Annotated in this window: 41 protein-coding genes (1 of these 41 running past the window's edge); 24 read left to right on the plus strand and 17 right to left on the minus strand. The window is 71.3% G+C overall.

Going from position 1 to position 57,671, the window contains the following annotated elements:
• Positions 1 to 245 precede the first annotated feature (245 nt).
• The 6 genes from HUN59_RS11305 to HUN59_RS11330 all read left to right on the plus strand — a co-directional run bounded on the left by HUN59_RS11305 (position 246) and on the right by HUN59_RS11330 (position 9,883).
• On the plus strand, positions 246 to 425 hold the full coding sequence (locus HUN59_RS11305; RefSeq protein ID WP_058741329.1) for an SPOR domain-containing protein: 180 nt from the start codon (positions 246 to 248) through the stop codon (positions 423 to 425).
• A gap of 36 nt (positions 426 to 461) precedes the next feature.
• Positions 462 to 1,799 (plus strand): glutamine synthetase family protein, encoded by a 1,338-nt coding sequence (locus HUN59_RS11310; protein WP_058741328.1) that lies wholly within the window; start codon positions 462 to 464, stop codon positions 1,797 to 1,799.
• Between the two features lie 21 nt (positions 1,800 to 1,820).
• Positions 1,821 to 4,793, plus strand: coding sequence for a bifunctional [glutamine synthetase] adenylyltransferase/[glutamine synthetase]-adenylyl-L-tyrosine phosphorylase (locus HUN59_RS11315; protein WP_174778398.1), 2,973 nt, complete (start codon positions 1,821 to 1,823; stop codon positions 4,791 to 4,793).
• Between the two features lie 515 nt (positions 4,794 to 5,308).
• Positions 5,309 to 6,925 carry a glycosyltransferase family 2 protein gene (locus HUN59_RS11320; RefSeq protein WP_174778399.1) on the plus strand — a complete coding sequence of 539 codons (1,617 nt, stop codon included), beginning with the start codon at positions 5,309 to 5,311 and terminating at the stop codon, positions 6,923 to 6,925.
• Entirely contained in the window at positions 6,918 to 8,456 is a 1,539-nt protein-coding gene (locus HUN59_RS11325; RefSeq protein WP_174778400.1) for a glycoside hydrolase family 26 protein, read from the plus strand. Before HUN59_RS11320 ends, HUN59_RS11325 begins: the two co-directional genes overlap by 8 nt.
• A complete protein-coding gene (locus tag HUN59_RS11330; protein ID WP_058741324.1) occupies positions 8,453 to 9,883 on the plus strand; it encodes a UDP-glucose dehydrogenase family protein in 1,431 nt (476 codons plus the stop codon). Before HUN59_RS11325 ends, HUN59_RS11330 begins: the two co-directional genes overlap by 4 nt.
• Positions 9,884 to 10,390: 507 nt before the next feature.
• Here HUN59_RS11330 and glnA read toward each other — a convergent pair.
• On the minus strand, positions 10,391 to 11,815 hold the full coding sequence (gene glnA, locus HUN59_RS11335; protein WP_058741323.1) for a type I glutamate--ammonia ligase: 1,425 nt from the start codon (positions 11,813 to 11,815) through the stop codon (positions 10,391 to 10,393).
• Positions 11,816 to 11,959: 144 nt separating this feature from the next.
• On the opposite strand from glnA, the gene HUN59_RS11340 reads away from it, so the two are divergent.
• On the plus strand, positions 11,960 to 12,430 hold the full coding sequence (locus HUN59_RS11340; protein WP_174778401.1) for an RDD family protein: 471 nt from the start codon (positions 11,960 to 11,962) through the stop codon (positions 12,428 to 12,430).
• Between the two features lie 269 nt (positions 12,431 to 12,699).
• On the opposite strand, the gene HUN59_RS11345 is transcribed toward HUN59_RS11340, so the two are convergent.
• Positions 12,700 to 13,413 (minus strand): DUF4191 family protein, encoded by a 714-nt coding sequence (locus tag HUN59_RS11345; RefSeq protein WP_174778402.1) that lies wholly within the window; start codon positions 13,411 to 13,413, stop codon positions 12,700 to 12,702.
• A 76-nt stretch (positions 13,414 to 13,489) separates the two neighbouring features.
• Between HUN59_RS11345 and HUN59_RS11350 the strand changes: the two genes are divergently transcribed.
• Entirely contained in the window at positions 13,490 to 14,386 is an 897-nt protein-coding gene (locus HUN59_RS11350; protein ID WP_174778403.1) for a hypothetical protein, read from the plus strand.
• Positions 14,387 to 14,524: 138 nt separating this feature from the next.
• Here the strand turns inward: HUN59_RS11350 and sucB are convergent, their stop codons facing one another.
• From sucB to HUN59_RS11365, 3 genes are all read right to left on the minus strand, one after another.
• Positions 14,525 to 16,033 carry a 2-oxoglutarate dehydrogenase, E2 component, dihydrolipoamide succinyltransferase gene (sucB, locus tag HUN59_RS11355; protein WP_144801354.1) on the minus strand — a complete coding sequence of 503 codons (1,509 nt, stop codon included), beginning with the start codon at positions 16,031 to 16,033 and terminating at the stop codon, positions 14,525 to 14,527.
• Between the two features lie 72 nt (positions 16,034 to 16,105).
• Positions 16,106 to 17,479 (minus strand): dihydrolipoyl dehydrogenase, encoded by a 1,374-nt coding sequence (lpdA, locus tag HUN59_RS11360; protein ID WP_058742515.1) that lies wholly within the window; start codon positions 17,477 to 17,479, stop codon positions 16,106 to 16,108.
• A 153-nt stretch (positions 17,480 to 17,632) separates the two neighbouring features.
• The gene (locus HUN59_RS11365; protein ID WP_174778404.1) at positions 17,633 to 19,114 is read right to left on the minus strand and encodes a leucyl aminopeptidase; all 1,482 of its coding nucleotides are present in this window, start codon (positions 19,112 to 19,114) and stop codon (positions 17,633 to 17,635) included.
• Between the two features lie 75 nt (positions 19,115 to 19,189).
• On the opposite strand from HUN59_RS11365, the gene HUN59_RS11370 reads away from it, so the two are divergent.
• The 5 genes from HUN59_RS11370 (at position 19,190) to HUN59_RS11390 (ending at position 25,170) form a co-directional block, all read left to right on the plus strand.
• Positions 19,190 to 20,122, plus strand: coding sequence for a proteasome assembly chaperone family protein (locus tag HUN59_RS11370; protein WP_174778405.1), 933 nt, complete (start codon positions 19,190 to 19,192; stop codon positions 20,120 to 20,122).
• A 197-nt stretch (positions 20,123 to 20,319) separates the two neighbouring features.
• Positions 20,320 to 21,645 (plus strand): MFS transporter, encoded by a 1,326-nt coding sequence (locus HUN59_RS11375; protein ID WP_174778406.1) that lies wholly within the window; start codon positions 20,320 to 20,322, stop codon positions 21,643 to 21,645.
• A 192-nt stretch (positions 21,646 to 21,837) separates the two neighbouring features.
• Complete coding sequence (locus HUN59_RS11380; protein ID WP_174778407.1) at positions 21,838 to 23,136, plus strand: RNA polymerase sigma factor; 1,299 nt, start codon at positions 21,838 to 21,840, stop codon at positions 23,134 to 23,136.
• 4 nt (positions 23,137 to 23,140) lie between these two features.
• Positions 23,141 to 24,400 carry a MurT ligase domain-containing protein gene (locus tag HUN59_RS11385; protein WP_174778408.1) on the plus strand — a complete coding sequence of 420 codons (1,260 nt, stop codon included), beginning with the start codon at positions 23,141 to 23,143 and terminating at the stop codon, positions 24,398 to 24,400.
• Positions 24,397 to 25,170 (plus strand): hypothetical protein, encoded by a 774-nt coding sequence (locus HUN59_RS11390; protein WP_174778409.1) that lies wholly within the window; start codon positions 24,397 to 24,399, stop codon positions 25,168 to 25,170. Before HUN59_RS11385 ends, HUN59_RS11390 begins: the two co-directional genes overlap by 4 nt.
• Positions 25,171 to 25,244: 74 nt before the next feature.
• Here HUN59_RS11390 and HUN59_RS11395 read toward each other — a convergent pair whose 3' ends face one another.
• Positions 25,245 to 25,469, minus strand: a complete 225-nt coding sequence (locus HUN59_RS11395) for a DUF7455 domain-containing protein (protein WP_058742508.1) — start codon at positions 25,467 to 25,469, stop codon at positions 25,245 to 25,247.
• Between the two features lie 179 nt (positions 25,470 to 25,648).
• On the opposite strand from HUN59_RS11395, the gene HUN59_RS11400 reads away from it, so the two are divergent.
• Entirely contained in the window at positions 25,649 to 27,766 is a 2,118-nt protein-coding gene (locus HUN59_RS11400; RefSeq protein WP_174778410.1) for a DNA gyrase/topoisomerase IV subunit B, read from the plus strand.
• 220 nt (positions 27,767 to 27,986) lie between these two features.
• On the opposite strand, the gene HUN59_RS11405 is transcribed toward HUN59_RS11400, so the two are convergent.
• Complete coding sequence (locus tag HUN59_RS11405; protein ID WP_174778411.1) at positions 27,987 to 30,473, minus strand: DNA gyrase/topoisomerase IV subunit A; 2,487 nt, start codon at positions 30,471 to 30,473, stop codon at positions 27,987 to 27,989.
• A gap of 25 nt (positions 30,474 to 30,498) precedes the next feature.
• On the opposite strand from HUN59_RS11405, the gene HUN59_RS11410 reads away from it, so the two are divergent.
• Positions 30,499 to 31,650, plus strand: coding sequence for an alkaline phosphatase family protein (locus HUN59_RS11410; protein ID WP_217483542.1), 1,152 nt, complete (start codon positions 30,499 to 30,501; stop codon positions 31,648 to 31,650).
• An 18-nt stretch (positions 31,651 to 31,668) separates the two neighbouring features.
• On the opposite strand, the gene sepH is transcribed toward HUN59_RS11410, so the two are convergent.
• Positions 31,669 to 32,682: a septation protein SepH gene (sepH, locus tag HUN59_RS11415; RefSeq protein WP_174778413.1), complete on the minus strand. Its 1,014-nt coding sequence runs from the start codon at positions 32,680 to 32,682 to the stop codon at positions 31,669 to 31,671.
• Between the two features lie 281 nt (positions 32,683 to 32,963).
• Here sepH and HUN59_RS11420 point away from each other — a divergent pair, with 281 nt between their 5' ends.
• Entirely contained in the window at positions 32,964 to 33,263 is a 300-nt protein-coding gene (locus tag HUN59_RS11420) for a DUF4193 domain-containing protein (RefSeq protein ID WP_031272446.1), read from the plus strand.
• Between the two features lie 163 nt (positions 33,264 to 33,426).
• Here HUN59_RS11420 and HUN59_RS11425 read toward each other — a convergent pair whose 3' ends face one another.
• On the minus strand, positions 33,427 to 33,858 hold the full coding sequence (locus HUN59_RS11425) for a DUF3093 domain-containing protein (protein WP_058742503.1): 432 nt from the start codon (positions 33,856 to 33,858) through the stop codon (positions 33,427 to 33,429).
• A gap of 65 nt (positions 33,859 to 33,923) precedes the next feature.
• Here HUN59_RS11425 and dut point away from each other — a divergent pair, with 65 nt between their 5' ends.
• From dut to dxs, 5 genes are all read left to right on the plus strand, one after another.
• Positions 33,924 to 34,415, plus strand: coding sequence for a dUTP diphosphatase (gene dut, locus HUN59_RS11430; RefSeq protein WP_174778414.1), 492 nt, complete (start codon positions 33,924 to 33,926; stop codon positions 34,413 to 34,415).
• Positions 34,412 to 35,134: a DUF3710 domain-containing protein gene (locus tag HUN59_RS11435; RefSeq protein ID WP_174778415.1), complete on the plus strand. Its 723-nt coding sequence runs from the start codon at positions 34,412 to 34,414 to the stop codon at positions 35,132 to 35,134. The genes dut and HUN59_RS11435 overlap by 4 nt, the downstream gene beginning before the upstream one ends.
• Positions 35,135 to 35,172: 38 nt before the next feature.
• Positions 35,173 to 35,976 carry a DUF3159 domain-containing protein gene (locus HUN59_RS11440; RefSeq protein WP_174778416.1) on the plus strand — a complete coding sequence of 268 codons (804 nt, stop codon included), beginning with the start codon at positions 35,173 to 35,175 and terminating at the stop codon, positions 35,974 to 35,976.
• A 128-nt stretch (positions 35,977 to 36,104) separates the two neighbouring features.
• A complete protein-coding gene (locus tag HUN59_RS11445; protein WP_174778417.1) occupies positions 36,105 to 38,960 on the plus strand; it encodes an aconitate hydratase in 2,856 nt (951 codons plus the stop codon).
• A gap of 140 nt (positions 38,961 to 39,100) precedes the next feature.
• The gene (dxs, locus tag HUN59_RS11450; protein WP_174778418.1) at positions 39,101 to 41,035 is read left to right on the plus strand and encodes a 1-deoxy-D-xylulose-5-phosphate synthase; all 1,935 of its coding nucleotides are present in this window, start codon (positions 39,101 to 39,103) and stop codon (positions 41,033 to 41,035) included.
• A 133-nt stretch (positions 41,036 to 41,168) separates the two neighbouring features.
• On the opposite strand, the gene HUN59_RS11455 is transcribed toward dxs, so the two are convergent.
• From HUN59_RS11455 to HUN59_RS11470, 4 genes are all read right to left on the minus strand, one after another.
• Positions 41,169 to 43,307, minus strand: a complete 2,139-nt coding sequence (locus HUN59_RS11455; protein WP_174778419.1) for a 3-hydroxyacyl-CoA dehydrogenase NAD-binding domain-containing protein — start codon at positions 43,305 to 43,307, stop codon at positions 41,169 to 41,171.
• 2 nt (positions 43,308 to 43,309) lie between these two features.
• On the minus strand, positions 43,310 to 44,521 hold the full coding sequence (locus HUN59_RS11460) for a thiolase family protein (RefSeq protein WP_174778420.1): 1,212 nt from the start codon (positions 44,519 to 44,521) through the stop codon (positions 43,310 to 43,312).
• 125 nt (positions 44,522 to 44,646) lie between these two features.
• The gene (locus tag HUN59_RS11465; RefSeq protein WP_231050761.1) at positions 44,647 to 45,837 is read right to left on the minus strand and encodes an HRDC domain-containing protein; all 1,191 of its coding nucleotides are present in this window, start codon (positions 45,835 to 45,837) and stop codon (positions 44,647 to 44,649) included.
• A gap of 131 nt (positions 45,838 to 45,968) precedes the next feature.
• Positions 45,969 to 46,550 carry a DUF3000 domain-containing protein gene (locus tag HUN59_RS11470; RefSeq protein WP_144801333.1) on the minus strand — a complete coding sequence of 194 codons (582 nt, stop codon included), beginning with the start codon at positions 46,548 to 46,550 and terminating at the stop codon, positions 45,969 to 45,971.
• 23 nt (positions 46,551 to 46,573) lie between these two features.
• Here HUN59_RS11470 and HUN59_RS11475 point away from each other — a divergent pair, with 23 nt between their 5' ends.
• Complete coding sequence (locus tag HUN59_RS11475) at positions 46,574 to 47,797, plus strand: alpha/beta hydrolase family protein (RefSeq protein WP_174778422.1); 1,224 nt, start codon at positions 46,574 to 46,576, stop codon at positions 47,795 to 47,797.
• A 186-nt stretch (positions 47,798 to 47,983) separates the two neighbouring features.
• On the opposite strand, the gene HUN59_RS11480 is transcribed toward HUN59_RS11475, so the two are convergent.
• The 4 genes from HUN59_RS11480 to HUN59_RS11495 form a co-directional block, all read right to left on the minus strand.
• Complete coding sequence (locus HUN59_RS11480; RefSeq protein ID WP_174778423.1) at positions 47,984 to 48,388, minus strand: DUF6188 family protein; 405 nt, start codon at positions 48,386 to 48,388, stop codon at positions 47,984 to 47,986.
• Positions 48,376 to 53,730: a DUF6531 domain-containing protein gene (locus HUN59_RS11485; RefSeq protein ID WP_174778424.1), complete on the minus strand. Its 5,355-nt coding sequence runs from the start codon at positions 53,728 to 53,730 to the stop codon at positions 48,376 to 48,378. The genes HUN59_RS11480 and HUN59_RS11485 overlap by 13 nt, the downstream gene beginning before the upstream one ends.
• 203 nt (positions 53,731 to 53,933) lie before the next feature.
• The gene (locus tag HUN59_RS11490) at positions 53,934 to 54,386 is read right to left on the minus strand and encodes a SufE family protein (RefSeq protein WP_141861374.1); all 453 of its coding nucleotides are present in this window, start codon (positions 54,384 to 54,386) and stop codon (positions 53,934 to 53,936) included.
• Positions 54,383 to 55,288, minus strand: coding sequence for a sulfurtransferase (locus HUN59_RS11495; protein WP_114851044.1), 906 nt, complete (start codon positions 55,286 to 55,288; stop codon positions 54,383 to 54,385). The genes HUN59_RS11490 and HUN59_RS11495 overlap by 4 nt, the downstream gene beginning before the upstream one ends.
• 190 nt (positions 55,289 to 55,478) lie before the next feature.
• Between HUN59_RS11495 and zapE the strand changes: the two genes are divergently transcribed.
• A complete protein-coding gene (zapE, locus tag HUN59_RS11500) occupies positions 55,479 to 56,429 on the plus strand; it encodes a cell division protein ZapE (protein ID WP_174779467.1) in 951 nt (316 codons plus the stop codon).
• 266 nt (positions 56,430 to 56,695) lie between these two features.
• Positions 56,696 to 57,671: the 5' portion of an ammonium transporter gene (locus HUN59_RS11505; RefSeq protein WP_254629861.1), read on the plus strand. It continues 161 nt past the right edge of the window; only the first 976 of its 1,137 coding nucleotides appear in the window; its start codon is at positions 56,696 to 56,698; the stop codon falls past the right edge of the window.

The following is a 57,671-nucleotide window of genomic DNA, read 5'->3' on the forward strand; positions in this document are numbered from 1 at the left end:
CCGGCCCGCCGGACCGGCACCGGGCCTCCAGGCGGTCGCCGTGGGTGCGGGGCGCGGCGGTGCCGCTCCGATCTGCAGGAGCGGCACCGACCTCACGGGCGCAGCGACACCTCACGTCGCGCAGACGGCGTGAGGTGTCGCTCAGCCCGAAACCTCCCAGGCCGTGCGCAGCCGCGCCGCGCGGCCGCGCAGCCGCGCGCCGCCGAGCCCGGCCCACCCGGGCCGCGCGTGGGTACGGTGGCGCCATGAGCGACGAACGCATCGAGTCCCAGTGGTGGTTCAACGAGAAGACGCACGCCGTCGAGCAGGGCCCGCAGTCCCCGCAGCGCGACCGCATCGGCCCGTTCGAGACGCGCGAGGAGGCGCAACACGCCCTCGACCGCATCAAGGCGAACAACGAGCGTTGGGACGACGAAGACCAATAGGCTGAGCATCCCAACTGCTCCACGGAAAGGGCGTCAATGGACAAGCAGACGGACTTCGTGCTCCGCACCATCGAGGAGCGCGGCATCAAGTTCATCCGACTCTGGTTCACGGACGTCATCGGGACGCTGAAGTCGGTGGCGATCGCCCCGGCCGAGGTCGAGGGCGCCTTCGCCGAGGGCATCGGGTTCGACGGCTCCGCGATCGAGGGCCTCACCCGCTCGTACGAGGCCGACGTGCTCGCGCACCCGGACCCCTCGACGTTCCAGATCCTGCCGTGGCGCGGGGAGATCGACCCGACCGCGCGGATGTTCTGCGACATCACGACGCCCGACGGGCAGCCCGCCGTCGCCGACCCCCGCAACGTGCTCAAGCGCACGCTGGCGAAGGCGAGCGACCGCGGCTTCACGTTCTACACGCACCCCGAGATCGAGTTCTACCTGCTCAAGAGCCGCGACTGGAAGGACGGCGGCCCGCAGCCCGTCGACCGCGCCGGCTACTTCGACAACGTCCCCGGCGGCAGCGCGCACGACTTCCGTCGCCGGTCCGTCCGGATGCTCGAGGACCTCGGCATCTCGGTCGAGTTCAGCCACCACGAGGCCGGCCCCGGACAGAACGAGATCGACCTCCGGTACGCCGACGCCCTGACGATGGCGGACAACATCATGACGTTCCGCACCGTCGTGAAGGAGGTGGCGATCGAGCAGGGCGTCTACGCGACGTTCATGCCGAAGCCGATCTCGGGGCAGCCCGGCTCGGGCATGCACACGCACGTGTCGCTCTTCGAGGGCGACCAGAACGCGTTCTACGAGGCGGGCGGCGAGTACCAGCTCTCGCAGACCGCGAAGCACTTCATCGCGGGCGTCCTGCGTCACGCGCCGGAGATCACCGCGGTCACGAACCAGTTCGTGAACTCGTACAAGCGTCTCTGGGGCGGCGACGAGGCCCCGTCCTTCGTCACCTGGGGCCACAACAACCGGTCGGCGCTCCTCCGCGTGCCGCTGTACAAGCCGAACAAGGGCCAGTCCGCCCGGGTCGAGTACCGCGGCATCGACTCCGCCGCGAACCCGTACCTGGCGTACTCGCTGCTCCTCGCGGCCGGGCTCAAGGGCATCGACGAGGGATACGAGCTCCCGCCGGAGGCCGAGGACAACGTCTGGAGCCTGTCCGACGCCGAGCGCCGCGCCCTGGGCTACAAGCAGCTCCCGGCGAGCCTCGACCACGCCCTCGGCCTCATGGAGGACTCCGAGCTCGTGGCGGAGACGCTCGGCGAGCAGGTCTTCAACTACGTCCTGCTCAACAAGCGCCAGGAGTGGAAGGCGTACCGCGACCAGGTCACGCCCTTCGAGCTCGACACCAACCTCGGCGCGCTCTAGCAGCCCGACTCGGAGCGCCACATGACCGGTCGGACGAGGACGTCCCGTTCCGAGATGGCCCGGTTGGGCTTCGCGGAGCTGTCGGAGAGCCTGGAACGGATCGCCGGCCTGGAGGCACGATTCGGCCCCGACGTGCGGGTGCCGGTCAGCGACGCCCCGGCCCTGTGGGAGTCGACGGCCGACCCGGACGGCGCGCTGCGCGCGCTCGAGCGGCTGCTCGAGCGTGCCCCGGACCAGGTCCGGCCGGTCCTGGCCGACGAGGCCGCGACCGAGCGCCTGGTCCGGCTCCTCGGTGCCTCGGTCGGCCTGGGGGAGTTCCTGCTCCGTCGTCCGGCCGAGACCGCGCTGCTGCTCGACCCGGTGACGGTGCCGTGGACGCAGGAGGCGTACGAGGCGTCCCTCGCCGAGGCCGTCGACGGCACGACCGGCGAGGACGCCCGACTCCGGCTGCGCGTCCGGTACCGCCGACACCTGGCCCAGATCGCGCTCTTCGACGTGCTGCACCCCGCACCGACCGAGGCGTTCCCGGCGGTCGCGGCGGGACTCGCGGACCTTGCCGGTGCCGCACTGCAGACCGCGGTGGACGTCGCCCGGCGCGAGGTCCCGTTCCCCGCGGCCGACGTCGCCGCGACCCCGCTCGCCGTCATCGCGATGGGCAAGGCCGGCGCGCGCGAGCTCAACTACGTCAGCGACGTCGACGTCATCTTCGTCACCGAACCCACTCGCGACGACGACGCGGACACCGGCGTGGGGACCGACCGCGCGGTGCTCATCGCGACCCGGCTGGCGATCGCGGCGACGCACGCGATCACCGACCTCGCGGCCGAGCCGGCCCTGTGGGAGGTCGACGCCAACCTGCGCCCGGAGGGCAAGGACGGCGCGCTCGTCCGGACGCTCGACTCGCACGTGGCGTACTACGAGCGCTGGGCGAAGGGGTGGGAGTTCCAGGCGCTCCTCAAGGCCCGGCCGATCGCGGGCAGCCGGGACCTCGGTGCGCGGTACGCCGCCGCCGTCGCCCCGTTCGTCTGGAGTTCGGCCGGCCGACCGGGGTTCGTCGAGTCCGTGCAGCGGATGCGTGAGCGGGTCACCGAGCACATCCCGGACGCCGAGGTCGACCGGCAGCTGAAGCTCGGGCCCGGCGGCCTGCGCGACGTCGAGTTCACCGTGCAGCTGCTGCAGCTCGTGCACGGGCGGGACGACGAGAGCGTGCGGGTGCGCTCGACGCTCGAGGCGATGGACGCCCTGACGGCCGCCGGGTACGTCGGTCGTCCCGAGGCCGCGCGCTTCGGTCCCGACTACGCCCTGCTGCGGCTCCTCGAGCACCGCATCCAGCTCCGGCGGCTCCAGCGCACGCACCTCATGCCGAGCGACGAGGAGGAGTTGCGTGTCCTCGCCCGGTCGACGGGCCTCGCGACCTCGGCCGCCACGCTCGAGCAGCGCTGGCGCGGCGTCAAGCTCGAGGTGCGCGGGCTGCACGAGCGGTTGTTCTACCGACCGCTGCTGTCCGCCGTGGCCGCGACCGACGGCGAGATCGTGCTGACGAGCGACCAGGCGGCCGACCGGCTCGGGGCGATCGGGTTCGCGGACCCCGCCGGCGCGCTCGGGCACATCCGCGCGCTCACCCAGGGCACGAGCCGGCGCGCCACGATCCAGCGCAACCTGCTCCCGGTGCTCCTCCGTTGGATGGCCGAGGGTCCGGCACCGGACCGGGCGCTGCTGGCCTTCCGCCGGCTCAGCGACACCCTGGGGGAGTCGAGCTGGTTCCTCCGGATGCTCCGGGACTCGTCCGGCGCCGCACACTCCCTGACGACCGTGCTGTCCGAGTCGGCGTTCCTGGCCGGGCTGCTCGAACGCTTCCCGGAGGCCGTGGCCTGGCTCGACGAACCCGAGGCGCTCCTGCGCCCGCGGCCGCTCGAGTCGCTGCTCGCCGAGGTCACCGCGACGACCGCCCGGCACGGGGACGACGTGGACGGTGCCGCGGCGCTCGTCCGCTCCGCCCGCCGCCGTGAGACCCTTCGCCTCGGCATGGCCGCCGTGCTCGGGCACCTCGACGTCGACGCCCTCGGACCCGCGCTGACCGACGTCACCGAGGCCACGCTCGCCGGCGCCCTGACCCTGGCGCGCCGGGACGCCCCCGACGGGCTCGAGTTCGGGATCATCGCGATGGGTCGCTTCGGCGGCCGGGAGCTCGGCTTCGGCTCGGACGCCGACGTGCTCTACGTCCACCGGGCACCCGAGTCGCTGCCGAGCGAGCAGGCATCGCGCGCGGCGCAGGCGATCGTGCGCGAGGTCGCACGACTCACCGACGACGCGATCCACCCGTTCGACCTGGACATCGACCTGCGCCCGGAGGGCAAGAACGGGCCGGTCGTCCGGACGCTCGACTCGTACGGCGCCTACTACGCCCGCTGGTCGCTCACGTGGGAGGCCCAGGCGCTCCTCCGCGCCCGGGGATCCGTGGGGGACACGGCGCTCCTCCGCGACTTCGAGCACCTCGCGGACCGCACTCGCTACCCGCAGCACATCGACGAGCGCGAGGTCCGCGAGGTCCGCCGCATCAAGGCCCGCGTGGAGTCGGAGCGGCTGCCCCGGGGCGCGGACCCGGCCCGTCACCTCAAGCTCGGACGCGGGTCGCTCAGTGACGTCGAGTGGTTCGTGCAGCTCCTCCAGCTGCAGCACGCGACCGACGTCCCGGGGCTCCGGACGACCTCGACGCTCGAGGCCCTGGCCGCCGCGACGGACGCCGGGTTCATCGGGCCGGAGGACGCCGAGCGCCTCGGGGCCGCCTGGCGCTTCGCGTCGCGGACCCGCAGCGCGCTGGTGCTCTGGTCGGGGAAGACGACCGACGTGCTGCCCGTCGACCGGGTGCAGCTCGAGGGAGTCGCGCGGCTCATGGAGTACCCGCCGGGTTCGGCGTCGCAGCTCGAGGACGACTACCTCGGGATCACCCGGCGGGCCCGCCAGGTCTTCGAGCGCGAGTTCTACGGCGCCTGACACGGCGTCGCACCGACCGCGACACGCCCGGGACGACACGTTTCGGCGCAAGGTGACGTGTCGTCGAAAGTGAATTCGCGATGTCGCGCGGCGTCCCCCGTCGTTGCCCGCGGTGTACCCCGTCAGCTCCCGCAGCGGGGATCGTGACCGCACCGTGACCAGGGTCGTCCGGACCGTGTCGGGGAACGTTCCCGCGGATACCCCCGAACAGGGGTGACCACCTGCTGACCGGGGGTTCTTCGTTGAGGTGCACCGTGCCTCCCGGTCGTCTGGCGACCACGTCGTGACGTGCCGCCCGCGTGGACCGGTCCACCCTGTTGCTGTCAGCAGCAGTGCGGACACGGGTGCGGCCTCAAGAGGAGGACATTCATGTACCCCGTAACCTGCCGGAAATGCCCCCGGACGGGGGACGCGTTGCGAGGACGTCCAGGTTCTGTCTCAATGAGGTCACCCGAACCGGCCCAAGGTTCCTCGATGGAGCGGAATCCCCACCTCGAACGTTGAAGCAGGGATCGATGTTCACCTTCATTCTGCAGATCCGGCAGATGGTCGAAGGGCATCCCGAGTTCTACCTGTTCGCCGTGTACTCCGCGGTGATCTGGTTGCTCTGGTTGCTCAAGGTCGTCCTGTCCGCCCGCTACCGCCCCTACACCGGCACCTTCACCGGCACGACCAGCGTGGTCGTCCCCGTGGTGGACGAGCCGATCGACCTGTTCCGTGACGTGATCGGCCGTATGGTCGAGCAGCGCCCCGGCGAGATCATCGTCGTGATCAACGGCGCCCGGAACGCCGCGCTCGAGGCGGTCTGCGACGAGTTCGCCCCACTCGTCCGCTGGACCCACACGCCCATCCCGGGCAAGCGCAACGCGGTCAAGGTCGGCACCGAGATGTCCACCGGCGACATCACCGTGCTCGTCGACTCCGACACCGTCTGGACCGACGGCACGCTCGAGGAGCTCCTCAAGCCCTTCGCCGACGACTCGGTCGGTGGCGTGACCACCCGCCAGCGCATCCTCGAACCGACGCGCTCGTGGATCACCCGCTGGGCGGACTGGCTCGAGAACTCCCGCGCGCTGTACTCGATGCCCGCGCAGAGCGTCCTCGGCCAGATCGGCTGCCTGCCCGGACGGACCATCGCGTTCCGCCGGAGCATCCTCGTCCGGGTCATGGACCGGTTCATGCACGAGAAGTTCATGGGCGTGTTCCTCGAGGTGTCCGACGACCGGACGCTGACGAACCTGACGCTCAAGGAGGGCTTCCGGACCGTCTACCAGTACACGTCGCTCGTGTACACGGACGCCCCGCTGCAGGTGAAGAAGCTCTTCAAGCAGCAGCTCCGCTGGGCCCGCGGCTCGCAGTACAACACGCTGCGGATGCTGCCGTGGATGCTCGGCCACGCGCCGATCCTTGCGGTCTTCTTCCTGACCGACATCATCCTGCCGTTCATGCTGTTCGGCGTCATCGCCGGCTGGATCTACCGCGGGCTGACCGGGCAGGGCGAGAACCTGTACCAGGGCATCCTGCAGCAGTACGGCTTCTCGACGGGCTTCCTCTACGTCGCCGGCCTGATGGTCGTGTCGAGCGTGTTGAGCATGGCGATCCGGCAGATGCGCCACCTCGCCGAGAAGCCGAGCGACTTCTTCCGCCTGCCGATGTTCATCATCGTGTCGACGTTCTTCCTCATGCCGATCCGGCTCATCGGCTTCTTCCGCCTGGCGCACGCGTCCGGCTGGGGGACCCGGGCCGGTGCCTACGCCGGCGGGCCGATGGAGGAGGACCCGGCGCAGCCCCAGGGCGCACTCGGCTCTGCTCCGGTGAGCCCCGTGGACGCGGCCCTGCCGGCGGCCGTCGACCCCGACCAGGCCGCGGCCGACCGGGCCTTCGACGAGATCTTCGGCACGGAGACGGCATCAGGTGCCACGGCGTCCGGAACACTCTCGGGCACCGCCACCGGGTCGACCGCGACCGTCCTGACCACCCGGCGCGCGGCCACCGCCGCTGCTCCGGCCGGTACCGCGTCGTCCGCCGCCCGACCCACCCCGACGAAGACCCGTCGCTACAACCCCTACGCGGCGATCCCGTACTGCATCGGGTTCGCGATCTTCGCCCTGGAGGCGTTCCTCATTGTCTGACCTCATCCGATCCACCAGCACGTGGTGGGCCCAGTCCAGCAAGCACGCCCGTCGCACCGCGATCGGGACGACCGCGATCGTCCTCGTCCTCGGTCTCATCACCTGGACCGTGTGGGTGTCGCCCTCCGGTCCGGTCTCCACCGCCGTCAGCGAGGCGCTCGGTGTCACGCCGCCCGCCGCGAAGAAGGTCTCCGCGACCGAGCTGCAGACGAAGCTGACGGCGGCGCAGAAGCAGGTCTGGGCGCTCCAGGGCAAGCTCGACTCGTCCAGCGCCCAGGCCGGCTCCCGCGCCGAGGAGATCGCGAAGCTCAAGCAGCAGATCGCCTCGCTGCAGTCCGACCTCGGTGCTGCGAAGAGCGCCGCTGCCGGGTCGGCTGCAGCTGCCGCTGCGGCCGAGAAGGGCGGGTCCGGCTCCGGGGCCGGTGGCTCCGGGGCCGGTGGCTCCGGCTCCGGCTCCGGCTCCGGCTCTGACGGCGCGCACGGCGGGAACGCCGCCGCAACGAACACCGGTCCCTCGAAGGACCCGGTGACGACCGAGCCGATCAGCACCCCGTCCAAGGCGCAGGTGCTCGCGCAGCAGTCCCGGTGGTACGGGCTGTACACGACGCAGGCGCCGTTCAACTGGTCCGAGTACGACCGCGTCTCGCAGGAGGTCGGCAAGGCCACGAACATGGTCGGGTTCTTCCAGGGCTTCGACCAGGACTTCAACCAGACCGCGGTCCAGCGCTCGTGGGCGAACGGCCGCCTGCCCATGATGACGTGGGAGACCGTCCCCGCGAAGACCGGCAACGACCAGGCCTTCGTGCCGGGCTACACGAACCAGGACATCGTCTCCGGCAAGTTCGACGCCTACCTGACGAAGTACGCGCAGGACCTCAAGGCGAACGGGATGCCGCTCGTCATCCGGCTCGACCACGAGATGAACGGCTCCTGGTACAACTGGTCCGAGGGGACGAAGCAGCAGAACGCCGCCGGCTCCTACGTCGCGATGTGGCAGCACGTCTGGAACGTCTTCCAGGCGAACGGGGCGAACGACTACGTCATCTGGAACTGGTCGCCCTCGCGCATCGACAAGCTCGGCAACCCGAAGTACCAGACGCTCGACTACATGCGGCAGTACTACCCGGGCGCGCAGTACGTCGACTGGGTCGGGATGTCCGGCTACTACCGCACCGCCACCGAACAGCCGACGTTCCAGACGACCTTCGGTGCCACGCTCGCGCAGATCCGGAAGATCGCCCCCGGCAAGGGCATCGTCCTCAACGAGATCGGCGCGACCGAGACCGGTGGCACCGTGACCGACAGCCAGAAGTCCCAGTGGATCACCTCGCTGTTCGACGCACTGGCGGACCCCGCGAACCGGGACATCATCGGCTTCGCGTACTTCAGCCAGGTCGCCACGACCATCGTCGACGGCACCAGGACCACCAACGACTGGCGCCTCGACTCCCGCGCCGACAGCCTCGCGACGTTCGTCAAGGGCATCGCACGCAACGACATCGACTACGACCTGCAGGAGGTCTCCAAGTGACCGCTCCGAAGAAGGCGAGCACCCCGTCCGCCGACACCCGTCCCGCACCGGTGATCAGCGTCATCGGCACCGGGTACCTCGGCGCCACCCACGCGGCCGCCATGGCCGAGATGGGCTTCGAGACCATCGGCGTGGACGTCGACCCCGCGAAGCTCGCGGCCCTGTCCGCCGGCGAGGTCCCGTTCTACGAGCCCGGCCTGCCCGAGCTCATCACGAAGCACGTCGCCACCGGCAAGCTCCGCTTCACCGCCTCGATCGCCGAGGCCGTGGCCGCCGCCGACGTCCACTTCGTCTGCGTCGGCACCCCGCAGAAGGCGGGCTCGCACGCCGCCAACCTGTCCTACGTCGAGAGCGCCACCCGCGGCGTCGCCGAGCACCTCACCCACCCGGGGCTCATCGTCGGCAAGTCGACCGTCCCGGTCGGCACCGCCGAACGTCTGCGCGGCATCGTCCGCGAGTTCACGCCCAGCGGGATCGACGCCGAGCTCATCTGGAACCCCGAGTTCCTCCGCGAGGGCAAGGCCGTCGACGACACCCTGCACCCGGACCGCCTGGTCTGGGGTGGTGCCTCCGCCGCGGCCGACGCCGTGATCCGCGAGGTCTACGCCGCACCGATCGCCGAGGGCACCCCGGTCATCACGACCGACCTCGCGACCGCCGAGCTCGTCAAGGTCAGCGCCAACGCGTTCCTCGCGACGAAGATCTCGTTCATCAACGCGATCTCCGAGATGTGCGCCATCACCGGCGCCGACGTGACGACCCTCGCGGACGCCCTCGGCCACGACGCCCGCATCGGCCGGAAGTTCCTGAACGCCGGACTCGGCTTCGGCGGCGGCTGCCTGCCGAAGGACATCCGCGCGCTCATGCACCGCGCGAACGAGCTCGGTGCCGGCCGGGTCGTCGGCCTCATGCAGCAGGTCGACGAGATCAACATGGGCCAGCGCGAGCGGGTCATCGACATGACCATCGACTCGCTCGGTGGCTCAGTGCTGAACCGTCGCGTGGCGGTCATCGGCGCGGCGTTCAAGCCCCTCACCGACGACGTCCGCGACTCGCCGGCGCTCAACGTGGCGGCCGCCCTGCACCTGCGGGGCGCCCAGGTCACGCTCTGGGACCCGGAGGCGAACGAGACCGCCCGCCGCTCCTTCCCGACCCTGACCTACGCCGGGTCGAAGGAGGCCGCGGTCGAGGGTGCCGACGTCGTCCTCGTCCTGACGGAGTGGGACGACATCACCGGCGCCGACCCGGTCGCCCTCGGCGCGCTCGTCGGCCGCCGCGCGGTCATCGACGCCCGCAACTGCCTCCCGGTCGCCGACTGGGTCCAGGCGGGGTGGTCCGTCCGTTCCCTGGGACGACCCACACCGGTCACGGGTGCACCCGTGAGCCCTGCGGCGGGCGCCGCCGACGTGCTGGCGACGGCGCGCTAGGCGTCCACCGCCCCGAGACGGGGCCCGTGCCGGGGCGGCGCGGGCCCCGTCTTCGTGCGCGCGGGGTGCGCGCGGTGGGGCGCGCGCATTGCTGTCCCGCGCGTCGGGTGCCGTTCCGCGCGTGGGAGGCCGATCCGCGCAAGGTGGGTCGTTCCTCCCGACCTGCAATGCGCGATCCGGCATCGCACGTCGGGTGCGATGGGCAGGAACGCACAGGCGACCGGCCTGGAGGCGCGGGGTGCGTCCGCCAGGCCGCCCCGCGCCTCCAGGCCGGTCGCCACCGCACCACCTGCCGGACGGTACCTGCCGGCACGCAGAAGGGCCCCGCACCGAGTCTCGGTGCGGGGCCCTTCGTGCGCGGTGGGATCAGACCCCCGTGCGCACAGCGCGAGTGTCTGGACGGGATCCGGAGATCAGACCCCCGTGCGCACAGCGCGAGTGTCTGGACGGGATCCGGAGATCAGACCCCCGTGCGCACAGCGCGAGTGTCTGGACGGGATCCGGAGATCAGACCCCGAAGTACAGCTCGTACTCGAACGGGTGCGGACGCTGCGCGAGCGGGAGGATCTCGTTCTCACGCTTGTAGTCGATCCACGTCTGGATGAGGTCCTCGGTGAAGACGTTGCCCTTCGTGAGGAACTCGTGGTCCGCCTCGAGCGCCTCGAGCGCCTCGTCGAGGGAGCCCGGCACCTGCGGGATGCCCTTGGCCTCCTCCGGGGGGAGCTCGTAGAGGTCCTTGTCGACCGGCTCGTGCGGCTCGATGCGGTTCTGGATGCCGTCGAGGCCCGCCATCAGCTGCGCGGCGAAGGCGAGGTACGGGTTGCCCGAGGCGTCCGGCGCGCGGAACTCGATGCGCTTGGCCTTCGGGTTCGTGCCCGTGATCGGGATGCGGATCGCAGCGGAGCGGTTACCGGCCGAGTAGACCAGGTTGACCGGGGCCTCGAAGCCCTTCACCAGGCGGTGGTACGAGTTGATCGAGGGGTTGGTGAACGCGAGCAGCGCCGGGGCGTGCTTGAGGATGCCACCGATGTACCAGCGCGCGAGGTCGGAGAGGCCGCCGTAGCCGTTCTCGTCGTAGAACAGCGGCTTGCCGTCGTTCCAGAGCGACTGGTGGGTGTGCATGCCCGAACCGTTGTCGCCGAAGAGCGGCTTCGGCATGAACGTGGCGACCTTGCCCCACTGGTCGGCCGTGTTCTTGACGATGTACTTGAACTTCAGGATGTCGTCCGCGGCGTGGACCATCGTGTCGAACTTGTAGTTGATCTCCTGCTGGCCGCCGGTGCCCACCTCGTGGTGCGAGCGCTCGAGCTCGAAGCCCGCCTCGATCAGCTTGAGCGTGATGTCGTCGCGCAGGTCAGCGGTCTTGTCGACCGGGGAGACCGGGAAGTAGCCGCCCTTGTACGGGGTCTTGTTGGCGAGGTTGCCGCCCTCTTCCTCGCGGCCGGTGTTCCAGGCGCCCTCCTCGGAGTCGACCGAGTAGAACGACTTGTTCTGGGTGACCGAGTAGCGGACGTCGTCGAAGATGTAGAACTCGGCCTCGGGGGCGAAGAACGCGGTGTCCGCGATGCCGGTCGAGGCGAGGTACTTCTCGGCCTTCTTGGCGACCTGGCGCGGGTCACGGCCGTAGATCTCGCCGTTCCGCGGGTTGTAGATGTCGAAGATCATGATCAGCGTGCGCTCGGCGCGGAACTGGTCGATGTACGCCGTCGTCACGTCCGGGATGAGCTGCATGTCCGACTCGTGGATCGACGCGAAGCCGCGGATCGACGAACCATCGAAGAGCTGGCCGACGGAGAAGAAGTCCTCGTCGACCGTCGACGCCGGGATGTTGAAGTGCTGCTGGACACCGGGCAGGTCCGTGAACCGGATGTCGAGGAACTTGACGTCCGTGTCCTTGATGAAGGCGAGCACCTCGGAGGAATCGCTGAACATGTGTGTCGATCTCCTGGGGGTATGGGGGATGTCTTCGAGTGCCACCGGGTGCACCCTCCGACGAGGCTATTGACACCGGGTTTCCCGGACATGACTGCATTGTTTCGCGCGTGTTACGTCCCGGGGGTCGCCTACGCTGGAGGCATGGCTCCCAGCACCACTCCGCCCTCCGCCGCCGCCGCGAACCCCGGTGGCGCGCACCCGGACGGGTGGCCCGGGAAGGACCTCGGTCTCCCGGAGGAGGGGCCGCGGAGCGTCGGTCGCATCGGCCGACGCATCGTCGCGCTGCTCATCGACGGTGTGCTCGCGGACCTCGTGGCGTTCGTGACCGGTGTCTGGTCGCCCGTCGCAGGGTCCGGGGACATCACGCACACCTGGGTCCAGCTCGCCATCTTCGCGGTCCTGCAGGTGCTGTTCATCTGCACGTTCTCGGGGTCGTTCGGGCACCTGTGCGTCGGGCTGCGGGTCGTGCCGATCCGCGGCGGGTACGTGGGTGTGTGGCGCCCGGTGGTCCGGACGCTGCTGCTGTGCATCGTGGTGCCGGCGCTCATCATCGACCGGGACAGCCGGGGTGCGCACGATCGCATCGCGGGGACGGTGCTCGTCCGGCGCTGACACGCGGCAGGCGCGGTTCCGGCACGGGCGCGGCTCCGGGACGGGCACGGTTCCGAAGCGACGATGGAGCAGAAGACGTCGCATTCCCCGGCGCGACCCGACGGTTGCTGCTCCATCGACGGCGCACCCGAGCCCTGGGCCGGTGCACATGACGGAGCCGGCCGGGCCCGCGCCGCCCGCCCGTCCCAGCGCTCGGCACGACGAAGGCCCCCGACCTGGCACGGTCGGGGGCCTTCGCACCTCCTGAGGACCGGGGGAGCCGGGGTCGATCAGCGCGGACGACCCGCGCGGGCCTTCATCGGGTCCATGCCCTTGGGGATCGCCGACGCCGGGCTGTGCGTCAGAGAGTCGAGACGGTTCGCGACCGCAAGGACCTCGTTGCGGTTGAGCGCCTTCTTGTACTTGTTCATCGCACGCGGCAGCTTGTGGAGTGTCACACCGTCCGCGTCGTCGTCGACGTGGACCACGTGCACGGGGACGTTCGGGACGATGCGCTGGACCTTCCGGCGCTCCTCGTCCACCTGGCGCTTGAGGTTGCCGCGCTGCCCCTCGGTGATCAGGACGACACCGGGGGTGCCGACGGCACGGTAGACCGCGGCCTGCGACCGGCCGTGCACCGCGACGGGCATCTCGCTCGAACGCCACTGCCGACGCAGCGAGTTCGAGAGCACCGCGCCGACCGCGCCGGGCTGCCCGGCGATCTGCGAGTACGCGGCGCGCTCGGCCAGACGGCCGAGGACGATCAGGAAGAGCAGCACACCCAGCAGGACGCCCGCGACGATCCACAGCGTGACCGCGAGCCAGTTCTGGCCGGGGAGCAGGAGGGCGAGCAGGACGCCCAGCACGACGGGGCCGACGAAGGCGAGGAGGAACCACCACACCGACTTCGGGTCTGCCCGGCGGGTCATGGTGAAGACCTGGTACATCTGCTTGAGACGACCCGGCTCCTTCGCCGTCGTACCTTGAGAACTGCTGCGTGCCATGCGACCAGGATACGGCCTGCGCCACCACCCGCAGACCGCGGACGGTCAGGCTGTGGGCGAACGGTTCCGTCCACAGGTGGGCAGCATCGGACTGGAGGCACGCCCCGTCTCCGCCACGCTCGTCACCATGACGAAGCCCTCGACGCCCGCTGCGGGTCCGGTGACCACGGCGGAGACCGACCGCTGGTGCGGTTCCGTGGACCCGACCGCCTTCGCCCGCTGGCTCGCGGACCGCGCCGTCGGCGCCGGACCGCACCTCGCGCCCGTCGTCGCGGTCGGACGCTGTCCCGCCGGACACCTCGCGGCCCGGGTTCTCCGCCCGGCGGCGCTCCCGTTGGACCGGGCGTTCGAGGAGCTCGGCGTCCCGACGAGCGGCGTCGCGGTCACCGTCTCGGTGCCGTTGCTCGAGCTCGCCGCGACCGCCCGTGCCGGCGCCCTCGAGCTCGGGGCGTTGGGTCCGGACGACGTCGGGCTGGACGACGCCGGTGCCGTGCTCGTGGTCGACCGCCCGCCGGGGGCGGCCCGGTGCTGCGGGGACGAGTCCGACGCGGAGCCGTTGCACGGGCGCCGGTCGGATCCGGACGGGCCACGGCAGCTCGTGCTCGCGGCCCGGACGGTCTGGGACCGTGTCGACGCGCAGGACCCGGCTCGTGGCGTCGTCGACCCCCTGCTGGACGGGGTCGTCGACGCCGATGGTCCCACGCTCCGGTCCGTCGTCGAGCAGGTCCTCGGCGCAGCGGCACCCCGCCCGGTGCGCTGGGCGCGAGGGACCCCGGCCGTTGCCGACCTCGAGTTCGCCGCCCCGCCGCCGGCACCTGCCGACGAACCGCTCGACCGGGTGCTCCGGGTGGTGCGCACGGTGCTCGAACAGGGCGTCCCGGTCGGTCGAGGTCGGCGGATCGGACTGCGGCGCGTCGTCGTCGGGGTCGCCGTCGCGAGCGGCCTCGGCGCCGTCGCGGTCACCCTCGGCTGACCGCACCGCACCCTCGGCAGCGGCCCGCGCGCGGGTGGCGGCTCAGGTGAACCGGAACGGCCCCGGTCCCACGAGGGGACCGGGGCCGTCGGGCCTGCTGGTCAGGACCGCTGATCGGGCGCTCCCGACCAGGCGGCGTCAGTAGCCGAGGTTCGGGGCGAAGTTGCCCTCCTCGAGGCGGTTCTTCACCGCGACGAGGTACCGCGAGGCGTCCGCACCGTCGATGATGCGGTGGTCGTACGACAGCGCCAGGTAGACGAACGAGCGGATGGCGATGGCCTCCTGGCCGTCGACCTTCACGACCGCCGGACGCTTCGTCACGATGCCCGTGCCGAGGATCGCCGACTGGGGCAGGAACACGACCGGGGTGTCGAACAGGGCGCCGCGCGAACCGGTGTTGGTCAGCGTGAACGTCCCGCCGGCCAGCTCGTCGGGCTTGAGCTGGTTGTTGCGGGTGCGCTCGGCCAGGTCCGCGATCGACTGCGAGAACTGCGCCAGGTTCAGCGACGCAGCGTCCTTGATGACCGGGGTCAGCAGGCCACGCTCGGTGTCCACCGCGATCGAGACGTTCTCGGTGTCCGGGTAGACGATCTCGTCGCCGTCCACGGTCGAGTTGATCTTCGGGTGGGCCTTGAGCGCCTCGGACGCCGCGAGGGCGAAGAACGGCATGAAGCTGAGCTTCGAGCCGGTCTTCTCGAGGAACTCGGCCTTGTGCGCGTCGCGGAACTGCGCGACCTTCGTCACGTCGACCTCGACGACGCTCGTGAGCTGTGCGGTCGAGGTCATCGACTGCACGGCACGCTCGGCGACGACCTTGCGCAGGCGCGTCATCTTCTCGCGGGTCCCGCGCAGCGGCGAGGTCTCCGCGACGAACGGACCGCTCGGGGCAGCAGCGGCGCCACCGGCCGGTGCGGCCGACGACTTCGCCTGCTCGGCGGCGGCGAGGACGTCCTCCTTGCGGATGCGTCCGCCGACCCCGGAGCCGGAGATCGTCGACAGGTCGACGCCCTGCTCGTTGGCGAGCTTGCGGACCAGCGGGGTGACGTAACCCGAGGCCGCGCCGTCCTGCGTGGGCTGCGGCACCGACGCGGACGCAGCAGCACCGGTCGGGGCGGCGGCGGGAGCGGGAGCGGCTGCCGGAGCGGGCACCGCTGCCGGGACGGCGGCGGGCGGCGGGACCGGGGCGGCCTGCGGCACCGGCGCGGCGGCCGGGGGAGCGGACGGCGCCTGCGGAGCAGCCGGCTGGGTCTGACCGTTCTCGGTCGGGTCCGGACGCTGGGGCTCGGGAGCCTTCGCCTCTTCCGGCTGCTCGGTGCTCGGCGCGGTCTCCGGCTCGGTCGCCTCGGCGGCGGCCTCGTCGGAACCCTGCGAGCCCTCGGCGTCGCCGGAACCGGAGTCACCGGAGCCCGAGCCGTCGCCGATCTTCACCAGGGCGGTGCCGACCTCGACGGTCTCGTCCTCCTGGACCAGGATCTCCTCCACGACGCCGGCGACGGGCGACGGGATCTCGGTGTCGACCTTGTCGGTCGAGACCTCGAGCAGCGGCTCGTCGACCTCGACGCGGTCACCGACGTTCTTCAGCCATCGGGTGACCGTGCCCTCGGTGACGCTCTCGCCGAGCGCCGGGAGGTTGACGGATTCGCTCATCGGGTGGGCTCCTGTTCGCGGATTGCTGTGGTGGTGGTTGTCATTGTCTCGGTGCGCACGTCGACGTGTCCGTCAGAGCGCGTGCAGCGGCTTGCCCGCGAGGTGGAGGAACGCCTCGCCGAGCGCCTCGTTCTGCGTCGGGTGGGCGTGCACCAGGGGAGCGATGTCCTCCGGGTAGGCCTCCCAGTTCACCGCGAGCTGCGCTTCGCCGATGAGCTCGCCGACGCGGGCACCGATCATGCTGACGCCGACGACCGGCCCGTCGACGACCCGGACGACCTTGACGGCGCCGGACGTCCCGATGATGTGGCTGCGGCCGTTGCCGGCGAGGTTGTACTCGTACGTGTCGACCTTGTCGGCGCCGTACTGTTCCTCGGCCTTGGACTGGGAGAGCCCGACCGACGCGACCTCGGGGTCGGAGTAGGTGACCTTCGGGATGTTCGTGTCCGAGATGACGACCGGGTTCAGGCCCGCGATCTCCTCGGCGACGAAGATGCCCTGCTGGAAGCCGCGGTGTGCGAGCTGCAGGCCGGGGACGATGTCGCCGACGGCGTAGACGTTCGGCAGGTTGGTCGCGAGGCGCTCGTTCGTGGTGACGAACCCGCGGTCCATCGCGACGCCGACCTCGTCGAAGCCCATGTTCTGGGTGAGCGGGCCACGGCCGACCGCGACGAGCAGGACGTCACCCTCGAAGGTCTTGCCGTCCTCGAGCGTCACGACGACGCCGTTCTCGTGCTGCTCGACGCCCTGGAAGCGGATCCCGAGCGAGAACTCGATGCCGCGCTTGCGGAACGCGCGCTCGAGCTGCTTCGACATCGACTCGTCCTCAGCCGGGATCAGGTGGGGCAGGCCCTCGACGATCGTGACCTCGGCACCGAAGGACTTCCACACGCTGGCGAACTCGACGCCGATCACGCCGCCGCCGAGGATGACGACCTTGTTCGGCACGTAGTCCATCTTGAGCGCGGTCTCGGACGTGATGACGCGGCCGCCGATCTCGAGCCCGGGCAGGGACTTCGAGTACGACCCCGTGGCGAGCACGACGTTCTTGCCGGTGACGGTCTGGTCGCCGACCTGAACGGTGTTCTGCGAGGTCAGGCGGCCCCAGCCCTCGACGACCGTGATGCCGCGGGCCTTGACGAGCCCCTGCAGGCCCTTGTACTTGGAGCTGATGACGCCCTGCTGGTACTCGATGACCTTGGGCACCTCGACGCCGGCGAACTCGGCGACGACGCCGTACTTGTCCGCTTCGCGCGTGGCGTCCGCGACCTCGGCGGCGTGCAGCAGCGCCTTGGTCGGGATGCAGCCGCGGTGCAGGCAGGTGCCCCCGAGCTTGTCTCCCTCGATGAGCGCGACGCTCATGCCGAGCTCAGCGGCCCGGAGCGCAGCGGCGTAACCACCACTGCCGCCACCGAGGACCACGACGTCGTAAGTCTGTTCCGTCACCTGGTGCAACTCCCTCGTGCGTGTCGAGGTCCTGGTCGGACCCCACTGGACACCGCGGCGGCGGCGTCCGACGGTCGGACCGCATGGTTCCGGTCCCGTCCCGCTGGTTCCGGCGGGGGCGCGTCGGTGCGCTGCCCCGCCGGGACCAACCTACTACTTGGACTGCAGCTCTTCTGCGAGCCCGATGAGCGTACGGACCATGACACCGGTCGCGCCCTTGCCGAGCCAGCCGTAGCCGCCACCCTTGTGCTCGGACGGCCCCGCGATGTCGAGGTGCGCCCACGGCACGCCCTCGCCGACGAAGCGCTCGAGGAACTTGCCCGCCAGGAGCATGCCGCCCGACGGGTTGCCCACCGTGGCGTTGACCATGTCGGCCACGTCGCTCGCGAGCCGGGCGTCGAGCTCCTCGGGAAGGGGCATCGGCCAGATCGGCTCGGCGACTGCGTCCGCGACCGCGCGGACCCGTGCGACCAGGTCGTCGCTGCCCATCAGACCGGTGGTCCGGTCGCCGAGCGCGACGACCTGCGCGCCGGTCAGGGTCGCGACGTCGACCATCGCGTCGGGCTGCTCGAGCGACGCCGCGGCCATGCCGTCGCCGAGGACGAGCCGGCCCTCGGCGTCGGTGTTCGTCACCTCCACCGTCTTGCCGTTCTTCAGCGTGAGCACGTCGCCGGGGCGGGTCGCGGAGCCCGACGGCATGTTCTCGGCGAGGCACAGCCAGGCCGTGACGCGCGTGTCGAGTCCGAGTCGCGCGGCGGCGACGGTCGCGGCGAGGACGGTCGCGGCGCCGGCCATGTCGGTCTTCATGCCGAGCATCGACGCGGCGGGCTTGAGCGACAGGCCGCCCGTGTCGAACGTGATGCCCTTGCCGACGAGCGCGAGGTGCTTCGTCGCGGCGGCGGGCTCGTAGCGCACGACGACGAGCCGCGGCGGACGCTCCGAGCCGCGGCCGACGCCCAGGATGCCGCCGAAGCCCTGCTCCTCGAGCGCGTGCTCGTCGAGGACCTCGACGGTCAGCGGGAGCCCCTCGGCCTGGGCGACGGCGACGTCGGCCAGGTCGGCGGGACCGAGGTCGCCCGCTGCGGTGTTCACGAGGTCGCGCACGAGCGCTGCGGCGTCGGCGACGATCGCCGGGCGGACGGTGGCGTCGGCGGGCACGTCGGCGGGGGAGACGACCTCGATGCGCTGGTCGCCGCGGGTCGGGCCGGTCGTGCCGGCGCCCTTGTGCCGGGTGAACGCGTAGGCGCCGAGTGCCGCACCCTCGAGCGCCGCGGCGACGAGCTCTGAGGAGTCGGTCGGCAGCGCGAGGGCGATCGCGTCGACGTTCGGGAGCTGTCGGACGGCGCTGCCGGCTGCTGTGCGGATCGCGGCTGCGTCGACGGTCGAGCCGAGGCCGACGAGGGCGACGCCCGCAGCCGCGACGCCGGTGCCGGGCAGACGGACGAGCTGGTCCTTGGCGCCGGTCGCTCCGACGGTGGTCAGGTCGAGGTCGGCGAGGGCGTCGACCGTCCCCGCAGCGCTCGGCGCGAGGGTGGGGGAGCCGCCGTCCTTGCCGGGCAGGACCCCGAGGACGAGGACGTCGGCGGAGACGTCGGACGGGGCGGTGGAGGTGGTGGAGAGCGTCGGTCGGACCATGACGCCAGCCTATCCAGCGCCTGTTCGCCGACAGCGTGGCCGTGGACGACGGGGCCGTCGGGGGTCCCGCCTAGCATGGGGACGGTGAACCACCCCGAGGACCTGTACACCGTCGCCGCGGCCGCTCCGACCGTCCCGGCGGGACTGCACCTCGTCGCCGGACTGACCGGGTTCGTCGACGCCGGCGGCGCCGTCGCGCAGGTCGCGTCCTCGATCCTCGACGGTCTCGAGCACGAGCTCGTCGCGGAGTTCGACCCGGACGCGCTCCTCGACTGGCGCGCCCGACGACCGGTGATCACCTTCGAGCAGGACCACATCACGGCGATCGACCCGCCGCGGCTCGCGCTGCACCTGGTCCGCGACGAGCTCGGGCAGCCGTTCCTCTTCCTCACGGGCTACGAGCCCGACTTCCAGTGGAACCGCTTCGTCCGAGCGGTGACCGAACTGGCCGACCGCCTGCAGGTCGCCGACACCACGTGGCTGCAGTCCATCCCGATGCCCGTCCCGCACACGCGCCCGATCAGCCTCACGGTGTCGGGCACCCGCAAGGACCTCGTCGAGCAGATGAGCGTCTGGAAGCCCGAGACCCAGGCGCCGGCGAACGTGCTGCACCTGGTCGAGCACCGCCTCGCCGAGTCCGGCGCGCAGGTCACCGGACTCGTCCTGCTCGTGCCGCACTACCTGGGCGACACCGAGTTCCCGGACGCCGCGGTCGCCGGCCTGTCGGCCGTCTCGGCCGCGACCGGGCTCATCTTCGCCACCGACGCGCTCCGCGAGTCCGGTCGCGAGTTCCTCGCCCGCGTCGACGAGCAGGTCGCCGGCAACGCCGAGCTGCAGCGGCTCGTCGCCGTGCTCGAGGAGCGGCACGACACCTACATGGAGGGCAACCCCGTCGCGTCGCCGCTGACGAACGTCGACGGCGAGGTCCCGACCGCGGACGCGATCGCGGCCGAGCTCGAGCGCTTCCTGGCGGACCGCCGCTCCGAGGGTGACGCCGCATCTGACTGACACCGTCGACCGACGGAGCGTTCGACCGACGTAGCGTCCGCGCCACACCGCGACGCTCCGCCGCGCGCACCGCCGGCGCGGCGGCGCGCGACCAGGTCGTGACGGGACGGACGGGAGGCTCCTCCACAGCCCGCCCCGCGCCTCCCGTCCTCCACGACGCGTGTCGGGCAGTGCCGCGCCGTCGCTAGCCTGGAGCGGTGAACTCCCGTCGTGCCTTCCTCGTGTGGGGCGTCGCGGTGCTCGCCTACGTCCTCGCCGTCGTGCAGCGCTCGTCGCTCGGCGTGTCGGGCGTCGACGCGCAGGACCGCTTCGCCGTCTCCGCCGCGGTCCTGTCGACGCTCGCGGTCGTGCAGATCGCGGTCTACGCCGGCCTGCAGATCCCCGTGGGCATCGCGCTGGACCGCGTCGGCCCCCGCAAGCTCGTGCTGCTCGGCGCCGCGCTCCTCGTCGTGGGGCAGGCCGTCGTCGCGTTCTCGCCGACGATCGTTCCGGCGATCGCGGGCCGGGTGCTCGTCGGAGCGGGAGACGCCATGACCTTCATCTCCGTGATCCGCCTCGTGCCGATGTGGTTCAGCGGGCGGATCCTGCCGCAGATCTCGCAGTGGACCGGCAACCTCGGGCAGGTCGGCCAGATCCTGTCGGCGTTCCCCTTCGCCGTCCTCCTCCACACCGCCGGCTGGACCCCGGCGTTCGGTGTGGCCGCAGCGGCGAGCCTGGTCGGACTGCTCCTGGCGGTGGTCTTCGTCCGGAACGGCCCGGTCCCGGTGCGCACCGACACCATCCCGTTGCCGCTCCCGCACTCGTGGCGCGGCGCGTTCCACACCTTCGGCCACGCCCTCCGTCGCCCGGGCACCCAGCTCGGCTTCTGGTCGCACTACGTGACGCAGTCGTCCGGCACGGTGTTCTCGCTGCTCTGGGGCGTCCCGATGCTCCGCGGGCTCGGCTACACCCCGTCCGAGGCCGCGACGTTCCTGACGGTGATCGTCGTCGTGGGCTTCGTCGCCGGACCGGTCCTCGGGGTGCTGTGCGCCCGGTTCCCGCTCCGCCGGTCGAACCTCGTGCTCGGCATCGTCGCCGCGCTCGCCCTGGTCTGGACGGCCGTGCTCCTGTGGCCCGGGCACCCGCCGACCTGGCTGCTCGTCCTGCTCGTCGTCGCGATGGGGGTCGGCGGTCCCGGCTCGCTCATCGGCTTCGACTTCGCGCGCAGCTTCAACCCCGTCGGCTCCCTCGGCTCCGCGAACGGGGTCGTCAACGTCGGCGGCTTCCTCGCGGCCTTCGTGATGATGTTCCTCATCGGCACGCTCCTCGACGTCGTGTCGGGTGCGACCGGGCGGACGGTGTTCGCGTGGGAGAACTTCCGGATCGCGCTCACCGTGCAGTACGTCGTGGTGGGGATCGGAGTCGGCATGCTCCTGCACGCCCGTCGCCGCACCCGCCGGGAGATGCACGCCCAGGACGGAATACGGGTCGGGCCCCTCTGGGTTGCACTGGTTGCACGCCTGCGGAAGAAGGCCGTGCAATAATGAAGGTCGGACCCATCAGGTCCCCTCGCCTCCGCGCAGCTCCCGCGCTGCGCAGAAGTCGGGGGACTTGACATGGGTCCTCGTGCTGCCCGGAACGGTAGGACCTGACGACGCGCACGACCGCGGCGCAGGCCCTGGGTGGCGAGGGAGGCCACGACCCCACGAACGTGGCACGACGAGAGAGGTGATCGCATGGCTGCCCGGAGCACGACGATCGATCCCACGAAGGACACCGAGCCCGAGGGCGTCACGGCGGACGACGCCGCGGACGCCGAGGCCGAGGGGACGGCCGCGCCGAAGAAGCGCGCCACCACGGCGAAGAAGGCCCCCGCGAAGAAGGCCGCACCGAAGAAGACCGCCGGCCGCGCGAAGAAGAAGGCCGACGACGACGAGGACGTCGAGGACGAGGGCGTCGATCCGACGGACGAGGTCACCGACGACACCGAGACGGACGAGCCGGAGGGCGACGCAGAGGACAAGACCGCGAAGCCGGACGCCGCCGCTGCCGTGGCCGCGGGTGCGCTCGTCATCTCGCAGTCCGACGACGACGAGGCCCCGGTCTACTCGACCACCATCACGGGTGCCACCGCCGACCCGGTGAAGGACTACCTCAAGCAGATCGGCAAGGTCGCCCTGCTCAACGCCGAGCAGGAGGTCGAGCTCGCGATGCGCATCGAGGCCGGCCTGTTCGCCGAGGACAAGCTGCAGCACACCACCGGCCTGTCCAAGCCCGAGGAGCGCGAGCTCCGCTGGGTGGCCCGTGACGGCCAGCGCGCGAAGAGCCACCTGCTCGGCGCGAACCTCCGCCTGGTCGTCTCGCTCGCCAAGCGTTACACCGGCCGCGGCATGCAGTTCCTGGACCTCATCCAGGAGGGCAACCTGGGCCTGATCCGTGCGGTCGAGAAGTTCGACTACACCAAGGGCTTCAAGTTCTCGACGTACGCCACTTGGTGGATCCGTCAGGCGATCACCCGCGCGATGGCCGACCAGGCCCGCACCATCCGCATCCCGGTGCACATGGTCGAGGTCATCAACAAGCTGGCCCGCGTGCAGCGCCAGATGCTGCAGGACCTCGGGCGCGAGCCCACCCCGGAAGAGCTCGCCCGCGAGCTCGACATGACCCCGGAGAAGGTCGTCGAGGTCCAGAAGTACGGCCGCGAGCCGATCTCGCTGCACACGCCCCTGGGCGAGGACGGCGACTCGGAGTTCGGTGACCTCATCGAGGACACCGAGGCGGTCGTCCCGGCGGACGCGGTCGGGTTCACGATGCTGCAGAAGCAGCTCGAGAGCCTGCTCGACTCCCTCTCCGAGCGCGAGGCCGGCGTCATCCGCATGCGCTTCGGCCTGGGTGACGGTCAGCCGAAGACCCTCGACCAGATCGGTGACACGTTCGGCGTGACGCGTGAGCGCATCCGTCAGATCGAGTCCAAGACGATGGCGAAGCTCCGTCACCCGTCCCGTTCGCAGTCGCTCCGCGACTACCTCGAGTAGGCCGATGCGCTTCCTCATCCCGATCCTGGTCGGGCGGATCCTCCGCGCCCTCGCCCGTGCGCGGGGCGGCGGGTCCGCCTACCCGGGCTACATCGTCCTGAAGCTCGTGCCGGACTTCCTGCAGCACGTCACGAAGCAGTTCCCGAACGGCATCGTCTTCGTGCTCGGCTCGAACGGCAAGTCCACGACGACGCACATGATCTCGGACATCGTCCGGGCGCACGGGCTCCGCGTGTTCACGAACCCGTCCGGCGCGAACCTGCCGCAGGGCATCGCCTCCGCGCTCCTGTCCGAGGTGTCGCTGGCCGGCCGGCTGAAGGCCGACATCGGCATCCTCGAGGTCGACGAGGCGTTCGCGGTCGAGCTCGCCGGCATCCTGTCGCCGTCCACGGTGACGATGCTCAACGTCCAGGTCGACCAGCTCTACCGGTTCTTCGAGACCGAGCGCGTCGCGACGATGATGCTCGACACGGCGGCGCTGGCGTCCGCGAACGTCGTCACCAACCGTGACGACCAGTTCCTCGACGCCTACGCGGCGCGGACCGGGCAGCGGGTGCTGCGCTTCGGCGCGAGCACCGAGGTGGTCGCCGCCGCTCCGAACGGCCTGCAGAACGCCGATGACTTCGACCGGACCGACGGCGAGCCGAACCCGGCCGAGTCCGAGGTCGTCGCGAACACCGGCGACGGTGCGACGATCCGCTTCGAGGGCACCGACATCCCGGTGCGCCTGCCCGCGCGTGGCCTGCACTACGCGGTCGACGCGGCCGCAGCGACCGCGACGGCCAGTGCCGCGCTCGGAGCGCAGTTCCGCCCGGACGCGGTGACGAAGGCGTTCGGCACGATGAAGCCCGCGTACGGCCGTGGCGAACGCCTGCCGATCGCCGGGGAGTCCGCCGAGTTCACGATGTTCAAGAACGCCGCGAGCCTGCAGCTCAACCTCGACGCCCTGCCCGCGCACCCGGAACAGGTGCTCATGGCGATCGACGAGGGCACGCCGGACATCTCCTGGATCTACGACATCGACTTCTCGAACCTCGACCACGTCGACGTCGTGTCCGGCGACAAGGCGTGGCAGATCGCGATCGCGCTCGAGCACGCCGGGGTCCGCATCGGCCGGGTCGAGCCCGACGTCGAGGCCGCGATCAAGCTCATGCAGGGCCTCGGTGCGACGACGAGCGGCACGAAGAACTTCATCGTCAACTACGAGATCATGATGATCGCCCGCAAGGCCCTCGGCCACGGCGACATGGAGAAGACGGCATGACCGCCGACCGGTTGACCATCCTGCACGTGTACCCGCGCCAGATGGGCGTCTCGGGTGACCGAGGCAACGTCGCGGCGCTCGTGCGTCGAGCCGCGGCCGCCGGCCTGGACACCGAGGTCGTCGAGTACGCCCCGGGCGGTGCCCTGCCCACGGCGGCGGACGTCGTCGTGGTCGGCAACGGCCCGCTGAGCGCCATGCGGTCGCTCGGCGCGGACGTCGCACGCATCGGCGCCCCGCTCCGTGACCTCGCCGGGTCCGGCGTCCCGGTCGTCGCCGTCGGCGGTGGCTTCGACCTCGCGACGAACGAGGTGGTCCCGACCGAGGGCGCTTCGGTGGCCGGCTTCGGCGTCTTCGACGCCCGCGCGGTCCGCGGCGCGGAGCGGCGCGTCAACTACTTCGTGCTCGAGACGCGCTACCCGCTGCTCGGCGGGGCCGCGACCCGCATCGCGGGGTTCGAGGACCACGCGACCCGCATCGAGCTCGCCGCGGGGGTGACGCCCTTCGCGGACGTCGTCTCGGGCGGCGGCAACCAGGCCGGATCGCCGGTCGAGGGCGCGATCGTCGGGACGTCGTTCGGCACGCACACCCAGGGGCCGATCTTGCCCCTCAACCCTCAGCTGACCGACGCCGTGCTCGCTGCCGCGACTGCCCGCGTCGGACGGGAGTACACGCCGGACGCGGCGCGGACCGAGACGGTCGACCGGTACGCGCGCGAAGCGCGCGCGACCATCGACCGCTACGTCGACAAGGCGTTCAAGCGCATCGCCTGAGCGGCGACCAGACGACGGACGGGAGGCGCGGTGCCAGCTGGCACCGCGCCTCCCGTCTGCTGTGTGGTCGGCTGCTACTTCGACTCGTAGAGCCGGCTGCTCTCGTCGTGCCACTCGATCGCGGTGGCCGCGAGCTTGTCCTTGAACTCTGCGCCGTGGTGCGCGCAGAAGTACAGCTCGCCGCTCGCCATGGTGGCGCGGATGTAGGCCTGCGCTCCGCAGCTGTCGCAACGGTCCACCGCGGTGAGCTGGTGGCTGGTGGTCTCGTCGATGGAGAGGTCGTGCACGGTCTGGGTCATTGCTGTGCTCCTCACGGATCGCAGGTGGTGCCGGTTGGTCCACCTATTTGAACACGCGGTGGCTGGGAGTCGTGCACCGCGCGCACGCGGTTTCGCTCACCGCGGACCGGATGTCCCCAGTCCGAGGCGCGCCGCCCGCCCGAGCCGAGGGTGTCGGCGCCCGTCGGTACGATCGGGAGGTGAGCTCCGACTACTCCGCGCGCCATCTCTCCGTCCTCGAGGGGCTCGAGGCGGTCCGGAAGCGACCGGGCATGTACATCGGGTCGACGGACTCCCGCGGCCTCATGCACTGCCTGTGGGAGATCATCGACAACTCGGTCGACGAAGCCCTCGCCGGGCACGGCGACGAGATCGGCGTCGTGCTGCACGCCGACGGATCGGTCGAGGTCCGGGACACCGCGCGCGGCATCCCCGTGGACGTCGAACCGAAGACCGGTCTGACCGGGGTCGAGGTCGTGTTCACGAAGCTGCACGCCGGCGGCAAGTTCGGATCGGGGTCGTACGCGGCTTCCGGTGGTCTGCACGGTGTCGGTGCCTCGGTCGTCAACGCCCTGTCCGAGCGACTCGACGTCGAGGTCGACCGCGGCGGCAAGACGTACGCCATGTCCTTCCACCGTGGCGAGCCGGGCACCTTCGCGGGCGACGGCCCGGACGCGCCGTTCGCACCGTTCACCTCGGGCAGCGAGCTCCGCGTGGTCGGCAAGGTCAAGCGTGGGGTCACCGGCTCGCGCATCCGGTACTGGGCGGACCGACAGATCTTCACGCCCGACGCGAAGTTCAGCACGCCCGACCTGGTGAGCCGTGCACGCCAGACCGCGTTCCTCGTCCCCGGGCTCGGCATCACGATCACCGACGAGCGCGCCGCGTCGATCGAGGCCGCCGTCGCGCGGGCCGAGGCGACGGGCACGACCGTCGCCGCCGGTCCGGTGGTGGAGCGCTTCCGGTACGAGGGCGGCATCAGTGAGTTCGTCGAGCACCTCGCGGTCGACACGGCCGTGACGGACGTCTGGCGCATCCAGGGCACGGGGACCTTCACCGAGACCGTCCCGATGCTCGACGACAAGGGCCACATGGTGTCCACCTCGGTCGAGCGCGCGTGCGAGGTAGACATCGCGCTCCGGTGGGGCAGCGGCTACGAGACCGTCGAGCGCAGCTTCGTGAACATCATCGCGACGCCGAAGGGCGGGACGCACCTGACCGGCTTCGAGTCCGGGCTCGTGAAGGCCGTGCGCACCCAGGTCGAGGCCAATGCGCGCAAGCTCAAGGTCGGTCAGGACAAGCTCGAGAAGGACGACGTGCTGGCGGGCCTGACGGCCGTGCTGACCGTCCGCCTGCCGGAACCGCAGTTCGAGGGCCAGACGAAGGAGGTCCTCGGCACCCCGGCGGTGCGGAAGATCGTCGACCAGGTCGTCGCGAAGCGCCTGACCGAGATCCTCACCTCGACGCAGCGGACCGAGAAGGCGCAGGCGGCGACCCTGCTCGAGAAGGTCGTCGCCGAGATGAAGACCCGCATCTCCGCCCGCGCGCACAAGGAGACCCAGCGCCGGAAGAACGCGCTCGAGAACTCCTCGCTGCCGACGAAGCTCGCCGACTGCCGCAAGCAGGACGCCGAGGGCACCGAGCTGTTCATCGTCGAGGGCGACTCCGCGCTCGGCACCGCCAAGCTCGCCCGGAACAGCGAGTACCAGGCGCTGCTGCCGATCCGGGGCAAGATCCTCAACGTGCAGAAGGCGTCCGTGTCGGACATGTTGTCGAACGCCGAGTGCGCCTCGATCATCCAGGTCATCGGCGCCGGGTCCGGCCGCTCGTTCGAGATCGACCAGGCCCGCTACGGCAAGGTCATCATCATGTCGGACGCCGACGTCGACGGCGCGCACATCCGCACGCTGCTGCTGACGCTGTTCTTCCGCTACATGCGGCCGATGATCGAGCAGGGCCGGGTGTTCGCCGCCGTGCCGCCGCTGCACCGGGTCGTCGTGGTGAACCGCGGCAAGCCGAACGACACGCTCTACACGTACTCCGAGGCCGAGCTGCAGGCCGTGCTGAAGAAGCTCGCGAAGCAGGGCAAGAAGTACCAGGAGCCGATCCAGCGGTACAAGGGCCTGGGGGAGATGGACGCGGACCAGCTCGCCGAGACGACGATGGACCGCACGCACCGGACGCTGCGTCGCGTGAACGTCACCGATGCCGAGGGCGCCGCGAAGGTCTTCGAGCTGCTGATGGGCAACGACGTGGCCCCGCGCAAGGAGTTCATCCTCGCGGGTGAGGGCCTGGACCGCGACCGTATCGACGCGTAGCGCGCGCCGGCGCGGAGCGCGCGGAGCGCGCGCGGGGGCGCTGGCGCGCCTCTGCGACTTCACGCGCTGAGCGACATCTCACGCGGCGCGAAGGCCGTGAGGTGTCGCTCAGCGCGTGAACTCAGCGCGGCAGCGCGGCGGCGCGGCAGCGCGGCGGCGCGGCAGCGCGGCAGTGCGGCAGTGCGGCGCAGCCCGGCGGCGCAGCGCGCGCCGCGCCCGCCTACGCCTCGCCCGCGGTCCCGTCGAGCGCCGCGGCGCTCCCGCCGATCGTCGCGATGACGGCCTCGAGCGGCGCGCCCGACCCGTCCCGCTTCGACAGCCAGTCCGGCAGTGTCCGCGCGGCACCGTCCGACCCCACGGCGTGCGGCGGCGCGATGCCCGCCCACGCCACGGTCAGCCCGTCCTCGCCCTTCAGGAACGCGTGCGCTCGGACACCCTGGGTGGCACGGCCCTTCGCCGGGAACTCCGAGAACGCGGACACCTTCGCGCGACCGGCGTCGGTGCCGGGCAGCGCGCCCGACGCGGTGGACACGGTCGCGACCACGGCGTCGTCGGAGCGCGGGACGGAGCCGAACCAGATCACCGTCGCACCGTCGGCGAGGGACACCCCGGCGACACCGCCGGCCGGCAGCCCCTGGGGGCGGACCCCGGCGGCCGGGAAGCGCAGCAGCTGCGCGTTCGACGTGATGAACACGAGGTCGTCCGACTCGGGCGCCTGCGCCGCACCGACCACGGCGTCCTTCGGCTTGAGCCCGATCGCGACGAACTCGTCCTTGTCCGGCCACGCTCCGGTGGCCACGCGCTTGACGATGCCCTGCGCGGTGCCGATCGCGAGCGAGTCGGACGCACCCGGGGACAGGTCGACGAGGGCGAGGACGGTCTCGGTGCGGGCGATGCCGAGGTACTCGGCGACACGGACCCCGGCGTCGAGCCGCACCGAGGCGGGCGGCACGGCGGGCACGTCGACGGGCGAGAACCGCAGCACGCGGCCGGTCGAGGTGAGCGCCCCGACCTGTCCGCGGACCGTCGACACCACGGTGGAGCGGACGGCGTCGTGCTTCGAGCGCTTCGGCACCCGCACGATCCCGAGGTCGGTCTCCGGGATGTCCACCCGGACGAGTCGACCGGTCGTCGAGAGCAGCACCCGGCACGGCGCGTCCGCGATCTGCAGCGACTCCGGGTCCACCGCGGCCTTGCGTCCGCCGCGGACGGGAGCGTCGGCCTCGGTGAGGAGCGTGCGGCGGGGGGTGGCGAACCGGTCGGACACCTCGGTGAGCTCGACTGCGACCTGGGCGCGGAGCCGGTCGTCGGACGCGAGGAGTTCCTCGAGCGCGGCGATGTCGGCGAGCAGCTGGTCGCGCTCGCCCTCGAGCTCGAGGCGCGAGAACTTCGTCAGACGACGGAGCCGGAGCTCGAGGATGTACTCGGCCTGCACCTCGGACAGGTCGAAGACGTCCTGCAGCCGCGTCCGTGCGGCCTCGGAGTCGTCGGAGGAGCGGATGACCTCGATGACCTCGTCGATGTCGAGGATCGCGATGAGCAGGCCCTCGACGAGGTGCAGTCGCTCGCGCCGGCGGGCCAGTCGGTACTCCGAGCGCCGCGTGACCACGGCGATGCGGTGCCGCACGTAGACGTCGAGCAGCTCGCGGAGGCCCAGGGTGCGCGGCGACCCGTCGACGAGCGCGACGTTGTTGATGCCGAAGCCGTCCTCGAGCGGGGTGTGCTTGTAGAGCTGCTCGAGCACGGCCGTCGGGTTGAAGCCGGACTTGATGCCGATGACGAGCCGCAGCCCGTGGTTCCGGTCGGTCAGGTCGTTGACGTCGGAGATGCCGACGAGTTTCTTCGCCTGGACGCCGTCCTTGATCTTCTCGATCACGCGCTCGGGGCCGACCAGGTACGGCAGCTCCGTGACGACGAGCCCGGCCTTCCGCGGCGTGAGGTTCTCGACGCTGACCTTCGCCCGGGTGCGGAACGATCCGCGGCCGGTGGCGTAGGCGTCCCGCACGCCGGAGAGCCCGACGATCGTGCCGCCGGAGGGCAGGTCGGGCCCCGGCACGAACTCCATCAGCTCGTCGAGCGTGGCGTCCGGGTGGAGCAGCAGGTGCTTGGCCGCCTCGACGACCTCGCCCAGGTTGTGCGGCGCCATGTTCGTCGCCATGCCGACCGCGATGCCCGCGGCACCGTTGACGAGCAGGTTCGGGAAGGCCGCGGGGAGCACGGCCGGCTGCATGATCTGGTTGTCGTAGTTCGGGACGAAGTCGACGACGTCCTCGTTCAGGCCCTCGGTCATCGCCATCGAGGGTTCGGCGAGCCGAGCCTCGGTGTACCGCGCCGCGGCCGGGCCGTCGTCGAGCGAGCCGAAGTTGCCGTGGCCGTCGACGAGCGGCACGCGCATCGTGAACGGCTGCGCCAGACGGACGAGCGCGTCGTAGATCGCGCCGTCGCCGTGCGGGTGGAGCTTCCCCATGACCTCGCCCGTCACACGGGCGCTCTTGACGTGGCCGCGGTCCGGACGCAGGCCCATCTCGGCCATCTGGTACAGGATGCGGCGCTGGACCGGCTTCAGTCCGTCGCGCGCGTCCGGCAGGGCCCGCGAGTAGATGACGGAGTACGCGTACTCGAGGAACGAACCCTGCATCTCCTCGGAGACGTCGACGTCCTCGATGCGCTCACCGTCGGGCAGGCCGACTGCTTCCGTGCGTGCCATGGGACCTTTCTGGGAGGATCGTGGGGTGCCCCCAAGCGTACCGAGCGCCCCCGACGCCACCGCGAACCTCGCCGACGTGCTGCCGAGTTGCCTCGTCGCGCTCGGCGCTGCGGACGACACGTGGTTGCGCACCACCGGACGGGAGGCACGGATCGCCCTCCGTCCCGCCCGTTCCGCGGTCGTGGTGCTGGTCGACGGACTGGGCGCGGGCGCGCTGGCCGCGCGCGCCGGGCACGCCCGGTGGCTCGCCGGGACGAAGAAGCGGTTGCGGAGCGGGTTCCCGACGACCACGGCCGCGGCGCTGAGCACCCTGACGACCGGACGACCGCCGGGCGTGCACGGGGTCGTCGGCTACAGCGGGTGGAACCCCGACACCGGGCAGGTGATGAACCTGCTGAGCGGGTGGGACGACGTCGTCCCCGCGGACTGGTTCCTCGCGAGCACGGTGTTCAGGGAGGCCCCGGCGCTCGGCGTCGACCCCGTGGTGGTCGGTCCGACGCGGTACCGGACCTCGGGGATGACCGCGAACGTCCTCGGTGGTGCCCGGTACGTCGCCGCCGACACCATCCCGCAGCGCGTCGATGCGGCCCTGGCCGAGACCGCGACCGGGCGGTCGCTCGTGTACCTCTACGTCCCCGAGCTCGACTCGATCGGCCACAAGCACGGGTGGGAGTCCGACCGGTGGACGGCCGCGCTCGAGCTGCTCGACGGGGAGCTCGCCCGGCTCGAGTCCCGCGGTGCGCCGGACGTCGGGCTGCTCGTGACCGCCGACCACGGGGTGCTCGACGTGCCACCGGAGGCGAACATCCCGATGGACCCGGAGCTCCTGCGCGACGTCGTGGGCGTGGCCGGGGACCCGCGCTGCCGCCAGCTGACCGTCGCACCGGGGACCGACGTGCCCGCGCTCGTCGAGGCCTGGCGGTCCCGCTACGGCAAGAAGGCGTACGTGGCGAGCCGGACCGAGGCCGTCGCGGCCGGGTGGTTCGGGACGACCGACGACCGGGTGCTCCCGCGCATCGGGGACGTGGTCGTCGTCGCGCGCGGGTCGTGGGCGTTCAACGACGACCGCGAGGTCGGCCCGCGGGAGACGCCGAAGCGCATGATCGGGCAGCACGGCGCGATGACGGACGAGGAGACCTTCGTCCCGCTCCGGCTCGGTGGTGCGTTCCGCGCCTGACGGCGCAGGACGGTCCGATCAGGCCGGGTCCTCCGGGCGGGTGCCGAAGACGATCTCGTCCCAGCTCGGCATCGAGCGGCGGCTGCGCTTCTTGCGCTCGGGACGGCTCTCGGCCTCGGGGGCCGACGCGGGACGGGCGTCCTCGCGCTCCGGTGCGGACGCGGGCGTCGCGTCGAAGCCGGCGAGCGGGATGTCGACGACGCTGATCGAGGTGCCGCGCGGCTCGTCGCGCTGTTCCCCGAACGTCGCGGCCTCGCGCTCGCCCCGGCGGCGACGCAGGGCCTCGAGCAGGTCGGCGGTCTCGTTCCCGGGGGAGCGCTCCTCGGCCACCGCGACACCGATGCGGGGGAGCGGCGCCCGTAGCGGACGCTCCTGGACCTCGGGGTTCGTGAGGTCCTCGTCGGGCTGCTCGACGCGGAACGCGCCGGAGTCGAAGCGGGTGCCGTCGGTGTCCTGGTGGTCGTTCTCGACGGCACGGAGGCGCGGCGCGATGCCCTCGTCCTCGGTGTGCGACAGACGGTGCGCGTCGCCGTTGTCCGGCGTGAGCGTCGAGGTCTTCGGGTCGAAGAGCCACTGCGCGTCGTGCTCGACCTCGGCGGCGGTGTAGCGGACGCGGACGACCCAGCCCTGCTCGACGTGCTTCCACGACGCCCAGTGGACCGCGGTCGCTTCGCCGGACTCGAGCTTGGCGGTGATCGCCTCGCCGAAGGTGTCCGGCGCGTCGGTGTCGACGGGGGTGACCGGGACGCGGCGGGCGGCGTCGAGGACGAAGGCGCGCTCGGCGAGCACGGGACCCTCGAAGCGGCGGACGTACTCGACGTCGACGTCGAGCGCCGACGCGACGTCGGCCGCATCGGCGCCGCCGCGGATCCGGGCCTGCACGTCCTTCGGGGACACGCGCTTCTGCGGACCGGCCTCGGGGTTCGCCTGACGGACCTGCCCCGGCAGCGACGAGGTGACCGGCAACCGGAACTCGGTGCCGCCGTCGGTCGCGAGCAGGAGTGCCCCGGACTCGACTCCGATGACTCTCACGTCTTGCATGTTCCGCCTCCCGAGCGTTCGTACGGTCGTGCGCGTACCCGAGGAGTATGCAGCCGGCCGGGGTCGATCGCGGGGAGGCGCACGGGCGCGCCGCGGGATGCACGGGACGGGTGGCGGGTCCGTCCGTGGCACGCGGGAATGTCCGGGTCCGGCGCCGGGTTGCACGGCCTGACGATCCCGCACCGCGTTCGGTTTGCGCTCTGCCGGGTCGTGGTGCAAACTGTCGCCGCCGATCACCGGCGACGACCTCTCGATACGAGAAATGGATGGGCATGGCCACCGATTACGACGCCCCCAGGAAGACCGACGACTCCTCCGACTCGGAGTCGATCGAAGCCCTGAAGGAGCGCGTTCCCGACAAGATGTCGGGGGTCGTCGACGATGATTCGGACAACCCCGGCAGCTTCGAGCTCGCCGGACAGGACCTCAGCGACGTCGACCTCGACGTCGTCGTGCTGCCGCCGCAGGTCGACGAGTTCACCTGTGTCGAGTGCTTCCTCGTGAAGCACCGCTCGCAGCTCGACCACGAGTCGAAGCTCGGCCCGGTCTGCGCGGAGTGCGCCGCGCTCTGAGCAGCACACCGCGTCGAGCGACGCGGAACGGCCCGCCTCCCCTCGGGGAGGCGGGCCGTTCCGCACGTCCGGGCAGTCCGCATGGTCGACCACGCGAGCGCAGGCGGACGTGACCGGCGGGCGGACGCGCTCCGTGCCTCCAGGCCGGGTCGGCGGTGACCGCCTACGAGCGCAACGCCGCGACGACCGCCGACGGGTTCCGCACGCTGACCAGCCAGTACGGGGTGGGGTCCGCCGGGTCCGCGACCTCGACGCGCACGACCCCGCGCACGTACCCGCGGAAGAGCGTCCACGCGCGGGCGTCGAGCTTCGGTCCGCGCTGGGTGGTGGCCTCGGCGCCCTCGAAGCCGGCGACCTCGCCGACGAGGGTCCGCGGCAGGTGCGCCTTGCCCGCACGGAACTCGGTCTCGGTGACCTCGACGGTCGGGGCGAGCGCCCAGAGCAGCACGACGATCCCGACGTACATGCCGATCGCGACCAGCACGCCGGCGAGGACGCTGATCGGCAGGAAGACGAGGAGGCTCGCGGGGATGACGAGCGCCGTCGCCAGGTAGAGGGCGGGCGGCGCCCAGAGACGTTCGCGGTACAGGGTCACGGGACCATTCGACCACGAACCGGGGCAGGTCACGGAACGGTCACGGTCTGCACTACCCTCGTCACGTGACCGAACCAGTCGACGTCCTCTGGACCGGGGAGCACGCTCCCGGGTACGCCCACCCCGGCGACGCCGGTGCCGACCTCGTCTCGACCGAGGCGTTCGTGCTCCGTCCCGGCGAGCGACGCCTCGTGGGCACCGGGCTGCGGATCGCACTGCCCGAGGGGTACGCGGCGTTCGTGGTGCCCCGGAGTGGGCTCGCGGCGAAGCACGGCATCACGATCGTGAACGCGCCGGGCACCGTCGACGCGGGCTACCGCGGGGAGATCAAGGTCGCACTCCTCAACACCGACCAGGCCGAGCCCTACGAGGTGCACGCGGGCGACCGCATCGCCCAGCTGATCGTCATGCCGGTGCCCCGGGTGGTCTTCACACAGGTGGACGAGCTCCCCGAGAGCCGCCGCGGTGAGGGCGGGTTCGGCTCCTCGGGCTACGGTGACCGGAGCGGTGTCGCGCGCGACGCCGCCGTCGACATCCAGGAAGGGACGGGCGCATGAAGTTCGGCCGACGCAAGCGTGACGAGGTCGAGGTGGCGGAGGCCGTCGCCGAGGACGCAGAGGTCGCGGGGACGACGCCGGAGGTCGAGCTCGCAGCCGACGCCGACGCGGACCTCGACGAGGTGGACGCGGTCGCGCCCACCGACAAGTCCGCCCCGGACGACCGTGCCGCCAACGGGCCGCACGACGAGACCGAGGCGAACCTGGTCCGTCCGTACGTCGACCTCGGTGGCGTGAAGGTCCTGCCGCGCGAGGGGCTGCACCTGCGGCTCGAGGTCGAGGAGGGCTCGCAGCGTGTCGTCGCCGTCGGGCTCGACTACGACGAGTCGACGCTGCAGGTCCAGCCGTTCGCCGCGCCGCGGTCCACCGGGCTCTGGCACGAGATCCGCGCGCAGATCGCCGAGCAGATCGAGCGTCAGGGCGGCACGGTGCATGAAGTGGACGGCCCGTTCGGCCCCGAGCTCCGCGCCCTCGTGCCGGTGGTCACGGACGGCTCGGGCGGCACCGACGGCGCGCGCCCGGCCCGCTTCGTCGGCGTCGACGGCCCGCGGTGGTTCCTGCGCGGCGTGATCGCCGGCAAGGCCGCCGAGCGTCCAGAGGACGCCGCCGAGATCGAGGAGCTGTTCCGCAGCGTCGTCGTGGTGCGCGGCACCACGCCGATGCCGCCGCGCGACCTCATCCCGCTGCACATGCCGAAGTCGACGCAGTCGGCCGTCTGACCGGCACGCCCAGACTCGAGACACGGCCAGGAGGCACGGTGCCGGACCGCGACGAGACCAACCGACCGCAGACGGGGGCGCCCGGCACCGATCCGTCCGGTACGGCGTCGTCCGGCGACGGGCCGGGTGTCGCTCCGGACCAGCCGAGCTTCTCCGAGCAGTTCCGCGCGGCGGTGCAGAACGCCGGGATCGCCCGGGTCGCCCCGGGCGAGACACCGTCCGGCCGCGACCTGCTCGGTGCCGTCGGCGGCGTCCGCGGCCTCGCCGAGTCGATCCTGCCCGGGCTCGCGTTCCTGGTGGTCTACACGATCACGAAGGAGCTCGTCCCGAGCGTCGTGATCCCGGTGGTCGTCGGGCTGGTCTTCGTGGTGCTCCGGCTGGTGCAGCGGCAGTCGGTGACGATGTCCTTCGCGGGCATCCTCGGCGTCGCGGTGTCGGCCGGGTTGGCACTGCTGACCGGCCGCGCCGAGACGAACTTCATCCCCGGCATCGTCATCAACGCCGTCTGGCTGGTCGGACTCCTCGTCACGCTGGCCGTGCGCTGGCCGCTCATCGGCGTCGTCGTCGGCTTCCTGTTGCCCGCGAACGAGGACGGCTCGCACGTCGACTGGCGCGCCGACCCCGCGAAGCGCCGGGTGCTCACGGTCGCCACGTGGATCTGGGTCGGGCTGTTCGCGGTGCGCCTGGCGGTCGAGGTGCCGCTGTACCTGACGGCGCAGGTCGAACTGCTCGCGGGCCTCAAGCTGATCCTCGGCGTGCCGCTCTACGCCGCCGTGCTCTGGGTCACGTGGCTGCTCGTCCGCACGGTGTTCACGCGACGGGACGACCCCGCCGCGGTGTAGAGTTGTCTCGACATCGAGACAGTTTGCCGGGGGCGCAGCAGCGCCGCCGGGTTTAGGTTTGCCTTGCTGGTGGGACGTTCCGCGGCCCGCGAAGATGGGGGCACACCGATCAGTAGGGAGGCGGCACAGTGGCTGCAGTCAACAGCTTCGGCTCGAAGGACACACTGTCGGTTGGGGGTGTCGACTACGCGATCCACCGGATCGACAAGGTGCCGGGGCACGAGAAGCTCCCGTACAGCCTGAAGGTGCTGCTCGAGAACCTGCTCCGCACCGAGGACGGTGCGAACGTGACCGAGGAGCAGATCCGCGCCCTCGGTTCGTGGCGGCCCGACGCCGAGCCGGACACCGAGATCCAGTTCTCGCCGGCCCGTGTGGTCATGCAGGACTTCACGGGTGTGCCGTGCATCGTCGACCTCGCCACCATGCGCGAGGCGATGGCTCAGATCGGCGGCGACCCGAACAAGATCAACCCGCTGTCGCCGGCCGAGATGGTCATCGACCACTCCGTCGTCGCCGACCTGTTCGGCCGCGAGGACGCGCTGCAGCGCAACACCGACCTGGAGTACGAGCGGAACGGGGAGCGCTACCAGTTCCTCCGCTGGGGCCAGACCGCGTTCGAGGACTTCAAGGTCGTCCCGCCGGGGACCGGCATCGTCCACCAGGTCAACATCGAGTACCTGGCCAAGGTCACGTACACGCGCGAGTTCGACGGCGAGCTCTACGCGTACCCGGACACGCTCGTCGGCACCGACTCGCACACCACGATGGTGAACGGCCTCGGCGTGCTCGGCTGGGGCGTCGGCGGCATCGAGGCCGAGGCGGCGATGCTCGGCCAGCCCGTCTCGATGCTCATCCCCAAGGTCGTCGGCTTCAAGCTGTCCGGCTCGATCCCGGCCGGCGTCACCGCGACCGACGTGGTGCTCACCATCACGCAGGAGCTCCGCAAGCACGGCGTGGTCGGCAAGTTCGTCGAGTTCTACGGCGAGGGCGTCTCCGAGGTCCCGCTCGCGAACCGCGCCACCATCGGCAACATGAGCCCCGAGTTCGGCTCGACCGCCGCGATCTTCCCGGTCGACGCCGTCACGCTCGACTACCTGCGCCTGACGGGCCGGTCGGAGGACCAGATCGCCCTCGTCGAGGCGTACGCCAAGGCCCAGGGCCTGTGGCACGACCCGTCGGTGGAGCCCGTGTACTCCGAGTACATGGAGCTCGACCTGTCGACGGTCGTCCCGTCGATCTCCGGCCCGAAGCGCCCGCAGGACCGCATCGAGCTCTCGAAGGCCAAGGACCAGTTCGAGGTCGACCTCGCGAACTACGCGAGCATCGACCACTCCGAGGCGGACAAGGCCGTCGCCGACACCTTCCCGGCGTCCGACCCGGTCGCCGCGGCCCCTGGTGACGAGCACGCCGTCGACGACCTGCAGGACGCGCAGCCGTCCGAGGTCCCGGTGCACGCCTCGAGCGCACCCGGGACGGTCTCGAAGCCGACCTCGGTCACCGTGGGCGACGGCGACGCGTTCACGATCGACCACGGCGCCGTCGCGATCGCCGCGATCACGTCCTGCACGAACACGTCGAACCCGTCGGTCATGATGGCCGCCGGCATCCTCGCGCGGAACGCCGCGAAGAAGGGCCTCAAGGCCAAGCCGTGGGTGAAGACCACCCTCGCGCCGGGCTCGAAGGTCGTCACCGACTACTACGAGAAGGCCGGGCTGACCAGCTACCTCGAGGACCTCGGCTTCTACACGGTCGGCTACGGCTGCACCACCTGCATCGGCAACTCGGGCCCGCTGCCCGAGGAGATCTCGCAGGCCGTGCAGGACAACGACCTCGCCGTCACCGCGGTGCTCTCGGGCAACCGCAACTTCGAGGGTCGCATCAACCCCGACGTGAAGATGAACTACCTCGCGTCGCCGCCGCTCGTCATCGCCTACGCGCTGGCCGGCTCGATGCACTTCGACTTCGACACCGACGCCCTGGGTCAGGACCAGGACGGCAACGACGTGTTCCTCAAGGACATCTGGCCCGACGCGGGCGAGGTCCAGCAGGTCATCGACACGTCGATCGACACGGAGATGTTCACCCACGAGTACGGCTCCGTGTTCGAGGGCGACGACCGCTGGAAGAACCTGCCGACCCCGACGGGCGACACCTTCGAGTGGGACACCGAGTCCACCTACGTCCGGAAGCCCCCGTACTTCGAGGGCATGACGATGCAGCCCGACGCGGTCTCGGACATCTCGGGCGCCCGCGTGCTCGCGAAGCTCGGTGACTCGGTCACGACGGACCACATCTCGCCTGCTGGGTCGATCAAGGCGGACAGCCCGGCGGGCAAGTACCTCGCCGAGCACGGTGTCGACCGCAAGGACTTCAACTCCTACGGCTCGCGTCGCGGCAACCACGAGGTGATGATCCGCGGCACGTTCGCGAACATCCGACTGCGCAACCAGCTGCTGGCGGACGCGAACGACGGCGCGGGCGTCGAAGGCGGGTACACCCGTGACTTCACGACGGCCGACGGCGAGCAGTCGTTCATCTACGACGCCTCGCAGCACTACCAAGAGCAGGGCATCCCGCTCGTCATCTTCGGTGGCAAGGAGTACGGCTCGGGCTCGTCGCGCGACTGGGCGGCCAAGGGCACGAACCTGCTCGGCGTCAAGGCGGTCATGACCGAGAGCTTCGAGCGGATCCACCGCTCGAACCTGATCGGCATGGGCGTCGTCCCGCTGCAGTTCCCGGCCGGCGAGTCCGCCGAGTCCCTGGGCCTCGACGGCACCGAGGTCGTCTCGATCTCCGGGCTGACCGAGCTCAACGAGGGTCGGACGCCCAAGACGGTGCACGTCACCGCGACGCCGAGCGAGCACTCGCCCGCCGGCAAGGAGCCCGTGGAGTTCGACGCGGTCGTCCGCATCGACACCCCCGGTGAGGCCGACTACTACCGCAACGGCGGCATCCTGCAGTACGTGCTCCGCTCGCTCGTGTGAGCACGGCGCGCGACGCGCGCACCGGTCGCTGACGCGACCACCTGACGGACTGGAGGCCCGTGGCGACACCGCCACGGGCCTCCAGTCCGTCGTCCGGTCCCGCGGATAGTGTGGTGACCTGCCCCACGAAAGGAGCGCTCGTGAGCCTGCTCAGCAGCATCTCGTCGCCGCGCGACCTCAAGCGTCTGTCCGACGCGCAGATGACGGAGCTCGCCGCCGAGATCCGTCGCTTCCTCGTCGCCGAGGTCGCGAAGACCGGCGGGCACCTGGGGCCGAACCTCGGGGTGGTGGAGCTCACGCTGGCGATGCACCGCGTGTTCGACTCGCCGCACGACCCGTTCGTGTTCGACACCGGGCACCAGTCGTACGTGCACAAGCTCGTCACGGGTCGACAGGACTTCTCGCGCCTCCGGGAGCGCGGCGGCCTCGCCGGGTACCCGCAGCGCAGCGAGTCCGAGCACGACATCGTCGAGTCGTCGCACGCGTCGTCGTCCCTGTCGTGGGCGGACGGCATCTCGCGGGCCTTCCAGCAGACCGGCCAGGACGACCGCACGGTGGTCGCCGTCGTCGGGGACGGCGCGCTCACGGGCGGCATGACGTGGGAGGCCCTCAACAACATCTCGGACGCGAACGACCGCCGCATGGTGATCGTCGTGAACGACAACGGCCGGTCCTACGCGCCGACGATCGGCGGGATGGCGCGGTTCCTCAGCTCGGTGCGCACGCGCCGTGAGTACCGTGCGCTGTTCGAGAAGTCGCAGGCGGTCGCGTCGCGCTTCGGTGCACCCGGTCGGGCCTTCTACCGCGGGGTGCGCGGCGGCCTGCACGGCTTCCTGTCGCGGTTCACGAACAACGAGGCGCTCTACTCGAACCTCGACATCAAGTACATCGGTCCGGTGAACGGGCACGACCAGCGCGCGATGGAGGCGGCGCTCCGGCAGGCCAAGGCCTACGGAGCGCCGACGATCGTGCACGCCATCACCGAGAAGGGGTACGGCTTCGAGCCGGCGCTCCGCGACCAGGCGGACCAGTTCCACGCGGTCGGGCACATCGACCCGGAGACGGGGGAGTCGCTCGACGTGTCGTCGGGGCCCTCGTGGACGTCGGTCTTCGCGTCCGAACTGGCGTCGGTCGGCGCCGCGGACGAGCGGATCGTCGCGATCACCGCCGCCATGCTGCGCCCCACCGGACTCCACCTGTTCCAGGAGCAGCACCCCGAGCGGGTGATCGACGTCGGCATCGCGGAGCAGCACGCCGTGACCACCGCCGCCGGGCTCGCGTTCGGCGGGCTCCACCCCGTGGTCGCGCTCTACGCGACGTTCCTCAACCGGGCGTTCGACCAGGTGCTCATGGACGTGGCACTGCACCGCGCCGGGGTGACGTTCGTCCTCGATCGCGCGGGCATCACCGGTCCGGACGGTCCCTCGCACCACGGCATGTGGGACCTCGCGCTCCTGCAGGTCGTGCCGGGAATCCGGATCGCCGCACCGCGCGATGCGGTCACGCTGCGCGAGGAGTTCCGCGAGGCCGTCGCCGTCGACGACGCCCCCACCGTGCTGCGCTGGTCGAAGGGCTCCGTCGGACCGGACCTGCCGGCGCTCCGTCGTCTGTCCGACGGGGTCGACGTCCTCCGGGACCCGACCGACGGGCAGGAGCCGGACGTGCTGTTCGTGGCGGTCGGCTCGATGGTGCCGGTGGCGCTCGACGCCGCGGCCCTGCTCGAGGCGCAGGGCATCGGTGCGACGGTCGTCGACCCGCGGTGGGTCGTGCCGATCCCCGCATCGCTGGTCGACCTGGCCCGCGAGCACCGGCTGGTCATCACGATCGAGGACGGCGTCCGGGTCGGGGGCGTCGGGACACGGCTGCGACAGGACCTGCGGGCGGCCGGGGTCGACACCGGCGTGAACGAGCTCGGGCTACCGGACGCGTTCATCGACCACGCGTCGCGGTCGCAGATCCTGGCCGACGTCGGGCTGACCGCGCAGGCGATCGCGCGGGACGTCATCGACCAGGTCGTCGGTACGAAGCTGCCCCAGGCGAAGCCGGCGCGCACGCGGGAGTCCGCGGAGCGCTGAGCGCGTGGTTCGCGCGGTGCGGTGGCGGGCCCGCGCTCGTTCGTCGCGCCGTTGAACCACGGAACCGACATCGAACCAGGACGAGTGCCTGGTTCGATGACGGTTCCGTGGTTCGATCGACCGGTGGGTCCGGCTAGCGCGAGGCGGGCCCGACGATCGCCGGGTCGTGGAACGTGCCGCCGAAGACGCGCTCGGACGCTCCGGACCGGTCGAGGTACGGGCTGATGCCGCCGGCCTGGAACGGGTAGCCCGCACCGAGGATCAGGCCGAGGTCGATCTCCTCGACGTGCTCGACCACCCCGTCCTGCAGCATGCGGTGCACCTCGTCGGCCAGTGCGTCCTCGAACCGCTGCTGCATGGTCGCGGCGTCGACCGGCTGGGCGTCCTTCTTCGCGGGCGCGACGAGCTTCACGGCAGCGGGGTCGTACCCGGTGACGGCGCCCTTCTTGTCACGGGTCAGGATCGCGCCGTGCTCCGCGATGCGCTTCAGCCCGTCGCCTGGGTAGAACCGCTCCGGCCACGCGGCGTGGTGCGAGTCGAGCACGTGCGCGCCGACCGGCAGCCCGACGAGCTCGAGCAGCTCGAACGGCGACATCGGCAGACCGAGCGGTGCCGCACCCTCGGCGACGGTCGCGAAGGGCGTGCCCTCCTCGACGCCGCGCATGGCCTCGCCGAGGACCCGGGCGAGCACCCGGTTCACGACGAAGCCGGGCTGGTCGGCGGTGATGATCGCGGTCTTCTTGAGGGTCTTCGCGACCGCCAGGGCCGTCGCGAGCGTCTCGTCCGAGGTCTGCTCGGTGCGGACGACCTCGAGGAGCGGCATCACGGCGACGGGGTTGAAGAAGTGGAAGCCGACGAGCCGCGACGGGTCGGACAGCACCGAGCCCATCTCGGACACCGACAGCGACGACGTGTTCGTGGCGAGGATCGCGTCGGGTGCGATGACCTGCTCGATCTTCCGGAACACGTCCTGCTTGACCGACATCTCCTCGAAGACGGCCTCGATCACCCAGTCGGCGTCCGCGAACGCGTCGTAGGACACCGAGCCCGAGACGAGCGCCTTGATGCGGTTCGCGTCGTCGGGGGAGACGCGCTTCTTGGCGAGGAGCTCGTCGACCGAGGACCGGATGCGCTCGACACCGGCGTCCACACGCGCCTGGTCGACGTCCGTGATCACCACGGGAACGCCGAGGCGGCGCGCGAACAGGAGCGCGAACTGCGACGCCATGAGTCCGGCGCCGAGGACGCCGACCTTCGTTATCTTCTTCGCCTCGACGTCCGTCGGGGCTCCGACGGGACGCTTCGCCCGCTTCTGGACGAGGTCGAACGCGTACATCGACGCGGCGAACTGGTCACCGGCGAGCAGGTCGGCGAGGGCGTCGTCCTCGCCCGCGAAGCGCTCGTCCAGGCTCCCGCTCTTCGCGGCCGCCACGAGGTCGAGCGCGCGGAACGGCGACTTCGGCACCGTGCCGATCTTGGATGCGACCTGGCCCCGTGCGACCTTGACGACGGTGCCCCACGCGGCCTTCTCGAGCATGCCGGGCTCGTTCTTCCGGACGACCTTGGTGCGGCCGGAGACGACGCCGTCGGCCCACGCGACCGCGGACGGCAGGAAGGTGACCGACGGGATGAGCGCGTCGCCGATGCCGATCTCGACCGCGGCCGGGCCGTCCATCAGGCGGTTGTTCTTGAGCGGGTTCTCGACGATGACGCGGAGTGCCTTCTCGGGCCCGATCAGGCGGGGGAGCAGCGTCGCGCCGCCCCAGCCGGGGATGATCCCGAGGAACACCTCGGGCAGGCCGATGCCCTGCGCTGCGGACGAGAACACCCGGTACGTGCAGTGCAGGGCGACCTCGAGGCCGCCGCCGAGGGCGATGCCGTTCACGAACGCGAACGACGGGACGCCCAGCTCGCTGAACATGCGGAGCGTTGCGTGCCCGAGCACGCCGAGCTCGTGCGCGACCTCGCGGGAGGGCAGCGCCGCGGCCTGCGACAGGTCGGCGCCGGCCGCGAAGCAGTACTCCTTGCCGGTGATCGCGACGGCCTGGACCTCGCCCTTCGCGGCTGCGTCACGCAGGGTGTCGAGCACGTCGGACAGCTCGCGCATGGTCCGCGGTCCGAGGGTCGAGGGGCGCTTGTGGTCCTTGCCGTTGTCGAGCGTGATGAGCGCGAGTGTGCCGCCGGAGGGCATCGCCACGTGCTTGACGTACGAGTGGGTGACGACCTCGTCCGCGCTGAGTTCGGTCAGCTGGTCGATCGGGGTGGTGGTCATGCTCAGGCCGCCTTCCGTGCCGCGCTCTTGCTGAAGTTCGGGTTCTCCCAGATGACGGTGCCGCCCTGGCCGAGCCCGATGCACATCGTGGTGATGCCGTACCGGACGTCCGGGCGCTCGGCGAACTGTGCCGCGAGCTGGTTCATCAGGCGGACCCCGCTCGACGCCAGCGGATGGCCGACGGCGATCGCGCCGCCCCAGGCGTTGACGTTCGGGGAGTCCTGCGCGATGCCGTAGTTGTCGAGGAAGGCGAGCACCTGGACCGCGAACGCCTCGTTGATCTCGAACAGGCCGATGTCGTCGATGGTGAGTCCCGCCTTGCGGAGGGCCTTGTCGGTCGCGGGGACCGGGCCGATGCCCATGACCTCCGGGTCGACGCCCGCGAACGCGAAGGAGACCATGCGCATCTTCGTCGGCAGGCCGTGCTGCTTCGCACCGTCCTCCGACGCGAGCAGGCTCATCGTCGCGCCGTCGTTCAGGCCCGCCGCGTTGCCGGCGGTGATCCGTCCGTGGGGCCGGAACGGCGTGCGCAACGCAGCCAGTGCCTCCAGGGTGGTGCCCGGGCGGGGCGGCTCGTCCGCCGTGACGACGTCCCAGCCCTCGCCGGTGTTGACCTCGACCGGGACGACGTCGGGCTGGAGCTTGCCCGCGCCCCAGGCGGCGGCGTAGCGCTGCTGCGACTGGACGGCGAAGGCGTCCGTGCGGTCCTTCGTGATGGCGGGGAACCGGTCGTGCAGGCGCTCCGCGGTGCTGCCCATGACGAGCGCGTCGCTCGCGACCATGCGCTCGGCGACGAACCGGGGGTTCACGTCGGCTCCGAAGCCCATCGGGTGGCGGCCCATGTGCTCGACCCCGCCGGCGATCGCGACGTCGGCGGCGCCGAAGGCGATCGCGCCGGCGAGCGTCGTGACGCTCGTCATGGCGCCGGCGCACATGCGGTCGATCGCGTAGCCGGGGACCGACTTCGGCAGACCCGCGAGCATGCCCACGGTGCGGCCGAGCGTCAGGCCCTGGTCGCCCTGCTGGGTGGTGGCCGCGACGGCGACGTCGTCGACCGCCGCACCGTCGAGCTGGCTGTTCCGGTCGAGCAGCCCGCGCATCGCGTGGACCGCGAGGTCGTCCGCGCGGGTCTTCCAGAACACCCCCTTCTCACCGGCTCGTCCGAACGGGGTGCGGACTCCGTCCACGAACACGACGTCTGATGCCTTGGGCACTCGGGCCTCCAGATCCTCTTCGATCGAGTCGGGGCACGTTCCGCCCCGACCGGCCGGGCTGTGCCCGGCGACTGCTCCGACGCTATGCCCGGAGCCTGGACGGGCGCATGCCCGTTGGGGTGTTCCTACGAGCCGGTGTTGCTCTCGGCAGCAGGGGCCTGTCCAGCAGCGACAAAGGCGTGTGCGATGCGCGACGCCGTCTCCTCGACCTGCCACGGGCGGGCGTCGTGGGACGCGAGCACGGCACCGACGGTCTCGGTCGCGATCGGCGTCGGCGGCTCCCACGACACCAGGCGGAGCGTCTCCGGCGTGAGGAGGTTCTCGACGGGCAGGTCGAGCTCCTCGGCGCGCGCGACGACCGCGGCGCGAGCGGCCTTGTAACGGCGGTCGGCCTCGGGGTTGCGGTCGGCCCACGCCCGGGGCGGGGGCAGCGTGGCCTCGCCCGAGCCGCGGAGCTTCGGCAGGTCCTCGGTCGTGCGGCCCTCGTCGACGGCGGCCCACCAGCGGTCGAGCTCCGACCGGCTGGCCCGACCCGTGAAGGCCTTGAGCGCACCGAGTTCGGCCTTCGTGGCCGGTGCGGCGGCCGCCGCGGCGACGATCGCGGCGTCCGGGATGGTCCGACCGGGGGCGACGTCGGCCGCACGGGCGTACTCGTCGCGGGCGGTCCACAGGGCGCGGGCGATCGCCAGCGCTCGGGCACCGCGCAGCGCGTGCATGCCGGACAGCCGGCGCCACGGCTCGGCACGGGGCGGCTTCGGCGCGCGGGTCAGGACGGCGGCGAACTCCTCCTCCGCGATGCGGGACTTGCCGGCGGCGTCGAGCGCTGCGGCCAGGGCGTCACGGAGGTCGGGCAGCAGCTCGACGTCGAGCGCCGCGTACACGAGCCAGGACTGCGGCAGCGGGCGGGTCGACCAGTCCGCCGCCGAGTGGGCCTTGGCGAGCGTGATGCCGAGCAGCTGCTCAACCACCGCGCCGAGGCCGACGCGCGGGAAGCCGGCGATGCGGGCCCCAAGCTCGGTGTCGAAGATGCGGGTCGGGACGAGGCCGACCTCCTGCAGGCACGGCAGGTCCTGCGACGCCGCGTGGAAGAGCCACTCCTCGTCGACGATGGCGTCCTGCAGCTCGGTGAAGTCGCCGATCGCGATCGGGTCGAACAGGAACGCGCCGGCGCCGCGGCGGAAGACCTGGATGAGGTACGCCCGCTGGGAGTACCGGTAGCCGCTCGCGCGCTCGGCGTCGACGGCGACGGGGCCGTGGCCGGCGGCGATGGCGGCGACCGCGCGCAGGTACTCGTCGCGGTCCTCGATCACGCGCACGGCGGCGTGCGAGTCCTCGAACGCGTGGTCGGCTGGGGCGGCCGATGCTGCCGGGGCGGCCGGGCCGCCCGGTGCTGCCGGAGCGGCCGAGCCGCCGGGTGCGGTGTGGTCGGCTTCGCTGGCGGGGTCGGTCACTTCGTGGTCCTCCTCGGAGCCAGCAGGGTCACGCCGTCCGATGCCGGGGGGAGTCCCGCGAGCATCGCGACGATCTCCTCCCACGCCTCGACGTGCGCGGTCAGGTCCTCGTCACGGGGCGTCCACGAGGCACGGAGCTCGAGCTGTGCGCCGTCGCCCTGCGCCGCGAGGTCGCCGTACCCGCGCGAGATGATCTTGGTGGCCGTCCCGGAGGCCCGGTCGTACGTCGCGCCGTGGGCCGCGAGCGCGTCGACGAGCCAGCTCCACGTCACGTCGGCCACGAACTCGTCGACGCCGATCTCCGGCTCGAGCGGGGCCTGGGCGAACGTGACGATGCGGAACGCACCGCCCCAGCCGTCCGGCTCGTCGGGGTCGTGCAGGGCGATGAACCGCCCCGTGCCGAGGTCCGAGTCGATGCCGTGCACGGCGCCCGAGACGTCCGCCGCGAGGGCGATCGAGTGCGGCGCGATCCGCGAGGGCGAGGGGATCTCGGTGACCGTGGTCTCGGTGCGGGTCCGGCCCGACGCCACGAACGCGCGGAGTCGCTCGAAGGCCTCGGGCTCACGGGATTCGGACACGCATGCAGACTAGGCTCCCGGCCATGTCCCGATCCGCGCGACCCGCCGAGGACGTCGTCCAGGAGACCGCTCGGTCGGCCGGGCTCGTGGCGCTGGGAGCCGGCATCGCGGCGACCGCCCTGGCCACCGCGGTGGTCGGTGGCTTCGTCGCCGCCGTGGCCCGTGCCGTCGTCACGCCCGACCGCAAGCGCACCGAACGCGTCCCGATCCACGCCGTCGACCCCGGCGCCATGACCGTCACGCTCGAGCGCACCGCGGACACCGAGCTGCAGGGCCGGTACAGCCTGTGGTTCGGCGGCGGCACCGGGCACATGCGCGTCGGCGAGGTCCTCGGCACCACCGACACCACCGTCACCCGGCGCATCATCGCGATCGACGCCGGCGACCCCCGCTCCGCCCGCCGCGGCCGGTGGGGTGGCTGGTTCTACCTGACGCCCGGGGAGCTCGACGTCCCGGTCGAGGACGTGGACATCCCCACGCCGAACGGCCCGGCGCCCGCGTGGGTGGTCCGCGCCGACGACCCCGACGCACCGTGGGCGGTCCTCGTGCACGGCCGGGGCGTGACCCGCGCCGAGACCATCCGCGCCGTCCCGGTCTTCCGCGCCGCCGGGTACTCGGTGGTCCTCGCCTCGTGGCGGAACGACGGCGTCGCGCCGCGGAGCACCGACGGTCGCTACGGTCTCGGCAGCACCGAGTGGGAGGACGTCGACGCCGTGCTCCGCTGGCTCACCGCGCAGCAGGCCAGGAGCGTCGTGCTCATGGGATGGTCGATGGGCGGGGCCGTCGTGCTGCAGACCCTCGTCCGGTCCCGGTTCGCCGGGCTCGTCGACGGCATCGTGCTCGAGTCGCCCGTCGTCGACTGGCACGCGGTGCTCAAGTCGCAGAGCCGGGTCCTGAAGCTGCCGCGGCCGGTCCGGAAGGTCGCGCAGCGGCTCCTCCGCACCCCCGTCCTGCACCACGTCGCCGGGCTCGACCACCCCGTTGACCTGCGGGAGCTCGACATGGTCGCGCGGGCCGACGAACTCACGGTGCCGATCCTCATCCTCCACAGCGACGACGACGGGTTCGTGCCGTCCTCGGCGTCGCACGACCTGGCACGCGCACGGCCCGACATCGTGCGGCTCGAGGTGCAGACCACGGCGCGGCACACCAAGCTCTGGAACCACGACGCGGACTGGTTCGACGCGCGCATCCTCGCGTGGCTGACCGAGGTGGTGCAGCCGACGGACGCGACCAGCGCTCGGTAGACGCGACCAGCGGACTGGAGGCACGGTGACAGCTGGCACCGCGCCTCCCGCCTGTAGACAATCCGACAGATTGGCCGACTGCTACGCGATTGCCGGCGCTTCGCGCCCAATGGGAAGCTGAAACGTGACCGGTTCGCGCCGCCTCAGCCTCAGCCTCAGCCTCAGCTTGATTTCCAGCGGTTCCGATCAGTCCTGATCGTGGAGCCAGATGGCCGGAGCCCCACCGGGCGTGATGATGATCCGGTTCGGTGGCGTCTCAGGCCCGGTGTAGTGCCACGACTCGAAGGCCGGGTCGGGTCCAGCCGAGAGGTAGGAACCATCAGCAAACTCGATGTTGAGCGTCGAGCCGCTGGCGGCTGCCTTCGTCGCTGCCACCGTGTGCAAGCGGAGTATCGGGGCGAGTGCCGCCTTGTCCCCATCAGGATCGATGATCGTGCGACTGTCAACCGTCGCGCCGAAGGAGAAGGCGCACTCAAGCCCGACAGTCGCGCCGCTCGAGAACAACAGACGGATCATGTGATCGATCCAGATTGCATCGACTGTTTCTCCGACCAAGCAGAGGGGAACCTCTTCGACGCTCACTTCGGCCATGCTGAGTACTCTCCTTCGTGATCCCACGGGATGTGGCTGGCAGGCTTCGAACCCGGCTTACCGGTGTTCGGGTCGAGCCACTGTCCGTGAGAATTGCTGTACCTGGAGTAGCCGTTAGGGTACTGCTCGGTCGGGTCCATGATCCTCACCATGTCTGCGTTGTCGTGCGCCAGGGGATTCGCTGCCGTCACGGGGTCCTGAGCGACCAGCCCCTTGCCGCTGCGGGCTGGGCCGATGTTCCACCCGCCGGGAATGTCGAAGATCGTGGCATCCGGGGTAGCAACGAATGTCCGGTTGCTCGAAGGAAGAACGTTGACAGGTGGTGCAGGAGCGAGGTCGTCGAGTTTGTTCACCGCCGTCGGCAGGTGCAGCTTCGACATCGTGCCACCGGTCGCAGCTGAGACCGCAGCACCCTCAGTCGCGGAACCGAGGAGCTTGCCCGGAGTGAGCGGCTGACCGCTGACGACGGTGTTCGCGACGTTCTCGACGGCGCCCTCGACGGCGTTCCCGACGAAGTGCTTGCCGATCGCTGCGCCCAGGCCGCCGCCGACCGCTCCGAAGGCTCCGCTGACGGCGACCTGGCCCCAGTTCACCTCTCCGGTCGTGGCCTTCTGGATGATCGTGTCCGCCCCGGCGCCGATGAGCATGCCGCCGAGTGGGCCGCCGACCCCGGTGAGCATGAGGGCGCCACCCGCGACGACCATCGCCCCGCCGGCGACGTACTCCCAGTTGTCCTTGAACCAGTCGCCGGTGGCCGCTGCCGCGCGGGCGAGCGGCCCCTGCTCGGCGGCGGCGTACGCCTCGAGTTCGGCATCGGTGACCGGTGCGAGTCCGAGAGGATCGAGCGCATGGAGCGGATCGTTGCCGGCGAACGAGTACGGGTTCGCGCCCCAGACCGCTCCCGCTGGTGCGGTGATCGGATCGGTGGAGAGGAATCCACGCGTCGTGGGGTCGTACGCACGTGCACCCATCCACTCGAGTCCCGCCACCACGGGTGTTCCGTCCGCGCCGAACGCGAGTGCGCGCTCGGGTTCTCCGGAGAAGGAGGCGAGGAGCTGCCACGGATCAGTGTCCGAAGTCCTACGGGCCGCTCGCCATCCTGATGGTCCTGTGCCGTCCGGGCTACCGAGCAGTCCGGTGGGCGTGCGCAACACTGGGGAGTCGTCGACTGTCAGCAAGGCGGGAACGGCGGCAGCGGCATCCCAGTCGAGCCGCATCCCGTCGACGTCGACCAGGTCGCCGAGCGCGCCCACGTGGATCGCTGTGCTCGAGGAGCCCGATGCGATCAGTCGGAGCCACCCGCGCCCGTCCCACGAGTACCTGGTCTCCCTGCCATCCGGGGCGGTGCTCCGGACCCGTTGGCCGCGGGCGTCGTACTCGTGCGCAGTCCGCCCCTCGGGGCCGGTCACCGCGACGAGCTGACCTGCGTCGTCGTACTCGTACGTGCGGGTGCCGTTCTCGGTGCGTTCGACGACGAGTCGGCCAGCGGCGTCGTAGGACCACGTTGTCTCCACTCCGTCGGTGCCGGCACGGACGAGTTGCATCGCTGCGTCATGCTCGTAGACCGTCGTCGTGCCCGGTCGCTCGATCCCGACGAGCCGACCGTCTCGATCGCGGGTCAGTCGTGTCGTCGCCGTCGAGTCCCCGTCGGAGCTGGTGTGTCCGACGACGAAACCGCGGTCGTGCGACCAGGAGTCGCTCGTCCCTGCCGTGCGCACCGCCGTGAGTCGTCCGGCGCCGTCGTACTCGTGATGGACGGCGCCGAACGCGGTGTGCTCGACGGTGCCCGGCCGACCCGCGGGATCACGCTCGATGCGCGTCACGGAGCCGTCCGGCGCGTGCACCGAGGTACGCAGGCCGTCCGCGTCGTACGTCCATCGCGTCTCTCGACCGTCCGTCACTCGGCGGACGAGGAGACCCCGCCGGTCGTACTCCAGCAGGTGGGCACTGGCAACGTCCGGTCGGGTGTGGTCGGAGATGGTCACGGTCCGCGAGCGCGGGTCGCGCTCGATGCGAGCGACCAGTGCGTCGTCCACGTACTGGGCCGTCTCTCGACCGGCTGCGTCGTACTCCCACCGAAGCACGGTGCCGTCGGGCTCCGTCTGGGAGATCTGGCGACCGGCAGCGTCGTACGTCGCGCTCGTCGTGCGGCCGAGGGGGTCCGTCGAGCTGGCGACCTTGTCGAGCTCGGTGTAGGTCCGCGTCGTGACTGCTCCGCGCGGATCGGTGGTGCGGACGAGCCGCCCGCGGGCGTCGTACTCGTAGCGCGTCACCCCGCCGAGGCCGTTGGTCGCCGCGACCAGCTGCCCCGCCGCGTCGTACCGGAACGAGCGGCGACCGAATCGCGGGTCCCGTGCCTCGACGACACGTCCCGCCCGGTCGTAGCGGTACCGGATGATCCCGAAGCCAGGGACGTCGACGGAGGTGACCCGACCAACCGCGTCGTACTCGGTGCGCTCGACGTCGTCGTTCGCATCCGTCCGCTCGACGACGCGTCCGTCGGCGTCGTACCGCAGCGACGTCCGGCCGCCGAGCGGGTCCGTGGCCGTCTCCGGACGCCCGCACCGGTCGTACGTGTACGTCGTCGTCCGACCCGCAGGCGTCGTGACGGCGATGATCCGGCCCGCGAGGTCGCGCTCGATGCGGGTCAGACCACCCTCACCGTCCAGCGATTCGACGATCCTTCCAGCCGCATCACGCACGGTCACGGTGGTGGAGCCGTCTCCCTGCCGGAGGCCGATCGGTCGTCCGAGCGCATCGGTGCGGACACTGACGTCCTCGAACGCGGAACTGACGATCGTCGTGCCGTCGGCACGCTTCCGCTCGGCAGCGGTGCGGACACCGGTCGGGTCCACGGTTGCCACGACGGCGCCGATGGCGTCGTACTCACGGTTCCACGAACCGCCTGCGGGGTCGATGACGGTGCGCAACCGCGAGAGCGCGTCGTGCACGAACCGCCACTCCGCCCCGTCGGGCAGGGTGACGGCCGAGACGTTGCCGAGGTCGTCGAACAGGGTCGTGATGCGGCGGCCGAGCGGGTCGATGGTCGCGGTGACCTCGCCGTGCGTGCCGTACTCCACGGCCGTCCGGGAGCCCGTCGGATCCGTGGTGGCGATCACGCGCCCGGCATCGTCGTGTTCGAACCGCCACACGCCGCCGTCGGGAGCTTCGCGAGCGGTCAGCAGGCCTGCCGCGTCGTATCGGTACGTCGTCCGGGCGCCGAGGGGGGTGACCGCTTCGACGACACGCCCAGCTGCGTCCCGGGTGAAGGACGCCGTCCCCCCGTCGGCATCCTCGATCGCGACGAGGTCGCCGTGGTCGTCGTGGTGGAACGTGACGACCACACCGGTCGGGTCCGTGCAGCGAGCCAACTGCCCGGCGCGCCACTCGAGGAGCGTCCGTCCGCCGTCGGTATCGGTGACGACGGAAGGGTTCCGGTCGTCGCCCCGGTACTCGTACTCGACGATCACGCCGTCTGCGGTGACCACGGTGGTGGGCCGGTCCTGGTCGTCGTACCCGCACGTCACGTCGGCGCCGTCCGGGGTCACGGTGCGCGTGCGGCGTCCGCGGTCGTCGTACCCGTGCACCGTCACCGACCCGTCGCGTTCGGTGACGGACACCAGGTGGCCGTGGCGGTCGTAGGACATCGACTGACGCGCACCGTCGGCGTCGATGATCCCGACGACCCGGCCCTTCCGGTCGGCGATCCACGTGTTCGCGTTGCTGCCGTCAGCGTCCGAGACCGACGTCACCCTGCCCTGCAGGTACGAGAACCGGACGGTGCGTCCGAACGGAGTGCGCTGTGCGACGACACGCCCCCGGTCGTCGTACGTGTTGGTGCACTCGATGACGCCCGTCGCGGCGGTCACCTGGTCGATCAAGCCGGCGTCGTTCCACCGGTAGCGTCGCGCGCCGACGGTGTCCTGCGCGGCGACGAGGCGACGCGCATCGTCGTACCGGTACTGCACACGCCGGCCATCGGACGCTGAAACTGACACGACGCGGTCGCCTTCGTACTCCACGTCGAGCGCACGACCGAGTTCGTGCTCGAGTCGGGTGATCCGGTCGTCGGTGTCGCGGAGAGCGGACACGCCCGTGCCCGGGCCACGTCCGGCAGAGAGCCAGACACCGGCGGCGGAGAAGGTCCATCGACCCCCCGTGTTGTCCGAGACGACGAGTGTGGTCCCATCGCGACGGAGCCAGAGGTCCTGCCCCACGCCGCGACCCCAACCGTCGCCCTCGCGGGGGAAGTCGACCTGGCGCCCGTCCTCGAGCACGATCGAGGCCAGCTCGTCGCTGAGCTCCAGCCGGATGTCGAGCACCGACGACCAACCGAGACCGAAGGACCCCACCCGGTCGTCGAGCGAGTTGTACGTCCGCGAGAACCGGAGGGACGCCGCAGCACCGCCGAACGTCAGGTCGTCCTCTGGCTCGAGGAAGTTCCCCGTCGCGGTGTTCACCGGGTCGTCGGCGAACCCGTTCGTGGGCGGTGTACCCATCGCGGAGAACGGGCCGATGGTGAAGTCGTCGCGTCCGACCGCCACGCCTGCCGCGGCCAGCGCCGCGGCGATCGAGGCGTCCGAGAGCGTGGCGGGTCCGTTCCCGCCGCCCGCGGCCTCGAACTGCGCGGCGACCGTGTCGGCCCAAGCCGCGTCGTGCCCGTTGTCCGTAAGCCAGTCCTGTACCGCGGTCACGAGTGACTGCGCGTGCAGCGTGCCCCATCGGGTGTTGCACCCGGACTCGTAGTCGCTGAGGGCGTTCCGGAACGACGACACCGCGCCGGCGAGGGAGTCGTCGGCCCCCCTGCTGCTCGACGCGAAGGAGCGGAGATCGGCCGGCACCGCTGACGACGTGCCTCCGCTGCCGCCTCCGGCCGTCGGGATCGTACGACCGCGCACCGAGACGGCATCGGCCTGGAGCTGGGGCTCAGGCTGCGGTTCCGGGGGCTTCGGGTCGTCCTCGGCACCGAACCACGTCGACACCTCGTGCGCCGCACCGACGAAGAAGTTCTCCTCACGCTCCCGCTTCCGCGCCTCCCACGCCTTGGCGTCGGCACGGCGTCGGTCCTCTTGCTCCGCCGCCTGACGGAGTTCGTCGACGAACCCGACGAGTGAGGAGAGCGCCTCGGAGAGCTTGCCGGCGCTGCGCGAGGCGATGCCGGCGTTGTCGGCGAAGACCTCGGAGAAGTACCCCCGGAACTCCCGCTCCGCGTTCGTCACCGCCGTGGACCGTGCGCCGGTCTGGCCGTCGATCGACGTCGCGAGCCTGCGCGCCGCAGTCTTCAGCGTGTCGGCGTCGCCGTACGAGTAGCCCGTCGGATCGTTGCCGTGGATCTTCGCCATGTCGTCTCCCCCCGATGACCCCTCGATCCTGGCACAGGCCCCATCGCAGCGTCCAGCATGCGGAATGTCGTATGCGACGACACGACGGACGGGAGGCCGGGGCCAGCTGGCACCGCCCTCCCTCGCAGGCTCGGTCGGCGCGCCCCGCGCGTCGCTCCGCGCCGCCGCTGAGCGGGGCGCGCCCGTCCGTCAGGGGGTGCGGATCAGGCGGCGGCGACCGCCGCCCGCACCTGCCGCTGCACCCGACCGAGCATCCCCACCATGCCGCGGATGCGCAGCGGGCTGACCGCCTCGCTGAGCCCGATCGTCAGCGGGTAGTCCGACGGGACCGCCAGGACCTCGGACGCGGTGAGGCCGGACAGCCCCTGCGCGAGGATCGACGCGAACCCGCGGGTGGTCGGTGCCTCGCGCGGGGCGGTCGCGTGCATGCGGACGACGTCCGGGGCATCGCCGTCGGCCCCGACCGTGACGGTGATGAACACGGGGGACTGGCACTCCTCGACGCGCTCGAGCTCGTCCTCGTGCCCCTGCAGTCGCTCGGGCAGCGCGGGGAGCTCGTCGGAGAACTCGAGGAGCAGCTGGAGGCGGTCCTGCTGCGAGAGCTCGAGGAAGTCGTCGCGGATCTCGGCGAGGGAACGGGGGAGTTCGGTGCTCATCGAGAGGGAACGGTACCCGGTTCGGTGCCGACGGCGATCGGGACGCGGACGGCGCTGCCCCACTCGGTCCACGACCCGTCGTAGTTCCGCACGTTCTCGTACCCGAGCAGGTGCTGCAGCACGAACCAGGTGTGGCTCGACCGCTCGCCGATGCGGCAGTACGCGATGACCTCGTCCGCGTCGCCGATCCCGGCACCGTCGCGGTACACCGCGTCGAGCTCCTCGCGCGACTTGAAGGTGCCGTCCGGTGCGGCCGCGGTGGCCCAGGGGATGTTGACGGCGGTCGGCACGTGGCCGGCGCGCAGGGCTCCCTCTTCCGGGTAGTCGGGGGCGGTGGTGCGCGAGCCGTCGTACTCGGCGGGGCTCCGCACGTCGATCAGGGGCTTGCCGAGATGCGCGAGCACGTCGTCCTTAAAGGCCCGGACCAGCTCGTCGTGGCGCTCGACGACGGGGTAGTCGACCGCGGTCACCTCGGGGCGGTCGGTCGTCAGCGCGCGGTCCTCGGCGATCCACTTCGCCCGGCCGCCGTCGAGCAGGCGGACGTCCTCGTGCCCGAACAGCGTGAAGACCCAGAGGGCGTAGGCGGCCCACCAGTTGTTCTTGTCGCCGTAGATCACGACGGTGGTGTCGCGGCCGATGCCCTTGCCGCCGACGAGTCGCGCGAACGCCTCGCCGTCGACGTAGTCGCGCTGCACCGGGTCGTTGAGGTCGGTGTGCCAGTCGATCTTCACCGCTCCGGGGACGTGGCCCGTCTCGTAGAGCAGGACGTCCTCGTCGGACTCCACGACGACGAGGTCGGGGGTCCCGGCGTCGAGCTGCTCCTGGAGCCACTCGGTCGACACCAGGCGCTCCGGGTGGGCGTAGGCGGCGAACTTCTCGGACGGGTCGACCGGTGCGGTCATCGGGGGTACCTCCGGGGTGCGGGACGAACGGGGCGGCCGAGGCTAGGATCGGTCCTCGGTGCCCGCGGGCAACGGTACGCGGACGTACCGACCGCCACCTGCAACGTGACACCGCACGACATGCTTCCCGGAGGGGCCACACTTGCCTGCACACCTCGTCGACCGCGACCCGCAGGTGACACCGCAGCAGATGGCGGCTGCGCTCGTGCCGCCGCCCCAGTTCGCCGACGCGTCGTTCGCGAGCTACCGGCCGGACCCGGAGTACCCGTCGCAGGCCGCGGTCCGGGACGCGGTCGAGGCCTTCGTCGCCACCCGGCCGGAGCCGGCGAAGCGCGGGCTGTTCGGTCGCCGCAAGCCCGCCGAGGCGCCGGCGCGCTCGGGTGTGTACCTGGACGGCGGCTTCGGCGTCGGCAAGACCCACCTGCTCGCCGCGGCGTACCACGCGGAGCCGTCCCGCAAGACCTTCGGCACCTTCATCGAGTACACGGCGCTCGTCGGTGCGCTCGGGTTCCAGGGCACGGTCGACCTGCTCCGCGGGACCGCGCTCGTCTGCATCGACGAGTTCGAGCTGGACGACCCCGGCGACACGATGGTGATGACCCGGCTCATCAAGGAGCTGGCGGACACCGGCACCCGCTTCGCGGCGACGTCGAACACCCCGCCGGGCGCGCTCGGCGAGGGCCGGTTCGCGGCGCAGGACTTCCTGCGCGAGATCCAGGCGATGTCCGATCGCTTCGAGACCATGCGGATCGACGGGCTCGACTACCGACGCCGCGCGGTCGACGAGCACGCCCGGACGGTCGACGACGTCCCTGCGGCGCTGCCGACCGGGGTCACCACGCTCGACGACTTCCGGTCCGTCGTCGCGCACCTGGCGTCGGTGCACCCCTCGAAGTACGTCGCGCTGGTCGACGGACTCGACGCCGTCGGCCTGACCGACGTCGCGGCGTTCACCGACCAGACCGACGCGCTGCGGTGGGTCGCGCTCGTCGACCGGCTGTACGACGCGCAGGTCCGGATCGTCGCGTCCGGCACGCCGCTCGACCAGGTGTACCCGCAGGCGATGCTCGACGGCGGGTACCGGAAGAAGTACCTGCGCGCCGCATCGCGCGTGGTCGCGCTGTCGCGCGCCGCGGACTGACGGACGCCACGGCCACCACCACCGCGGCCGCCTGACGGGGGCGGCTGGCGGAGCCGGCGGACCACCGGACGGGAGGCACGTGGCGGGGCCGCCACGCGCCTCCCGTCCGGGGGGTGTCCTGCTCCCCGAAACACGACGTTTACAGAACGGCCCACCGCGTTACACCCACGAAACAGTTCGTGCTCCCTCGTGAAACCTCGCCTCGCCAGACTCATCAGCACCCGAGGCGGAACCGAGAGCCGCCTGCATTCGCGAGAGGTGAACAGATGCTTGATCAGGGCAACACGGCATTCGTGTTGATCATGGCGGCGCTGGTGTTGTTCATGACACCCGGCCTGGCCTTCTTCTACGGCGGTCTGGTGAAGGCCAAGTCCGTCATCAGCATGATGATGATGTCCTTCGGGGCGATCGCCCTCGTCGGCGTCCTGTGGGTGCTCTACGGCTACGCGATCGCCTTCGCCAACCACGGCGCCGGCACGAACGTCGCGGGCATCGTCGGCTTCTTCAGCATCGACTGGAACCAGATCGGCCTCGGCCAGGCGTTCGAGGAGTCGATCGCGTCGAAGATCAACGCGTCGTACCCGTCGATGGCCTTCGTCGGCTTCCAGGCGACCTTCGCGATCATCACGGTCGCGCTCATCTCCGGTGCGATCGCCGACCGTGCGAAGTTCGGCGCGTGGATGATCTTCGCCGGTGTCTGGGTCACGGTCGTGTACTTCCCGGTCGCCTCGTGGGTCTTCAACCTGACCTCGGGCATGTTCGCCACCTGGGGCGTCATCGACTTCGCCGGTGGGACCGCGGTGCACATCAACGCCGGTGCTGCAGGTCTTGCCCTGGCGCTCGTCCTCGGCAAGCGTGTCGGCTTCGCCAAGGGTGCGCACAAGCCGCACAACCCGCCCTTCGTCCTCCTCGGTGCCGCCATCCTGTGGTTCGGCTGGTTCGGCTTCAACGCCGGGTCCGAGGGTGCCGCCGACGGCATCGCCTCGCTCGCCTGGGTCAACACCCTCGCCGCCCCGGCCGCCGCGATCCTCGGCTGGCTGCTCATCGAGAAGCTCAAGGACGGCAAGGCCACGTCGGTCGGTGCCGCATCGGGTGCCGTCGCCGGTCTCGTCGCGATCACCCCGGCCTGCGCCGCCCTCACCCCCGGCTGGGGCATCCTGCTCGGCTTCCTCGCCGGTGTGGTCTGCTGCTTCGCGATCGACCTCAAGTACAAGCTCGGCTTCGACGACTCGCTCGACGTCG

The sequence above is a fragment of the Curtobacterium sp. Csp2 genome, assembly GCF_013347165.1.

Excerpts from the sequence above, each read along its gene's own strand:
- zapE (WP_174779467.1), top strand. The coding sequence starts at position 55,479 with ATGGCGGCTGCGCTCGTGCCGCCGCCCCAGTTCGCCGACGCGTCGTTC.
- HUN59_RS11345 (WP_174778402.1), bottom strand. The coding sequence starts at position 13,413 with ATGGCACGCAGCAGTTCTCAAGGTACGACGGCGAAGGAGCCGGGTCGT.
- HUN59_RS11420 (WP_031272446.1), top strand. The coding sequence starts at position 32,964 with ATGGCCACCGATTACGACGCCCCCAGGAAGACCGACGACTCCTCCGAC.
- HUN59_RS11340 (WP_174778401.1), top strand. The coding sequence starts at position 11,960 with ATGGCTCCCAGCACCACTCCGCCCTCCGCCGCCGCCGCGAACCCCGGT.
- HUN59_RS11390 (WP_174778409.1), top strand. The coding sequence starts at position 24,397 with ATGACCGCCGACCGGTTGACCATCCTGCACGTGTACCCGCGCCAGATG.
- HUN59_RS11305 (WP_058741329.1), top strand. The coding sequence starts at position 246 with ATGAGCGACGAACGCATCGAGTCCCAGTGGTGGTTCAACGAGAAGACG.
- HUN59_RS11490 (WP_141861374.1), bottom strand. The coding sequence starts at position 54,386 with ATGAGCACCGAACTCCCCCGTTCCCTCGCCGAGATCCGCGACGACTTC.
- HUN59_RS11480 (WP_174778423.1), bottom strand. The coding sequence starts at position 48,388 with ATGGCCGAAGTGAGCGTCGAAGAGGTTCCCCTCTGCTTGGTCGGAGAA.
- HUN59_RS11385 (WP_174778408.1), top strand. The coding sequence starts at position 23,141 with ATGCGCTTCCTCATCCCGATCCTGGTCGGGCGGATCCTCCGCGCCCTC.
- HUN59_RS11435 (WP_174778415.1), top strand. The coding sequence starts at position 34,412 with ATGAAGTTCGGCCGACGCAAGCGTGACGAGGTCGAGGTGGCGGAGGCC.
- sucB (WP_144801354.1), bottom strand. The coding sequence starts at position 16,033 with ATGAGCGAATCCGTCAACCTCCCGGCGCTCGGCGAGAGCGTCACCGAG.
- glnA (WP_058741323.1), bottom strand. The coding sequence starts at position 11,815 with ATGTTCAGCGATTCCTCCGAGGTGCTCGCCTTCATCAAGGACACGGAC.
- HUN59_RS11455 (WP_174778419.1), bottom strand. The coding sequence starts at position 43,307 with ATGACCACCACCCCGATCGACCAGCTGACCGAACTCAGCGCGGACGAG.
- HUN59_RS11320 (WP_174778399.1), top strand. The coding sequence starts at position 5,309 with ATGTTCACCTTCATTCTGCAGATCCGGCAGATGGTCGAAGGGCATCCC.
- HUN59_RS11315 (WP_174778398.1), top strand. The coding sequence starts at position 1,821 with ATGACCGGTCGGACGAGGACGTCCCGTTCCGAGATGGCCCGGTTGGGC.
- HUN59_RS11395 (WP_058742508.1), bottom strand. The coding sequence starts at position 25,469 with ATGACCCAGACCGTGCACGACCTCTCCATCGACGAGACCACCAGCCAC.
- HUN59_RS11485 (WP_174778424.1), bottom strand. The coding sequence starts at position 53,730 with ATGGCGAAGATCCACGGCAACGATCCGACGGGCTACTCGTACGGCGAC.
- HUN59_RS11365 (WP_174778404.1), bottom strand. The coding sequence starts at position 19,114 with ATGGTCCGACCGACGCTCTCCACCACCTCCACCGCCCCGTCCGACGTC.
- HUN59_RS11405 (WP_174778411.1), bottom strand. The coding sequence starts at position 30,473 with ATGGCACGCACGGAAGCAGTCGGCCTGCCCGACGGTGAGCGCATCGAG.
- HUN59_RS11475 (WP_174778422.1), top strand. The coding sequence starts at position 46,574 with ATGTCCCGATCCGCGCGACCCGCCGAGGACGTCGTCCAGGAGACCGCT.
- HUN59_RS11495 (WP_114851044.1), bottom strand. The coding sequence starts at position 55,288 with ATGACCGCACCGGTCGACCCGTCCGAGAAGTTCGCCGCCTACGCCCAC.
- HUN59_RS11380 (WP_174778407.1), top strand. The coding sequence starts at position 21,838 with ATGGCTGCCCGGAGCACGACGATCGATCCCACGAAGGACACCGAGCCC.
- HUN59_RS11370 (WP_174778405.1), top strand. The coding sequence starts at position 19,190 with ATGGGGACGGTGAACCACCCCGAGGACCTGTACACCGTCGCCGCGGCC.
- HUN59_RS11310 (WP_058741328.1), top strand. The coding sequence starts at position 462 with ATGGACAAGCAGACGGACTTCGTGCTCCGCACCATCGAGGAGCGCGGC.